At 45.7% G+C, this 57671-nt stretch carries 50 protein-coding genes and 1 other annotated feature (2 of these 51 cut by a window edge); of the genes, 41 read left to right on the plus strand and 9 right to left on the minus strand.

Features of this window, described 5'->3' with window-relative positions; all coding sequences use genetic code 11:
- Nucleotides 1–469: the 3' portion of a TRM11 family SAM-dependent methyltransferase gene (locus JNUCC31_RS21700; protein WP_192264663.1), read on the plus strand. It extends 509 nt beyond the left edge of the window; only the last 469 of its 978 coding nucleotides appear in the window; the start codon falls outside the window, past its left edge; its stop codon occupies nt 467–469.
- Nucleotides 470–605: 136 nt separating this feature from the next.
- Here the strand turns inward: JNUCC31_RS21700 and JNUCC31_RS21705 are convergent, their stop codons facing one another.
- Nucleotides 606–1562 (minus strand): D-2-hydroxyacid dehydrogenase, encoded by a 957-nt coding sequence (locus tag JNUCC31_RS21705; protein ID WP_192264665.1) that lies wholly within the window; start codon nt 1560–1562, stop codon nt 606–608.
- Between the two features lie 189 nt (nt 1563–1751).
- Between JNUCC31_RS21705 and thpR the strand changes: the two genes are divergently transcribed.
- Both thpR and JNUCC31_RS21715 read left to right on the plus strand, forming a co-directional pair.
- Nucleotides 1752–2354, plus strand: coding sequence for an RNA 2',3'-cyclic phosphodiesterase (gene thpR, locus JNUCC31_RS21710; protein WP_192264667.1), 603 nt, complete (start codon nt 1752–1754; stop codon nt 2352–2354).
- A 130-nt stretch (nt 2355–2484) separates the two neighbouring features.
- Nucleotides 2485–3342: a cell wall hydrolase gene (locus JNUCC31_RS21715; protein WP_192264669.1), complete on the plus strand. Its 858-nt coding sequence runs from the start codon at nt 2485–2487 to the stop codon at nt 3340–3342.
- Nucleotides 3343–3615: 273 nt separating this feature from the next.
- Here the strand turns inward: JNUCC31_RS21715 and JNUCC31_RS21720 are convergent, their stop codons facing one another.
- Nucleotides 3616–4833: an MGDG synthase family glycosyltransferase gene (locus JNUCC31_RS21720; protein ID WP_192264671.1), complete on the minus strand. Its 1218-nt coding sequence runs from the start codon at nt 4831–4833 to the stop codon at nt 3616–3618.
- A gap of 349 nt (nt 4834–5182) precedes the next feature.
- On the opposite strand from JNUCC31_RS21720, the gene JNUCC31_RS21725 reads away from it, so the two are divergent.
- The 3 genes from JNUCC31_RS21725 (at nt 5183) to gltB (ending at nt 13519) form a co-directional block, all read left to right on the plus strand.
- Nucleotides 5183–5764, plus strand: a complete 582-nt coding sequence (locus JNUCC31_RS21725; protein WP_062323809.1) for a TetR/AcrR family transcriptional regulator — start codon at nt 5183–5185, stop codon at nt 5762–5764.
- Between the two features lie 206 nt (nt 5765–5970).
- Nucleotides 5971–8253, plus strand: coding sequence for a YhgE/Pip family protein (locus tag JNUCC31_RS21730; RefSeq protein WP_192264673.1), 2283 nt, complete (start codon nt 5971–5973; stop codon nt 8251–8253).
- A gap of 667 nt (nt 8254–8920) precedes the next feature.
- The gene (gltB, locus tag JNUCC31_RS21735; RefSeq protein ID WP_192264675.1) at nt 8921–13519 is read left to right on the plus strand and encodes a glutamate synthase large subunit; all 4599 of its coding nucleotides are present in this window, start codon (nt 8921–8923) and stop codon (nt 13517–13519) included.
- A 472-nt stretch (nt 13520–13991) separates the two neighbouring features.
- Here gltB and JNUCC31_RS21740 read toward each other — a convergent pair whose 3' ends face one another.
- Nucleotides 13992–14360: a helix-turn-helix domain-containing protein gene (locus JNUCC31_RS21740; RefSeq protein WP_062323802.1), complete on the minus strand. Its 369-nt coding sequence runs from the start codon at nt 14358–14360 to the stop codon at nt 13992–13994.
- Between the two features lie 332 nt (nt 14361–14692).
- Here JNUCC31_RS21740 and JNUCC31_RS21745 point away from each other — a divergent pair, with 332 nt between their 5' ends.
- The 26 genes from JNUCC31_RS21745 to JNUCC31_RS21870 all read left to right on the plus strand — a co-directional run bounded on the left by JNUCC31_RS21745 (nt 14693) and on the right by JNUCC31_RS21870 (nt 41486).
- A complete protein-coding gene (locus tag JNUCC31_RS21745) occupies nt 14693–15127 on the plus strand; it encodes a hypothetical protein (RefSeq protein ID WP_192264678.1) in 435 nt (144 codons plus the stop codon).
- A 152-nt stretch (nt 15128–15279) separates the two neighbouring features.
- Entirely contained in the window at nt 15280–16056 is a 777-nt protein-coding gene (locus tag JNUCC31_RS21750; RefSeq protein WP_192264680.1) for a tyrosine-protein phosphatase, read from the plus strand.
- Nucleotides 16057–16105: 49 nt separating this feature from the next.
- Nucleotides 16106–16858, plus strand: a complete 753-nt coding sequence (locus tag JNUCC31_RS21755) for a YveK family protein (protein ID WP_192264682.1) — start codon at nt 16106–16108, stop codon at nt 16856–16858.
- Nucleotides 16839–17522 carry a CpsD/CapB family tyrosine-protein kinase gene (locus JNUCC31_RS21760; protein WP_192264684.1) on the plus strand — a complete coding sequence of 228 codons (684 nt, stop codon included), beginning with the start codon at nt 16839–16841 and terminating at the stop codon, nt 17520–17522. Before JNUCC31_RS21755 ends, JNUCC31_RS21760 begins: the two co-directional genes overlap by 20 nt.
- 255 nt (nt 17523–17777) lie before the next feature.
- Complete coding sequence (galU, locus tag JNUCC31_RS21765; protein ID WP_192264686.1) at nt 17778–18686, plus strand: UTP--glucose-1-phosphate uridylyltransferase GalU; 909 nt, start codon at nt 17778–17780, stop codon at nt 18684–18686.
- Nucleotides 18683–19351, plus strand: a complete 669-nt coding sequence (locus JNUCC31_RS21770) for a sugar transferase (RefSeq protein WP_228469173.1) — start codon at nt 18683–18685, stop codon at nt 19349–19351. Before galU ends, JNUCC31_RS21770 begins: the two co-directional genes overlap by 4 nt.
- A gap of 33 nt (nt 19352–19384) precedes the next feature.
- On the plus strand, nt 19385–20347 hold the full coding sequence (locus tag JNUCC31_RS21775; protein ID WP_192264688.1) for an NAD-dependent epimerase/dehydratase family protein: 963 nt from the start codon (nt 19385–19387) through the stop codon (nt 20345–20347).
- A gap of 25 nt (nt 20348–20372) precedes the next feature.
- The gene (locus JNUCC31_RS21780) at nt 20373–21566 is read left to right on the plus strand and encodes a glycosyltransferase family 4 protein (protein ID WP_192264690.1); all 1194 of its coding nucleotides are present in this window, start codon (nt 20373–20375) and stop codon (nt 21564–21566) included.
- Between the two features lie 7 nt (nt 21567–21573).
- Nucleotides 21574–22881, plus strand: a complete 1308-nt coding sequence (locus tag JNUCC31_RS21785; RefSeq protein ID WP_192264692.1) for an O-antigen ligase family protein — start codon at nt 21574–21576, stop codon at nt 22879–22881.
- On the plus strand, nt 22878–24041 hold the full coding sequence (locus tag JNUCC31_RS21790) for a glycosyltransferase (protein WP_192264694.1): 1164 nt from the start codon (nt 22878–22880) through the stop codon (nt 24039–24041). Before JNUCC31_RS21785 ends, JNUCC31_RS21790 begins: the two co-directional genes overlap by 4 nt.
- A 1-nt stretch (nt 24042) precedes the next feature.
- The gene (locus tag JNUCC31_RS21795; RefSeq protein ID WP_192264695.1) at nt 24043–25125 is read left to right on the plus strand and encodes a glycosyltransferase family 4 protein; all 1083 of its coding nucleotides are present in this window, start codon (nt 24043–24045) and stop codon (nt 25123–25125) included.
- A gap of 37 nt (nt 25126–25162) precedes the next feature.
- Nucleotides 25163–26308, plus strand: coding sequence for a glycosyltransferase family 4 protein (locus JNUCC31_RS21800; protein WP_192264696.1), 1146 nt, complete (start codon nt 25163–25165; stop codon nt 26306–26308).
- Nucleotides 26309–26335: 27 nt separating this feature from the next.
- The gene (locus tag JNUCC31_RS21805) at nt 26336–27232 is read left to right on the plus strand and encodes a glycosyltransferase (protein WP_192264697.1); all 897 of its coding nucleotides are present in this window, start codon (nt 26336–26338) and stop codon (nt 27230–27232) included.
- 5 nt (nt 27233–27237) lie between these two features.
- Complete coding sequence (locus JNUCC31_RS21810) at nt 27238–28617, plus strand: lipopolysaccharide biosynthesis protein (protein ID WP_323374338.1); 1380 nt, start codon at nt 27238–27240, stop codon at nt 28615–28617.
- Nucleotides 28583–29581 carry a polysaccharide pyruvyl transferase family protein gene (locus tag JNUCC31_RS21815; RefSeq protein ID WP_192264699.1) on the plus strand — a complete coding sequence of 333 codons (999 nt, stop codon included), beginning with the start codon at nt 28583–28585 and terminating at the stop codon, nt 29579–29581. The genes JNUCC31_RS21810 and JNUCC31_RS21815 overlap by 35 nt, the downstream gene beginning before the upstream one ends.
- Nucleotides 29582–29628: 47 nt before the next feature.
- Nucleotides 29629–31017, plus strand: coding sequence for a sugar phosphate nucleotidyltransferase (locus tag JNUCC31_RS21820; protein WP_192264700.1), 1389 nt, complete (start codon nt 29629–29631; stop codon nt 31015–31017).
- A complete protein-coding gene (locus tag JNUCC31_RS21825) occupies nt 31014–32345 on the plus strand; it encodes a UDP-glucose dehydrogenase family protein (RefSeq protein WP_192264701.1) in 1332 nt (443 codons plus the stop codon). Before JNUCC31_RS21820 ends, JNUCC31_RS21825 begins: the two co-directional genes overlap by 4 nt.
- A 41-nt stretch (nt 32346–32386) precedes the next feature.
- On the plus strand, nt 32387–33304 hold the full coding sequence (locus JNUCC31_RS21830) for an LCP family glycopolymer transferase (protein ID WP_192264703.1): 918 nt from the start codon (nt 32387–32389) through the stop codon (nt 33302–33304).
- Nucleotides 33305–33350: 46 nt separating this feature from the next.
- Nucleotides 33351–33932: a VanZ family protein gene (locus JNUCC31_RS21835; RefSeq protein WP_192264705.1), complete on the plus strand. Its 582-nt coding sequence runs from the start codon at nt 33351–33353 to the stop codon at nt 33930–33932.
- Nucleotides 33933–34020: 88 nt separating this feature from the next.
- A complete protein-coding gene (locus tag JNUCC31_RS21840; protein WP_192264707.1) occupies nt 34021–34539 on the plus strand; it encodes a hypothetical protein in 519 nt (172 codons plus the stop codon).
- 531 nt (nt 34540–35070) lie between these two features.
- Nucleotides 35071–35979, plus strand: a complete 909-nt coding sequence (locus tag JNUCC31_RS21845) for an ABC transporter ATP-binding protein (RefSeq protein WP_192264710.1) — start codon at nt 35071–35073, stop codon at nt 35977–35979.
- Between the two features lie 10 nt (nt 35980–35989).
- Nucleotides 35990–36775, plus strand: coding sequence for an ABC transporter permease (locus JNUCC31_RS21850; protein ID WP_228469767.1), 786 nt, complete (start codon nt 35990–35992; stop codon nt 36773–36775).
- A 220-nt stretch (nt 36776–36995) separates the two neighbouring features.
- Nucleotides 36996–38069 (plus strand): AI-2E family transporter, encoded by a 1074-nt coding sequence (locus tag JNUCC31_RS21855; RefSeq protein ID WP_228469174.1) that lies wholly within the window; start codon nt 36996–36998, stop codon nt 38067–38069.
- A gap of 255 nt (nt 38070–38324) precedes the next feature.
- Complete coding sequence (locus tag JNUCC31_RS21860) at nt 38325–38720, plus strand: GntR family transcriptional regulator (RefSeq protein ID WP_192264714.1); 396 nt, start codon at nt 38325–38327, stop codon at nt 38718–38720.
- 342 nt (nt 38721–39062) lie between these two features.
- Complete coding sequence (locus JNUCC31_RS21865; protein WP_228469175.1) at nt 39063–39845, plus strand: DUF1648 domain-containing protein; 783 nt, start codon at nt 39063–39065, stop codon at nt 39843–39845.
- A gap of 51 nt (nt 39846–39896) precedes the next feature.
- Nucleotides 39897–41486: an alpha/beta hydrolase family protein gene (locus JNUCC31_RS21870; RefSeq protein WP_192264716.1), complete on the plus strand. Its 1590-nt coding sequence runs from the start codon at nt 39897–39899 to the stop codon at nt 41484–41486.
- Between the two features lie 127 nt (nt 41487–41613).
- Here JNUCC31_RS21870 and JNUCC31_RS21875 read toward each other — a convergent pair whose 3' ends face one another.
- The gene (locus tag JNUCC31_RS21875) at nt 41614–42975 is read right to left on the minus strand and encodes a hemolysin family protein (RefSeq protein WP_192264717.1); all 1362 of its coding nucleotides are present in this window, start codon (nt 42973–42975) and stop codon (nt 41614–41616) included.
- A gap of 375 nt (nt 42976–43350) precedes the next feature.
- Here JNUCC31_RS21875 and cls point away from each other — a divergent pair, with 375 nt between their 5' ends.
- Together cls and JNUCC31_RS21885 are read left to right on the plus strand one after the other, a co-directional pair.
- Nucleotides 43351–44790, plus strand: coding sequence for a cardiolipin synthase (gene cls / locus JNUCC31_RS21880; protein WP_192264718.1), 1440 nt, complete (start codon nt 43351–43353; stop codon nt 44788–44790).
- A gap of 347 nt (nt 44791–45137) precedes the next feature.
- Nucleotides 45138–46046: a YitT family protein gene (locus tag JNUCC31_RS21885; protein WP_192264719.1), complete on the plus strand. Its 909-nt coding sequence runs from the start codon at nt 45138–45140 to the stop codon at nt 46044–46046.
- A 62-nt stretch (nt 46047–46108) separates the two neighbouring features.
- Here the strand turns inward: JNUCC31_RS21885 and ligD are convergent, their stop codons facing one another.
- From ligD to ku, 5 genes are all read right to left on the minus strand, one after another.
- Complete coding sequence (gene ligD / locus JNUCC31_RS21890) at nt 46109–46999, minus strand: non-homologous end-joining DNA ligase (RefSeq protein WP_192264721.1); 891 nt, start codon at nt 46997–46999, stop codon at nt 46109–46111.
- Nucleotides 47000–47080: 81 nt separating this feature from the next.
- A complete protein-coding gene (locus tag JNUCC31_RS21895) occupies nt 47081–48037 on the minus strand; it encodes an ATP-dependent DNA ligase (protein WP_192264723.1) in 957 nt (318 codons plus the stop codon).
- A 64-nt stretch (nt 48038–48101) separates the two neighbouring features.
- Entirely contained in the window at nt 48102–49199 is a 1098-nt protein-coding gene (locus JNUCC31_RS21900; protein WP_192264725.1) for a GerAB/ArcD/ProY family transporter, read from the minus strand.
- Nucleotides 49200–49393: 194 nt separating this feature from the next.
- The gene (locus JNUCC31_RS21905) at nt 49394–50266 is read right to left on the minus strand and encodes a VOC family protein (protein WP_192264727.1); all 873 of its coding nucleotides are present in this window, start codon (nt 50264–50266) and stop codon (nt 49394–49396) included.
- 274 nt (nt 50267–50540) lie between these two features.
- The gene (gene ku / locus JNUCC31_RS21910) at nt 50541–51452 is read right to left on the minus strand and encodes a non-homologous end joining protein Ku (RefSeq protein WP_192264729.1); all 912 of its coding nucleotides are present in this window, start codon (nt 51450–51452) and stop codon (nt 50541–50543) included.
- Between the two features lie 199 nt (nt 51453–51651).
- On the opposite strand from ku, the gene JNUCC31_RS21915 reads away from it, so the two are divergent.
- The 7 genes from JNUCC31_RS21915 to JNUCC31_RS21945 all read left to right on the plus strand — a co-directional run.
- Nucleotides 51652–51948 (plus strand): hypothetical protein, encoded by a 297-nt coding sequence (locus JNUCC31_RS21915; protein ID WP_192273549.1) that lies wholly within the window; start codon nt 51652–51654, stop codon nt 51946–51948.
- A gap of 5 nt (nt 51949–51953) precedes the next feature.
- Nucleotides 51954–52130: an H-type small acid-soluble spore protein gene (locus JNUCC31_RS21920; protein ID WP_192273232.1), complete on the plus strand. Its 177-nt coding sequence runs from the start codon at nt 51954–51956 to the stop codon at nt 52128–52130.
- Between the two features lie 193 nt (nt 52131–52323).
- Nucleotides 52324–52809 carry a tRNA (adenosine(37)-N6)-threonylcarbamoyltransferase complex ATPase subunit type 1 TsaE gene (tsaE, locus tag JNUCC31_RS21925; RefSeq protein WP_192264733.1) on the plus strand — a complete coding sequence of 162 codons (486 nt, stop codon included), beginning with the start codon at nt 52324–52326 and terminating at the stop codon, nt 52807–52809.
- On the plus strand, nt 52809–53657 hold the full coding sequence (gene tsaB, locus JNUCC31_RS21930; RefSeq protein WP_192273234.1) for a tRNA (adenosine(37)-N6)-threonylcarbamoyltransferase complex dimerization subunit type 1 TsaB: 849 nt from the start codon (nt 52809–52811) through the stop codon (nt 53655–53657). The genes tsaE and tsaB overlap by 1 nt, the downstream gene beginning before the upstream one ends.
- A gap of 238 nt (nt 53658–53895) precedes the next feature.
- A complete protein-coding gene (gene rimI, locus JNUCC31_RS21935; RefSeq protein ID WP_192264735.1) occupies nt 53896–54417 on the plus strand; it encodes a ribosomal protein S18-alanine N-acetyltransferase in 522 nt (173 codons plus the stop codon).
- On the plus strand, nt 54414–55469 hold the full coding sequence (tsaD, locus tag JNUCC31_RS21940; protein ID WP_192273236.1) for a tRNA (adenosine(37)-N6)-threonylcarbamoyltransferase complex transferase subunit TsaD: 1056 nt from the start codon (nt 54414–54416) through the stop codon (nt 55467–55469). Before rimI ends, tsaD begins: the two co-directional genes overlap by 4 nt.
- A gap of 539 nt (nt 55470–56008) precedes the next feature.
- Nucleotides 56009–56356: a binding site (T-box leader), on the plus strand.
- Between the two features lie 300 nt (nt 56357–56656).
- Nucleotides 56657–57671, plus strand: partial view of a 2-isopropylmalate synthase gene (locus JNUCC31_RS21945; protein ID WP_192264737.1) — the 5' portion only. 542 nt of this gene lie beyond the right edge of the window; 1015 of the gene's 1557 nt are visible here — the first part of the coding sequence; it begins with the start codon at nt 56657–56659; its stop codon lies beyond the right edge, outside the window.

Below are 57671 nucleotides of genomic sequence, written 5' to 3' on the forward strand. Positions count from 1 at the left end.
AGGCCTTGGTGTTACACTCGCCAGAGCGCTGGTCAATATAGCGGTTCCGCAAGTGGAGGGTCATCAGTTACTCGATCCGTGCTGTGGAATGGGAACCGTCGTCATTGAAGCTTTATCGATGGGGATCGAGGCGATTGGCAATGATTTGAATCCTTTGGCGGTTCAGGGGGCGCGCACTAATCTTCCTCATTATGGGTATGATCCGGCCAGAATTACTCTCGGGGATATGAATGATTTGGAAGGTTTTTACGATGCAGCCATATTGGATATGCCTTACAATTTATGCTCTGTTCTTCCCGATGAGGAACAACTTGGCATGTTGAATAGTTTGAAGAAGCTTGCAGGCAGGGCGGTTATCGTTTCCACCGAAAGGGTAGAGGGGAACATTTTGGATGCCGGATGGAACATTGATCAGTATCGAACGGTGAGCAAAGGTACGTTTATACGTCACATTTGGCTTTGCACGTAGCATGAGTATCACTGAACAATAGAAGAAACCTCCAATCAGGAAAGATTTTTTTCCGAATTGGAGGTTTTTGTTTGGAATGGTAAGGGAATACCTAAGTAAAGATTTGTACAATTTTGCATGGAATAAAATGGGTATTTTAGTATTTGTGACTATAATCCACTAAATTACGCGGAAGAGTTTTACCAGCGACATAAGCTTCCAGGTTTTGCACGAAAATATCAAGTGCCCGTTCAGTGTATTGCTCTGTACTGCCGGCAATATGCGGCGTAATCAGAACGTTGTCTTTGCCCCATAATGGATGATTGGAAGGGAGAGGTTCCTCCTCGAATACGTCAAGTGCCGCAAAGGCAACCTGTCCACTGTCCAATGCACTAAGAAGAGCTTCCGTATTTACACTTGGACCACGCCCAACGTTGACGAAGCAGGCACCAGACTTGAAATGTTCGAATGCTGTCTGATCATAGATATGATGGGTTTCATCCGTAAGTGGCAAAATATTGATGACATAATCGCCCTGCCTGAGAGCTTCATGGAAGCCGGACATGGTGTACATGTGGTCTACATTCGGAACATCTTTTCCGGAGCGGCGCACTCCGATCACCTTCATACCTAATGCTTTGAGAATGCGCGCGGTTTCTGATCCAATCTCTCCGACGCCGACGATGACTGCTGTTTTGCCGTTCAGTTCAGGCAGTGGCTTGCCTGGCGATTTCCACTCTGCCTGTTGCTGGTGCAACATGGCTTGTCTCAACCAGCGGCTGTGGGATAACATCATACCCAGAATAATTTCGGTAATGGGAATGGCGTGTACGCCATTAGCACTGGTTACCAGTGTGTTTTTTGTTTCCAATTCGGAGAAAGGAAGGTTGTCCACACCTGCAGACCAGACCTGAACCCATTTCAGAGCACTGTCTTTTTTCAGCGCATGCTCGGTCACCAAAGGAGACCAGCCAACGATGATTTCGGCTTCCTTTAACTCCGATGAGTCAATCTCCTTGGCTTTGCCAACCGTAAGTGAGTAGCCAGGTGCAGCGTTCAGAATACGTTGTTGCTGTTCCGTGGATAATGAAGGGAAACATACAATTTTGCCCATAGGTAGTGGCCTCCTGAATTTCAATTGTGTTGTATTTTTAGTGTAGCAGAAAAGAAGATGATGTGCGTAAAGGCAGGAATGCAGCCTCATGTGCAAATCCCAGAAATTGTGTCACTCTATATTTAACCAACTTGAAACCATAGAGACGACTATGAAATAATAAAACGAACTTTGGAAGAGGTGTGTACCATGAATAAGTACTCATATAAGGACCTTCCGTCACGACGGGAAAGATTATTTATTGCACTTCGGTTGCCGGCACATATTCAACATTCACTTCGCCTGTCTGCCGAACTCGTGCAGGGAAAACTTGATTTTCGCAAATGGACGGATCATCGGGATTATCATATTACATTGCAATTTCTGGGGGATACCCTTGTTAGTGACATTGGGCAACTTCGCAAAACCCTGCGCTCTGCAGGCGCTGGATTCCAGCCTTTTGAGCTGCGAGTCTCCGGCTGGGGAACGTTCGGTTTGGAAGAAGCACCGAAGGTACTATGGAGAGGTATTGAAGGGGAACTGGGGCAACTGAATCTGTTGCAAAAACGAATCGTGGAAGCGACTTCATCCCTTGGATATAAGGCGGAATTGAGACCTTATTCTCCGCATATTACCATTGCGAAAAAATTTCTGGGACAGGTCCCAGGAAATGAGGATAAAGGAATATTTGGGGTTCTCCCTGAACAGGATTTGAGTGATAATTCGTGGTTGATCCAAGATTTTGTGCTATATGTGACACAGCCAGGTCAGACGCCGATGTATGAGGTCGTGGATGCGTTTTCTTTTTCCTGAAACTCATTATTATGACATAAAATCACATTGACATTACGTTATTCCCTATGTAATATTAGCCAACGTTATTCAAATTCTTTTTTTGTGGTTACTTAGATTAGGGAATTGTTTCGACAGGAGGAATCTTCGAATGGATATTATAAGCAAGAATCGTTGGGTGGCACCGATGTTATCTGTGCTGCTTGTATGTATAGTGGGGGCTAATGTCGTTCAGGCGACTGGAAAGTGGAATGAGGCAAGTGATAGCAAACAGATGACTGAACTTGCGGCTTCTGTGGAAAATAGCGAAAATTCTTTTAACGGGGACAGGCGAATGATGCAAGACGGGACAAGTCTGTCTGCTGATGGGTCTATCCAGACTAGTAACTGGACTAATTCGCTCCCTGCCAAGAACTGGCTGACGTCTGCTCAGGAAGAGCAGGAACTGAAGGAAGCCAAAGCTAAACATGCGGCCCGAGCTGTAGCTGCGGCCAAAGCAAAGAAAGAGGCTGCTCTGAAATTGGCAAAGGTAGAGCGTGCCAAAGCGGTAGCTGCAATTACCACTCCCCCCCAAAAACTTTACTTTACGCGGACCAAACTTCTGAATCAGGAAGACTCGAAACTTGCGACCTGGTCATACAGTGTGTCCGATAAAGAGCTGTTTCTGCTGCAAAAAATCGTCATGGCAGAGGCGGAAGGTGAACCGTACGAAGGCAAAGTGGCAGTTGCCAATGTTGTCTTAAACCGGCTGCGGTCAGCCAATTTTCCCGATACCATTTACAAAGTGATCTATCAGAAATCCCAATTTAGTCCTGTAGCGAACGGGCGCTTGAAGCGTGTAACTCCCAATGAGGACACGGTCAAGGCAGTGAACGCAGCGTTAAATGGGAAAAAAGAAGTAGCCGATGATACGTATTATTTCCTGTCATTGACGCTCGCAGATGATCTGACAGTGGCTCATTCCCAGAAAAAAGTGAAAACCATCGGGCATCATACTTTTTACAAGTAAAATACCTATAAATTCTGCAAACAGGCAGGGTAGTTAACTATGTTCTGACAATATCAACTCTTGAGATGCCTTGAACGCAGTTTTATTTCGTTGTTTTCATTTTATTTTTGATGAGGGTTTGTTATTAACATTACCCTTTTTTTCAGTAAATCATACGGAAAAATGAATGAAAAAAGAAGGTTCCCTTCCAGTTAACGGAGGGGAACCTTCTTTGCATATGGCCTGCGGATATGAAATACCCTCGTAGAACGTCTTGAAGGGGTCATAGAGCTGCTAGAATGGGATTCGGGTACCTGACAGCGAAGTGGCTCCTATCCCGGCTGTGAAGCGCTCCTTGGGCGCGGATGTCAGTTCGGCTGTAGCCGGGAACAATAAATCATGGACAGCCTGGGCACAGCACGTCGGATCATAGCTGGATTTGTTGCTGGGTTTGTGTACTGCTTTCAGCTGACTTTCAGCTTGAACTGATGCAGTTCCGTCACATAACTCTCTGAAACGGTTGGTAATGACGTCAGCAGAGTGAATAACCTGACCGTATCCGGCTTGTACAAAATATTCACAGTTTTCTTCTTCCTGACCAGGCAACGGAGGTACGAATAGCATCGGTAATCCTTTTGCCAGTGCTTCTGTACAGGTCATGCCGCCTGGCTTCGTAATCAGTACATCAGATACATCCATCAGTTTGCTGACTTCCCGGGTATACCCCAGAATGCGTATATTCGGATGCTGGAAGCAGGACATCTCCTTCAGCTTTGCGATCATTTTCTCATTGCTTCCCAGACAGAACAGCAACTGAACGCGATCCGCCCAGGAAGTGAGGGCCTTCATATGCTCTTCATCAAAAGAAAGTCCCCATCCTCCGCCCATTAGCAGGGCAGTAGGCATGTTCTGGAGGCCCATTTCCTGCCGTAGACCCACCTTGTCTCCTGCTTCCCAGAAGTCGGGATGTACAGGAATACCGGTAATTTGAATTCGTGAGGGTTCAACACCTCTGATTTCAAGAAGAGCCTTTACCTGTGGTGTGGAAACCAGATATTTGTTCACCTCGGGATTGATCCAGGTTGCATGTACGTCGTAGTCTGTGACGAGCGTGTACAGCGGAATATTGAGCCCCTGGCGCTTAAGCCGGGAGATGACCGCATTCGGAAAAGGATGCGTGCAAATGACGGCATCGGGTTTCAATTGGGACACGACTTGAGCAGTCTGCGTATAGAAAAGCCGGTGCAATGCCAATTTCGTGAATCCGTTCAGCGATTTGTTATACTGCGTCCGATACAGCAGACTGACCAGCTTGGGCTGAACGGATAGTGTCTTCCGGTATGCGGACAGAATAAGTGGAGCCATCGTTGGATTCAAAAATTTGCCGAGCTCAATCACCCGGCTATGCACATGTGGACTAATTTTTTTAATGCCGCTTGCGAGCGCATGGGCGGCCTGTGTGTGACCGGTGCCGAAACCTTCGGATAACAAGAGCACTCTTGGTTTTCGCATGAGTTCACCTTTATTCATCAATTTAAATTTAATGTTCATACCGCACGATGCATTACTACATGAATATACAGCGAAGCGGAAAATCATGTTCATTCGTTACATATTTACACTACAGTTCATGTTCTGATACCTCGAAACTTCGTCTTTACCCGTTTATTGGAGTCATCATACACTATAGACGAGGATAGAAGCAGTTTCCACTGCATTTCGGTTAAAAAAAATTAACACAAATTTTTAATGTTAGGGTTGCAATCTGATAATGAGAGTGGTAATCTAGTTTTTGACCGAGTGACTGAATTGTATTTTTGGTCATTCAATAGGACGATCCATGAAAATGAGGAGGGATATGATGGCTCCGATTGACAGGAGACAGCAGGTCATTCATGCAGCCGCGCAGTCGTTCGCCATGTTTGGATACAAGGCAACCACGATGGATCAGGTAGCGAAGATTGCAAACGTTGGTAAGGGAACGATCTACACTTTCTTTACGAATAAAGAACAATTGTTTGACCAAATCCTGGTGGAAGTGATTCAGGAAATGAAGAACATTGCTCACCGTGAAGTTCATCAGGAAAGTGCCTTTTTTGATAATCTGTTTCGTGTGCTTGATTCGTTGCTGGAATTTCGACGTGATCACGATTTGCTGGTTAAGTTGTCCCAGGAGCTTAAGGATTTTGGTACACTTCAGGCCAAGGAAGGTTTGGAAAAAGTGGAGAAGGTCATCTCCGATTTTCTGGCTCGTGAGCTTGAGAAGGCAAGAAGTAATGGAGAGATTCGCGACTGCGATCCACAGGTAGTAGCCTTTATGATGATTCGTTTGTACATCGCCCTCACCTCAGACTGGAGCAAGCAACACGAACCGCTGAGCAAGGAGGAAATCAAGAACTACTTTCGCCTTTTCTTAATGGAAGGAATTGCTGCCGCAACGTAGCCCTGATTTTATTCTACTATAATATGGGTTAGTCATTTGCACGAAAGCAGTGAGGCTTGTCGAGAGACAGGTTTGTTTTTTGCTCTAAAATGACCATTTGAGTAAAGCGGTCAATAAGTGTTTCGGTAAATTTCTGGAACACATCAAATTAATTTCACTATGGTTACCCTGCTCTTGGAGCAGAGAGAATAAGGGGAGAAAATGACATGAAATCTTTATCCGTGTTTTTCAAGGATGTGGGATCGGCCGTGAGAAACCCGAAAGTATTGATCCCCGTTATCGCCATTATGTTTATTCCGATTTTGTATAGCGGTATCTATTTGGCCGCTTACTGGGACCCGTACGGTCATGTGGATGAAATGCCTGTTGCCGTTGTCAATATGGATAAGGGCGCCGAGTTGGAGGGCAAGTCGCTGCATGTTGGGAAGGACCTCATTGATGAGCTGAAGAAAAATGCAGATTTTAAATGGGACTTTGTCAGTGCCAGTCAGGCCAGAGAAGGCATGGAAAATGACAAATATTATATGCAAATCACGATCCCGGAAAACTTCTCATCCCAGGCCACCACGCTGCTTGATGACAAGCCCAAGCCAGCTGACCTGATCTACGAACCGAATGGTAATTACAGTTTCGTGGGCGCACAGATTGGCAAGACGGCAATCAAGGATCTGAAAGCCAAGGTGTCAGCCAAAGTTACAGAATCCTATGCGGAGACGCTGCTCGACAAATTCTCCGAAGTATCCGACGGATTGGCTGAAGCTGGCGACGGCGCAGGCGAGTTGAATACAGGTGCAGGCAAATTGGATGACGGAGCCGTGAAGCTCAAGGATAATCTGGCGAAGCTGGCTTCCGGAACACTGGAACTTCAGGAAGGATTATCCCCATTAAGTGATGGAGTCAATGCCCTGCACACGGGTGCAACCAAACTAGAAAGTGGAACAACGAATCTGGTATCCGGGTTGCAGCAGCTTCAAGCGGCGGCTACGAGTCAGCTTCAGAGCGGTGCAGACCAGTTGAAGGATGGTAGTACAAAGCTCGAAAATGGACTGAAATCTTCCGTGGACGGCGCAGGCAAGTTGCAAGCAGGGTTGCAGTCGTCCGAGCAGGGCAGCGCGAAACTGTCCGAGGGTCTGCAAAGTGCAGTACAAGGCAGCGGCACATTGGCAACTGGTCTGCAATCGGCAGTAGACGGCAGTAGCAAGGTGGCTGACGGTGCTCAGGGCATTGCTGACGGGTTAAAGCAGCTTGCTGCATCGAACCCGGAACTGGCAGCCAGCGAGGATGTGCAGAAGTTGCTTGCAGCCAGCGCAGCTGTTGCAGACGGAAGCAAGCAGCTGCATGAGAGCGAGCAGAAGCTGGCAGCAGGTGCGGATCAACTGCACCAGGGAAATCAGCAGCTGGCAGCAGGTGCAGCCGAGCTGCACGGAGGGCAGAAGCAGCTTCTGGCGGGTGCGAACCAACTGGTGGATGGTCAGCAGCAGTTGCTGGCGGGCGCCGGACAGCTTAGCCAAGGCGGAGCAAAGCTCTCCGATGGCCTCAAGCAGTTCAGTGGCAAGCTCGGCGAAGCTGCAAGTGGCGGTACGCTGCTCGCAGATGGAGCCAAACAACTGGGCTCGGGAACAACTGCCCTGCAAACGGGTGTAGGCAAGCTTAGCGGTGGCGTGAGTTCACTCACAGACGGTTCCAAGCAACTGGGTGACGGAGCAGGCAAACTGGCTGACGGTCTCACTGAGCTGAAAGATGGATCGAATGAGCTGGCTACCAAACTGAATGATGCAGCTCAAAAAACATCAGAAGTCAAGAAAACAGACGACGTGGTAAACATGTTCGCAGAACCTGTGAATACGTCAGAGGACACCGCAGAGAATGTGAGCAATTACGGTACAGGGTTGACGCCGTTCTTCCTGTCCATCGGTTTGTTTGTAGGATCACTGATTTCTACGATTGTGTTGAAAATGCGTGAAACCTCTGTACCGGGTGCAACAGGCTGGAATCGTTTTGTCAGCCGTACACTGGTATTTGGCTCCATGAGCATTTTCCAATCGGTGATCGTTGCAAGCTTCATGTTATACGGTCTTGGACTGGAGACACACAGCGTTCCGCTGTTCTATCTGTTCACGATCATTACGGGACTGACCTTCATGTTGATTGTTCAGGCCCTTGTAACTTGGCTTGATCTGCCTGGACGTTATGTCGTCATATTGTTGTTGGTCTTCCAGCTGGCAGCAAGTGCGGGTACCTTCCCGGTAGAGTTGATTCCATCGTGGCTGCAAGCATTTAGCCCTTGGTTACCAATGACGCACAGCATTATGGGCTTCAAGGCCGTTGTATCGAGTGGCAATTTCGATGTGATGTGGCATCAGGCTGGAATTCTGGCCATCTATGCGGGTGTATCTGTGCTGTTAACCTTGGCTTTCTTCCTTTGGAACGGCAGACGTCCCAAAAAAGAAGCCGAAATGGCCGAATCCGGTCAAGTCGTGACGGCTTAAGCGGAATTGGACCCGGAACAGGACAAAATGTTGAAAATAAACTTTGGACTTAAGTATCAAAATTATGCAATATAGTAGTCAAATAGTGCAAAGAGTCTGTGACCCAAAAATGGGTTGCAGGCTCTTTTTGTATACAAATGCATAGGGATGCAGAGATTCCCTTGAACAAGGCATGAAGATTTGACCGGAATATGGATAAACACAGGCCACATATGGAATGATTTTCTTTTGACTGTAATTAAAATCAGTTGTACTCTGACATAAAATGTGTATAATTATTCGAAAAAGAGATGAATTTAAACGTCATTACACTAAAGCTGTACTGCAAAACATTTCTTATCAGAGGTATTAAAAAGTTTAAATTGCGCTGATGTTAGCTCGGTGTTAAAATAATAGAACTATAATCAAAAAACGTCGTTTTATTTCAGCGACCGTGCCAGCGGTTGTATTGTTGTTATACTAGGCTGTTTGTCGGATTGTCCGATCAGCTCATCTCAATTCATGGTGTCTGCCTCAATGGCAGCGCTCTTAACCGGGACAGTGACAACTGTCGCCCTCGTTCATTCAGCAGGCTCTTATCGAAAGGCCAGCTCCTCCCGTTTCATTGTTGCCTGTTGCCTATGTTCTTGATCTTTCCGAAAACTTCATTATAGAAAGGTTGCGTTCCATGAGACACATCGGATTACCTCCCAAACAGGGTCTGTATGACCCACAGTTCGAAAAAGATGCATGCGGCATGGGTTTTGTTGCCAATATCAAAGGAGTACCTTCACACGACATTGTAAGTCAGGCACTGACCATGCTCAGTAACATGGAGCACCGCGGAGGACAGGGAAGCGAACCCAATTCCGGTGACGGAGCCGGTATTCTGATCCAGATTCCACACCGCTATTTTGCACAGGAAGCGGAACGTCTCGGCTTTGCATTGCCAGAACAGGGATTCTATGGTGTGGGGATGCTATTCCTTTCCCAGAACCCTGAGATTCGCAGCGCACATGAAGAGAGCCTCAAGAACATCATTGAAGAAGAAGGCCAGACGTTCCTGGGTTTCCGTGATGTACCTACTTTTGATGAAATGCTGGGACGCTCTGCACTTGCAGCGAAGCCTTATGTACGTCAGGTGTTCATTGGCAGATCGGCGGATATTAAGGATGAATTGGGATTTGAACGGAAGCTGTACGTCATTCGCAGACGTGCAGAGTTGGCTATTCGTTATTCGGCGGATGAAGCTGAAGGTGGTTCGTTCTACCTGCCAAGCTTGTCCTGTCGCAAAATCGTATACAAAGGCATGCTGACAACCGAACAGGTTGGACAGTTCTACCTGGATCTTCAGGAAAATCTCGTCGAATCCGCAATTGCGCTCGTTCACTCCCGCTTCAGTACGAATACATTCCCGAGCTGGGAACGTGCGCACCCGTATCGTTTCATGATCCACAACGGTGAGATCAATACGATGCGTGGCAACGTGAACTGGATGCATGCACGCCAGTCGTTGTTCGAGAGTGAATTGTTCGGTAATGATATCTCCAAAGTAAAACCGGTTATCAATCCGGATGGTTCGGATACGGCGATGTTTGATAACACACTGGAGTTTCTGTATCTGAGCGGCCGTTCATTGCCACATGTGGCCATGATGATGGTTCCGGAGCCTTGGAGCACAGATGAGGGAATGGACCCTGCCAAAAAGGCATTCTACGAATACCACAGCACGATGATGGAACCTTGGGATGGACCGGCAGCGATGGCCTTTACCGACGGTTTGCAGATCGGTGCAACACTTGACCGTAATGGTCTGCGTCCTGCACGTTATTATGTAACAAAGGACGACCGCATTATTTTGTCCTCCGAGGTTGGGGTGCTTGATATCGCGCCAGAAGAAATTCTCTACAAAGACCGCCTGCGTCCAGGACGTATGCTGCTTGTAGATACAGAGCAAGGCCGCATCATTGCTGATGAGGAAGTAAAAGCACTCATTGCAGCAGAAAATCCATATCAGGATTGGCTCGATGAGCATCTGATGGATCTGAATGAGCTGCCGGACGCACCGGAGCTGCCTGATCCAAAACATGATAATGTGACCCAGCTTCAACTGGCCTATGGATATACATTTGAAGAATTACGCAAAGTGTTGGAGCCGATGGCTTCAACAGGAATGGAAGCTACGGGTTCCATGGGTTATGATGCACCGCTGGCGGTACTGTCGGATCGTCCGCAGCGGTTGTATAACTACTTCAAGCAAATGTTTGCCCAAGTCACCAACCCGCCGATTGATGCGATTCGTGAAGAGATTGTCACGTCAACGGCAACAACGATTGGACCTGAGCGGAACTTGCTGAACCCTGAACCCGAGAGCTGTCGCCAGATTCGTCTGGATACACCGGTATTGTCGAATGAGGACTTCGCGAAGATTCGCCACGTTCGTCGTCCGGGCTTCCGTTCGATGACAATCCCGATCTTCTTTACAGCCAAAGAAGGCGCAGAAGGACTTCGCAAAGCGATGGAACTGCTCTTCGAAGCTGCGGATCGTGTCATTGACAAAGGTCATAACATTCTGATCCTATCCGACCGTGGTGTGGATGCCGAGAATGCGGCTATTCCAGCATTGCTGGCAGTAGCAGGTTTGCATCATCATCTGATTCGTAAAGGAACCAGAACCAAAGTCAGCATTTTGCTGGAATCGGCAGAGCCGCGTGATATTCATCATTATGCTTTGTTGCTTGGTTACGGCGTAAGTGCCGTGAATCCTTATCTGGCGTTTGAAACGCTGGATGACATGATTCAGCAGGGACTGCTGCGTGGCATCTCGCATGAAAAAGCTGTCAAAAACTATATCAAAGCCGCTACCAAGGGCGTTATTAAAATATTGTCCAAAATGGGAATTTCGACGATTCAATCCTATCGTGGAGCTCAAATCTTTGAAGCCGTAGGTCTGAAATCGGACTTCGTTGACCGTTACTTCACCTGGACGCCTTCCCGAATTGGCGGGATTGGACTGGAAGAAGTGGCAGCGGAAGCGTTGACCCATCATAACCGTGCCTTTACGGACAAAGACGGCAATGACAAAGTGCTGGACTCCGGCGGTGAATACCAATGGCGTAACGACGGAGAGGAGCATCTGTTCAATCCGCAAACGATCCATACACTGCAACATGCAGTACGTACCGGGGATTACAAACTGTATAAAAAGTATTCCAAACTTGTGCAAGGCGAAAATGATCAGTTGCTGACCATTCGTTCCATGCTGAAGTTGAAACCGGTCGGTCCTGCAATTCCATTGGATGAAGTTGAATCTGTGGAAGACATCATGCGCCGTTTCAAAACAGGGGCAATGTCCTTCGGTTCGATTAGCAAAGAGGCACACGAAGATCTCGCTATCGCCATGAACCGTGTTGGTGGTAAATCCAATACAGGTGAAGGCGGTGAAGATCCGGCTCGCTTCATTAAAGACAGCAACGGTGATTCTCGCCGCAGTGCGATCAAACAGGTGGCATCCGGTCGTTTCGGAGTTACGTCCAACTATCTGGTCAATGCCGACGAGATTCAAATCAAGATGGCACAGGGAGCGAAACCGGGTGAAGGTGGACAGCTGCCAGGACGTAAAGTGTATCCTTGGGTCGCTGAAGTTCGTGGGTCTACACCAGGTGTTGGTCTGATTTCTCCACCGCCGCATCACGATATCTACTCGATTGAAGATCTGGCAGAATTGATCTATGACTTGAAAAATGCCAATCCTCGTGCAGAGATCAATGTAAAACTCGTGTCAGAAGTCGGTGTGGGTACAATCGCTGCAGGTGTTGCCAAAGGACGTGCTGACATTATTCTTGTCAGTGGTTATGACGGAGGTACGGGTGCATCTCCGCAAGGTTCGATTCGTCATGCGGGAATGCCTTGGGAGCTGGGCCTTGCAGAGACACATCAAACACTGATGCTGAACAATCTGCGTGACCGTGTCGTATTGGAAACGGACGGAAAAATGCTTAACGGTCGTGACCTGGCCATTGCAGCACTGCTTGGAGCCGAAGAGTATGGTTTCTCTACAGCTCCACTCGTTGCACTTGGCTGTATCATGATGCGTGTTTGCCAAATGGATACATGTCCAGTCGGGGTAGCGACACAAAATCCGGAGCTGCGTAAAAATTACACAGGTGATCCAGCTCATGTCGTCAACTTCATGCGTTTTGTTGCGGAAGATGTTCGCGAAATTATGGCTGATCTTGGTTTCCGTACCATCCAGGAGATGGTAGGCCGTACAGATTGCCTTGAAACCGTGGAAGCTGTCGATCATTGGAAGAAAAAAGGTGTAGATCTGTCTGTCCTGCTGCATGTGCCTGAAATGCCGGAAGGCTCTGCACGTTACCGTACACAGCATCAGAACCACCAGTTGGAAGAAACGTTGGATATGCAAAAGTTGCTGCCATTGGCACAGCCAGCGCTCGAATCCGGTCAGCCGGTAGAAGCAGTACTTCCAATTACAAACGTTAACCGTGCGGTAGGTACCATCTTGGGCAGTGAGATCACTCGCAAATATGGCCTCGCAGGATTGCCGGAAGATACGATTCAATTCAAATTTGTCGGCTCTGCCGGACAAAGCTTTGGGGCCTTTGTACCTAAAGGCATGACCTTGACCGTTGAAGGGGACTCCAATGACTACGTGGGTAAAGGATTGTCCGGAGGTAAACTGATTGTGATGCCTTCACCAAAAGCAACATTTGATGCAGAGGATAACATCATCATTGGTAACACTGCTCTGTATGGAGCAACAAGTGGTGAAGCCTACATTCGCGGAATCGCAGGTGAGCGGTTCGCCGTGCGGAACTCGGGGGCCAAAGTGGTTGTCGAGGGTGTGGGTGACCATGGTTGTGAATACATGACGGGCGGACGTGTCGTCGTTCTGGGGGATACAGGTCGTAACTTTGCAGCCGGGATGTCTGGAGGGATTGCTTACGTTTATGATCCGGAAGGTACATTCCTGAAACGTTGTAACCTGGAAATGGTACTTTTGGAGCGTATCGAAGATGTGTCCGAAAGTGCAGATCTAAGGGGCATGATCCAGCGCCACGTTGCCAATACAGGCAGTGCGGCTGGTCAGCGCATTCTGGATAACTGGCAGCAATCGGTTGATCAATTCGTTCGGGTTATACCGAAGGACTTCAAACGGATGACTGAGCAGATTGAACGGATTCAGGCGACGGGACTGACCGGAGAGGCGGCCCTGCTGGCTGCCTTTGAAGCCAACATGCGTGAACTCGCACGTGCTGGTGGTTAAATCACCACCCCTGTTCGAATGCATGAACAGGTTGTCTTAAGAATTAAGGAGCTTTATGGCTGCCAAACCGGCGCCGTAGAGCTCCTATTTTGTTTTCGACAAAATTAGAACCCATACAAAAAACGCTATCGCCATGAGACGACAACATTGAGGAAGTTTCTCAAGTATAATAAGGCTAGTTTTGGAGTGCAGGGAAAGTATAAAGATAAGAGAGGTTAGCGGAATGAATATGAAGCATCCCAGGGGCGATCGTAAGCCGACAGGTAAATCAGTCGAAGCAACTCAGATGGACATCATGAAAGTTTTACTGCAATGCGGAATCGACCCGGAGCGTTGGAACCATTTCGTTTCCTCCGACAATAACAAGCGCCCTTGACAACCATCGACAACGAGAGAATGGAGGGAAATGAAGACAGTAAAAAAGCCCAGCAACCGGAAAGTAAACTTCTCGGACTGGGTCTTCTTTACGAAATTAATCCATACTGCGTTCCATCCGGACAAAAGCAATGAAACGACGAGCCTCTTCTTCGGTCAAGGGTTTACCATCAATCATCAGGCCGAAGCGTTCCAGCACTTCCTTATCCGATAATTCAAGGGAGTCGACAAATTCCCGAACATCCTCATCCATGACGACATCACTTTGTTTGGTACGACCAATGAGATAATCAATGGATACGCCAAAAATGTCAGCAAGCCTCGTTAACACTTCGAAATCCGGTTTACGTCGGTTCTTCTCGTAGTGGGAGAGAGCAGCTCTTGTAATATGAATGGAGCTCGCAAGTTCTTCTTGAGTAAGTCCCCGCTGTTCCCTTAATTCAGCAATGCGATTTCCGTAGCTCATAAGCTATTTCCCCCTGAACGCCATCAAATATATATTGAAACAATCCTGAGCCAAGTTTTTGATCAGGGCAGCTTTCCTGCATAATTGTAAAGCCTTAGAAGTACGAGTTGTATATAGGTCTGTCTAAGGACATCTCATATTGTCGTAAATCAAAAGAACCATGTCCAAATACCGCTTGACATGATACGTATTGTATCGTAAATTGGACGTATGGAGTTACAAAATGTATCATTTGGATATTTTAAGTATGAACAAGTTACCTGATCCATATACCTGTGAGAAGGAATAGAGGTAACTCTTGCAAGTTAATCCATTCTAAAAGGAATGAAGCCATGAATTCAATGATCCAGGAATGGGCTGATCTGAAATTAAATGTCCATATGTACATTCAGGAGTTTCATGGCCAATTGGTAGACCGCAAAAGACGCCCTGTGCTGTTACTTGGGATGGACACACGAGCGATCACCTTCCTGAGCGACCTGAATCTGCCGATCTCATCAGAGATGCTGATTGGTTTGGATGTAGAAGATAGTCATGTATGTGTACGACTCCACGCAAGGTTGCAATGGAAACAGCCTTTCGGTGAGCTCACATTGTATCATTCAAGCTTGCATATTCAGCAAGAGCAGACACTATATATAACTGGACAGTTAAATGCAATGATTCGTGAAGTTCAGTTTCCGACGGTTTCCCGTTTTCAGTATGAGAAGGCATCGGAACAACCTGCCTTGCAAGAAAGCTATCATTATATTGATTTTATCATATGAGTTGAACACATTCTAAACATATTCTGAACAAGCATGTACTTAACGCCATTTTACTATATTTCATAGCGTTATGCATTAGTTCTTTAACACCAAAAGCAATTTGCGCAATGAATACAGGGGCGAGGGGGATCATACATTGAGGAAGTTTGGATATGGTTGAAATGCACTGCCACATTTTATCCGGTCTGGATGATGGCCCTGTTCATATGGAACAGTCCATTGCGATGGCTGAGAAGGCGGCAGCCTCAGGAATTACCTCGATCATTGCTACTCCGCATCACCTGAACGGGCAGTACAACAATCAACCCAACGTGGTTAATCAGGCAGTGGATCTGCTTCGAGCAGAACTTCGCAAAAGCAACATTCGCTTGGAGATCCGCCCCGGACAGGAGATCAGGGTGCATGATAACCTGATTGGAGACTTATATGCAGGAAAATGCTGCACACTCGCCGGGAGTCGTTATATGTTGCTGGAATTGCCCTTTGGCCATATTCCCTCGCAGTTCCCCGGGATACTCCATGAACTTAGAATAGCGGGTATCATTCCAATCATCGCTCATCCCGAACGCAATCGTCTAATTCAAAATAATCCTGATTTGTTGGTTGAATATCTTGGGCAAGGTGCTCTATGTCAAATTACGGCCCAATCAGTCCTAGGACTTTTCGGACGAAAAGTTCAGAGATGGTGTTTTCATTTTTGCAAAGAAAACGGATTTCATTTCATTTCATCAGATGCTCACAATATGGAAGAGCGGACGTTTACAATGAAAGCCGCGTATCACCTGCTTGAACGCCGATTTGGAAATCAACTGGTTCAAAACTTGCAAAATAATGCGCGCTCGGTATGGAATAACCAAATCGTAAAGCTTGAAGTGCCCGTGATTAAGAAACGCAGCGTATTATTCTGGAAACGGGCTAAACATGTATAGAAGACACGTTCTTCATCATGATTGCTGACTTGAATGGGAGGAATACGAGATGGAGCTAAAAGAGTACATGCAAATTTTGCGCAAACGAATTTGGATTATCATTGCTTTTGTTGCTGTTGCTTGTATTGGCGCAGGTGTTAAAAATTATTTTTTGACTGTACCGATTTATGAGGCGAATGCCAAATTAATAGTTAACCAGGCATATAATGCCCAAGGTGTGCCAAGCCTTGATATTGGTTCAATTCAAACCAACATTAAAGTGATTAATTCCTATATGGAGATCATTAAATCTTCGGCAATCCTCGATAAAGTAGCTGCTACATACCCCGATCTTGGCATGAACAGCAACCAACTGGGCCAAAGCATTCGGGTAACCACCGCGAATGAATCCCAGGTTATGAGTTTGACCGCCACCGGTTTATCTTCTGAAAAAGCGGCGAAAACCGTAAATGCAGTTGCCAAAGTATTCAAATCCCAAATCCCCGTAATCATGAAAGTTGACAACGTAACTATTTTGAGTGAAGCCAAACCTACAGATTCCTCCAAACCCATCAATGTAAATCCAGTTATGAACATCCTGATCAGTTTCCTTGTTGGCCTTCTATTATCTATAGGATTTATATTCCTGTTGGAATACTTGGACGACACCATGAAGACGGAGGATGAATTGGAGAAAGAACTGGGTATACCTGCACTTGCTGTGATCTCCAGAATCAGAAAAGAAGAGGGTCGTTTTTCCAAGCAATCAACAACATCTCAAAAACAGGTAGGTGATGGCCAGTATGCCACGGTTAACCAATGAAAAAGGGACCCTTGTAACAATGGCTAATCCTAAGTCTACTTCATCTGAGGCTTACCGGAAGTTAAGAACCAATATCCAATTCTCATCTATTGATAGTCAGATCCAGACGATCATGATTGCTTCGGCATTGTCCGGTGAAGGAAAAACAACAACCATTGGTAATCTTGCAGTTACCTATGCTCAGGAAGGGAAGAAGGTTCTGCTGATGGATACGGATTTACGTAAACCTTCGGTACATCGCATGTTTAACGTGCCCAACCATGTGGGACTGACCAGTGTATTGTCCAGCCAATATAAGGTTACAGAGGTACTTCGGGAAACCGGGGTGGAAGGGCTGCATGTTCTTTCCTCTGGTCCTATACCACCTAATCCTTCAGAGATGATTGGTTCTCGTAAAATGACAGCCCTGCTCCAGGATTTAAAAGAAGAATATGATGTTATTTTGTTTGATACACCACCTGTTCTGGCCGTTACGGACGCATTGATTATTAGTTCGTTATGTGACGGTGTCATCCTTGTTGTAAGTGCGGGCAAGGTGAAGAAGGATCTGGTTAAAAAGGCAAAAGCCCATCTTGAACATGTGAATGCACGTATTCTTGGAGCCGTTTTAAACAACGTACAGGTGCCAAAGAGCCGTAGTTCTTACTATGGAGAACAAGCATAGCGAAGGTATGGATTGATTCACAAATATGATTGTCAAGGTCATGTCTACTATACCTTTATCAAGGTAGGCACTCGGTCACACTGTGGGTAGTGTACCTTAGACGTAGATCGTCGAGGGTGTGATGTGAGGATGGGTTTAATGCCCTTTTATGAAATTAAAAGTAAGAATTGCATCAATTTATTTCATGGTTTCATGGATTTAAATGGTCCAACTCATGCTTTTAAATAAAAAAATTAAATGGATAGGGTGGTATTTATGACTAAAGTGAGGAAAGCAATCATTCCCGCAGCCGGATTGGGGACCCGATTTTTACCCGCTACAAAGGCAATGCCAAAAGAGATGCTCCCTATTGTGGATAAACCGACCATTCAATACATCGTTGAAGAAGCTGTGGCTTCCGGAATTGAGGATATCATTATTGTAACGGGCAAGGGAAAACGTGCTATTGAAGACCATTTTGACAGCGCGTTTGAACTGGAGCAAAATCTGCTCGATAAAGGAAAGCTCAGCTTACTGGAAGAGGTCCGGAAATCCTCCAACGTTGATATTCATTACATAAGGCAGAAGGAAGCGCTTGGACTTGGGCATGCAGTCTGGTGTGCTCGGAATTTTATAGGCAATGAACCGTTTGCTGTATTGCTTGGCGATGATATTGTGGTTTCTGACGTACCTTGCACAAAGCAGCTCATTCAGCAATATGAGAAGGTTAACCAATCTGTACTCGGCGTAAAAACGGTTAGTCCAAGCGAAACCTATCGCTACGGAATTATTGATCCCCTGCATACAGAGGGACGTTTATCTTCTGTAAACAGCATGGTTGAGAAACCGCCACTGGGTTCAGCGCCTTCCAACTTGGCCATCATGGGTCGTTACATTTTAACACCTAAGGTATTCGAATACCTGGAAGAACAAAATGTGGGGGCTGGTGGCGAAATCCAGCTCACCGATGCACTTCAAATGTTAAATCGGGATGAAGGCATTAGCGCATATGATTTTGAAGGCTCACGGTTTGATGTCGGTGAGAAGCTGGGTTATATTCTGACCACACTTGACTTTGCTCTCAAAAATAAAGAGTTGCGTGCCCCGGTTCTGATGGCGATTGAAGAGATATTGATGAAGGAACAATTGAAACAAATGCTTGTAGCTGGAGGGGATAGTCTGTGAAACTTTCAGGGCCGGAATACTTTGGGAGTGGGGAAACCATAGTCAAGGAAGGTACTGCGGCAGTGCTTGAGCAGCCTTACTCACAACGTGTTGGCGGGTATACTGATGTGATGAAACCGTTCATCGATTTTGTTATAGCAGTTGTGCTGCTGCTGATTACATCACCGGTCATGCTGGTTGCAGCAATGATGATCAAACTTGATTCCAAAGGACCTGTAATTTTCAAACAAGAACGTTACGGGAAAAACGGAATCAAATTTAATATCTATAAATTCAGAACAATGCGTACAGACGCTCCGAAGTACAGTGCCTCCCCAACGGCAAGCAATGATCCGAGAATTACACGGCTGGGTAGAATACTTCGCAAAACCAGCCTGGATGAATTACCGCAATTGCTTAACATTATCAAGGGGGATATGAGCTTTATAGGTCCGAGACCTGAAATGAAGCTCATTGTTGAAGAAAGCTACACGGATCTGGAGCGCAGACGTTTTCTGGTGAAACCGGGGATTACCGGATTGTGGCAGGTAAGCGAGGCTCGCAAGGAGCCCATTCATCATAATCTGCAATATGATTTCCACTACATCGCCAATGTCTCACTGAAAATGGATATGATGATCATCTTTAAAACGATCGGCGTGATGATTAAAAGTAATACATTTTAACCTACTCTTTATATCATATGGAGCGTGATCCAATTGAAACATATTGTAGTGACGGGTGCGGCCGGGTTCTTGGGCTCACATCTGGTCAAATCATTAATTCATCAGGGACATCAGGTTACCGGAATAGATAATCTTTCAACAGGCGTTGCCAGTAATCTGCAAGAGGTGGCTCATAGCCCCCTCTTTTTTTTCCATGAAGCAGACGTTACGCTGCCCGACTCACTGGATTTCCTGGTTGAACAACCTGTGGATGAAGTCTATCATCTGGCTTCACCGGCCTCACCCAAATTCTATCAGGCAGATTCGATCGGTACGATTTGGGTGAATACCCGAGGAACCTACCATTTACTTGAACTGGCACGAGTCAAGGGAGCAAAGTTCCTGTATTCGAGTACAAGTGAAGCTTACGGAGATCCCGAAGTCCATCCACAGCCCGAGAGTTATCGAGGGAACGTAAATACTTGGGGGCCCAGAGCCTGTTATGATGAGGCCAAGCGTTTGGGCGAAGTTTTCTGCTATGAATACTACACGAAACACAGCGTTTCCGTGAAGGTGGCGCGTATTTTTAATACGTACTCATCCGGACTCCGGAATGATGATGGTCGAGTTATTTCCAACTTTGTGACACAGGCGCTGACAGGCCAGGATATTACGGTGTACGGGGACGGATCACAGACTCGCTCGTTCTGTTATGTGGATGATAACATCCGGGGATTACAACAATTGATGGCTGAAGACCAAGCGAACGGGGAAATTATCAACATTGGTAATCCCACGGAATATAGCATACTTGAAGTTGCTAATCTGGTTAAAGAACTTACGCAATCGGACAGTAATCTCGTATTTTTGCCATTGCCTGAAGACGACCCCAAGGTTAGACGTCCGGTGATTGACAAGGCTCGGGAGATTTTAAATTGGGAACCGGAGATTGGTCTGGAAGAGGGTTTAAAACTCACCATTGACCATTACCGGGCCATGCTGCAGGAAACTTCATGAAGCTGAATAAAGTGAGTTGAGATGCGTGCCAAAAATAGTGATTGCCCACAGTTTGTATCCGCCGCATGTTATTGGAGGGGCTGAAATATCTACACAGATTCTTGCCCAGACCCTTGAACCCAGTTATGACGTTAAGGTCATTACGGTAGGTGGACACAAGGAAGGCGAAGTGCGGACAGATATCGTTAACGGTATCGAAATTATGAGATTGCCATTTAACAATCGTTACTGGATTGGTGATTCTGCGAGGCAAGTATCTACTTCTGACAAAGTGTTATGGCGAGTTCGGGATATATTCAACATCAGGCAGTATCGACATATTAAACGATATCTTGCGCTGACACGTCCGGCTGTTATTCATACTCAGAATATTACGGGACTCAGTCTGGCAATTTGGAAAGCGGCCTTTGAACTGGATATTCCGGTGGTGCATACACTTCGAGATTTCTCACTAATTGAGCCTATTCAAATATCAGCATATTCCAGATTGTACAGACAAGTCTCCAAGAGATACAGCCGCTCGATCTCGTCGGTAATTGGCATATCCGAACACATACTTAAGACGCATACAGCACTGGGGTTCTTCGAACACGCCTCCAAACATGTCATCCATAATATTGTAGAAAATAATGATCAGGTACAGGAACTGTATGCTGGCAAAAAAGTTCGTCATGATCAGCCGCTTAACATCGGATATTTTGGACAATTGACCGAAGTAAAGGGTGTTCAATATTTGATCGAAGCTGTGAAAAAATTAGATGAGAAGGTTGCGGGGAAGCTGTTCATTCATGGGGATGGTCCAATGCTTCATCAGCTGCAGGAACTCGCCGAATCAGAACCACGCATCATTTTTGTGGGCAAAGTGGATAAAACACAGATTGCCCCTCAGATGAAGGAGATGGATCTCACCATCGTTCCTTCCACATGGGATGAACCTTTTGGGAGGGTGGTCATCGAATCGTATCAGGTAGGCACCCCCGTATATGCCTCAAAGGTGGGAGGCATGCCGGAGATTCTGCTGGATATCGGAAAATTTTCATTCACTGCTCATAGTGCTGATGCCATTAGTAAGGCGATCCTCCACTATTATGAGCTGTCCGAGTGGGAAAAAAGTCAATTAAAGCTTCAATGTTATGCACACAGCCAGTCTTTTAATGAAGATTACCTTCTCAAGGAACATGCCAGCATCTATGAGAAGCTAATCAGGTGTGGAGGTTAACATGTACATGACTTCTTTGGATGCCAAATCTCATCCGTATGTCCAGGTGAGATCCGAATCTCCGTCTTCCCTATTTACGGTGTCCATTCACTTTTTACTCATCTATCTATCCATCTACGGTTTGATATCCATATATGTAGATAATATTGTGATTCGCTCGTTGAAAGATGTAGGCATGGTGCTGATTTCCTTATTCGCACTTACTAGAGTATATCGTCAGCAGATAGCTTTCTTAAACCCGTTCCTGTTTATATTGACCTCCATTATAGTCCTGGGAGCACTGAACGTACTCATGGGTTCCAGCGTGGTCACTTTGATCTATGGCATCAAAATTACGTTTTTACCTTTGGTAATGTTATTTGCAGGCATGCTTATGGCGCAATATGGTGGAATCTATGCATTTGCTAGAACCAATCTGATTATTTTTATAATGCTGATTGCAGGATGGTTAATTCAATATGCCCTGGGTATAGAAAAGCTGATCACGATGGGGTTTGTATACGGAGTAAACATCAAAAATTATCTTGAGGGTGTACCACGTTTGTCTTCCATTACGTATTCACCTGATGGCTATGCGTATGCTCTGCTTATGACAGGGATCATTGCTGAACGAACCAAAGCGGCAGTGAACCATCGAATTTTTCGCATAGCTATCCAACTGCTGACGATCAGCTTTTTGTTATTGTCGACCATTCGATCGGCATTATTACTATGGTTCGTATATCAAGTGATTATGTTCTTTCTTCATGTTCGTAAATATAGCAAGAAAAACACACTGATCCTGGCAATTACATTTATGTTGCTCCCGGCAGCTGTATTTTTCGGGGGCAGAATGCTGCAATCCAAAAATCTCCTTTCCAGTTCTTCCTTATTGGATCGATTACAGACATGGGGAAGCAGTCTCACTTCTCCGTTCACGATGAACGGAGTCATTGGCAATGGCATTGGGTCGGTAGGGGCTGCAAGCCGGAGAACACATATGATGGGTTTGAATTCCAGTAATTTTGCGGTAGACAATCAGTACTTTTCCTTATACGAACAGACAGGTTGGATCGGACTCGTGTACTTTTCCATTTTATTTATGTGGATTGTCGTCTCGCTTGTGAAGCGAATGAATACTTTACCGGACTCGAATGGTTTGCGTCTGCCCCAGGTAGCACTTTCTCTTGGAGCAGGAGTGGCAGCAGCGAGTTTAACAACGAATGTACTTGAGTTGTTTCCTGCCAACGTTTTCTTCTGGATGGTCATGGGAATGGCTCTTTATCAGTATCGCGAAGCAGACGATATACCTTACAAAGCGGGTGAGCTTAAATGAAGGTTTTGCATATAGGAGAGTATGTTGTTGGTGGTGTAGCGACCTACTTAAATGAACTCGTCGCCTACCAGCGTCATATTTTTGATGTTTATTTACTGATGAGTGACTATAATTCAGCTTCTGATTTCGATTTGGAGTCAGATCGCATTTTTCGTTACAAGTACAAGCGCCACCCCAAACACTTTTTTTCAGCCATGAGGCAGATTCACCAAGCCATACAACGGATTCAACCGGATATTATTCATGTTCATAGCTCATTTGCGGGTATGCTCGCAAGGGGCTTATTTTTTATTACGCCTAGAAAAGCGAGCGTGTTTTATTGCTCCCACGGGTGGTCCTTTTTAATGGATACCAAACCATTGCACAGAAAGGCCTATTTCATGATCGAAAAAATATTGGAGTTCAAAACGGATTTTATCATCAATATTTCAAAGTATGAGCTGGAACAGTCCGTTCAATTAGGGATGTCTCCTGCCAAATCAAGGTTTGTGTACAGTGGTCTGCGGGATCGTAAAAATGACCAGCGACCAGAGCATTCTTCGCCCGTTATTCGTGAGGATATGGAGAAGACAAATGTCATTCAGCTCTTATTCGTTGGCAGATATGATCGGCAGAAAGGACTGGATCTCCTTCTGGATGTATTCGGTAAATATCCTGAGCTTCAGCAGTTAATCCGGCTATATGTCATCGGTGATAGCGTACTGGAGAAGAATGAGTGGAATTTTCCTGAAAATGTAGTTCGGCTGGGATGGGTGAACAATGCGGAAATTGATCACTATTACGAGCAATGTGATGCGATAATCATGCCGTCCAGGTGGGAAGGCTTACCTCTTGTAGCTCTGGAAGCCATGAAGAACCGCAAGCCAGTGATCGCAAGCAATCGAGCCTCTTTGCCAGAGTTAGTCTCACATGGCATGAATGGGTACATCTTTGATCTTGAACGACCCGAAGAGCTGAGAGAGATTCTAATGAATCTAGATAAAATGACCCTGGCTGCCATGGGAGAAGTTGGTCATGGTATTTACAAAGAGAAGTTTAGCTCTGATCGAATGAATGAAGAGTTCGTTAGTCTCTATTATGAAGCGAGGGATATGGGCGTTACCTTCCATGAGGTTCATCCGGCTTCACGCCTGGAAATTTCAAAGAGAAATGGAGAATGACATGATTAGAATATATATTAATGCCCGCTTCCTGACTCAGACCGTTACTGGGGTACAGCGGTATGCAATTGAGCTTATAAAGGAAATAGACAAACTCATTGAGGAGGGAGAGGTAGATGGAACAAGATATGAGTTTTGTCTGCTTTCCCCCGCCAATGTTATTACCAAACTTGAATTAAAGCATATCCGTCACCAAGTGATCGGCAGATTCAAGGGGCATCTGTGGGAGCAGCTTGAACTTCCGCTCTACGCAAGAAAAGGGTTGCTGATTAATCTTTGTAACACAGGCCCGGCGTTTAAGCGAAATCAGGTCGTTACGATTCACGATGCATCCGTATTCAGTTATCCGAAGGCCTTTTCTTTTGCTTTCCGTTCATGGTATCAGTTTTTAACCGTTAGGTTGGGGAAAATATCCAAAAGGGTGATCACGGTATCCAATTTCTCCAAAGGAGAACTGATCCAACACTGCAAAATTGCCGCGCAAAAGGTAACCGTCACTCATTTGGGTATTGATCATATTCATCACAGGCAGGCAGCTCAAGGGACACTGGAGAAATACGGAATTCAATCACCATATGTCCTTGCAGTCAGCACCATGAATCCGTACAAGAACTTCAAGTTGATTTTGGAAATTTTGCCTGAGGTGAAGGCGCAAAATTTGAGTGTGGTTATTGTTGGATCGAAAAATAGCAAGGTATTCAGCAATCATGCATTGAACGAATCGGATGGGGTAAATTGGGTGGGTTATGTGACGGACGAAGAGTTAAAAGCACTGTATGAACATGCGGCTGGCTTCATTTTCCCGTCATTGTATGAAGGATTTGGATTGCCGCCGCTGGAGGCGATGGCGCTCGGTTGTCCGGTAATTGTATCTTCTCGAGGGTCCATTCCGGAAGTATGTGGGGATGCTGGACTTTACTTTGATCCTCATCACCCGCAAGAAGCTGCTTCACGCCTAGTCGAGATCATGTCTGATCCGGAGCTTGGTCAGAAATTGTCCATTCAGGGCAGAGAACATTCGGCTTTTTTCTCCTGGAACAAATGTGCCAAGGATACGGTCAACGTTATTATGAGTACGGTGTAAGAAGGCTTTATGTTGTCTTTTAAGGGAGATAAGACCTATGAATAAAGTATTTGTTGCTATTGATTTCCCGCCTGAAAAAGGAGGGATTCATGATTATGCTTATGGACTTATATCTCAGATTCCGGCAGAAGAGACTACGGTTCTAACGAATAAAATAAAGAATGTTGCCGAATCTGAACAATTCGACCAGAAGACCGATTTCGAGATTATTCGAAAACGTATTTTTTGGGATTCCAATAAACTTCTGCTCATCCTCTCGCAGCTAATTCTGATCATTCAACTTATTCATCTGAAATGGCGCAAAAAGACCGACGAAATACATTTTGTTAACATATTCCCGGTAGGTATCGCAGGCCCGTTGATGAAGTTTTTTTTCGGGGTGAAATACTTTCCTTATGTTCATGGACTCGATGTGATGGGGATGGTGAACAGCAGGCTATTTCCACTCCTGTTATTCATTTTGAAGCGGTCCGACAAGGTGATTTCCAATAGTCAATATACCAAGTCCAAGCTGGTGGACCTGGGCATTTCGGAACAACAGATTGTCATTATTCCACCAGGATTAAACGTAAGCAAACTAAACGGCGGTTCTGAGTTCAATGAAGATATTCGGGATAAGTATGATCTGCATGGCAAAAAAGTAATGATAACCGTCTCTCGTCTGGTTGAGCGCAAAGGGCATGACGTTACACTTAAAGCTATGAGCCAGGTGATTGAGCGGGTTCCAGATCTTAAATATGTAATTTGCGGAGATGGCCCCCATAAAGAACAGTTGGAACGTCTGGTGAGACAGTACGGGTTGGATTCTGTAGTTGTTTTCACAGGGCGGACGACTGACCATGAGCTGCATCAGTTATATGAATGTTCTGATTTGTTCATTATGCCTAGCCGTGATATCAAAGAGAAAGGTGATGTTGAAGGTTTCGGAATTGTATTCCTTGAAGCCAACTACTACAGATTGCCTGTGATTGCGGGGAATAGTGGCGGCATACCTGATGCGGTAAAGGACGAAATAACCGGTTATCTCGTAGATCCAATGGATGAGAAGGAAATTGCGAATCGGATTGAAGAATTGATTACCGACGAGGGACTGGCCAGAACAATGGGGAATAACGGGTATGAGTGGGTTACCAATCATTGTCTATGGTCGCATCGTGGGAAGCTGTTGAAGCAATTAGCCTAAATTAAAAAATGTAATTGGGGTGAGATCATGAAGGCTTCAGTATCCATTTGTACACACAACAGAGCAGTAGACACGATGCAGGCTGTTGAAAGTGTTTTGAATGGGGATACGGGTGGTACAGATTACGAAATTCTGGTCATTGATAATCATTCAACAGATAACACCAAAGAATTATTCGACTCACTCAACTTGCCAGAGCATGTTCGCTATATTTTCGAGCCGCAACTAGGGTTATCTTATGCTAGAAATAGAGCAATCAAGGAAGCAAAAGGGGAATTTATTTTATTCCTGGATGACGACGCATTAGCGTGTCCTAACTGGATTAAAGAAGTCGTTAAAATATTTGATATGGATCCCCGGATTGGATGTGTTGGTGGGAAAATAAATCCCATTTGGGAGGGTGGGAAACCTGATTGGATCCCACAGGATATCGTTAGTTTGTACACGTTAATGGATTTTTCTGACGAGGTTGTTGAAATGCAGGCGCCATCTATTCCTTTTGGAGCTAACGTAGCATTCAGAATGAGTATTTTTCAGCAGATTAAACCGTTTAGAGAAGATTTAGGACGTGTCGGTAGTAATTTAATGTCGAGTGAAGAAAGTGAACTAATCGGTCGGGTTCGCTTAGAATATAAAGTTTTTTACAGTCCATACGCTATTGTAGAGCACAAAATAGCAAAAAGTAGGCTGACTAAACGATGGTTGCTACGAAGAGTTTATTGGCAAGGCATTAGTGATGCAACACGTTATAAGAAGAGCGGATGGGGAATATTCAAGCATACGGTAAGAATTGTTCAAGCGGCGTTTTTAATATTGATCTCATTCAATAATGTGCAAAAGGTAATGAGTGAAATGGCCAAGATATCTTATCGTAACGGGACGATTGTCGGATCTTTCCGGAATGGCAGAGGATTGAACACCTGATGAATATGGCCATTGCCAAAAATCCAAGACAGCGCAGTATGGTACAGACCATTCTCATGACCAGTTTTGCCAATATTCTCATTATGGCTGTAACGACTCTCACGTCTATTATCACAGCCCGCATGTTTGGGGCAACAGGTAAAGGGGAACTTGCGGCTGTACTGTTCTGGCCAGCCTTTATATCTGGTCTAGCTGCACTAGGTCTTCCAACCTCGTTAATCTACAATGTCAAAAAGAACAGAAATCAATTACCAACCTACATCAGCATGAGTTTTGCGGTTCAAATTCCTATCAGCTTAATAGCTGGAGTGGTAAGTTGGTTTGGTATCTCTTCCTGGCTGACCGGATACTCGGAAGCTGTCATTTCCATTGCGCGCTGGTATACGGTATCCATGGTTCCTGTCATGCTGTTTATGGGAGTGCTTGCAGCCGCCGCTCAAGGAACAGATAAATTTCATATTTATAATTTATCGAGGCTGTTTGCTCCCTTATTTAATCTTTTAGGTCTGGTAGTGCTATGGGTAACAGGGATATTGACGGTGGAAAGAGCGATCATAGTCAGTTTTGCAGCCAATGTACTAGTATTAGTATGTTACATGTATGCCATGCGTCAGCAAATATTCAGTTCGGTAAGCAAATTGGCTGGTCAGTTCAGAACCTGTATTCACTTATTCAGTTATGGCATTCGAGTATACGGTGTAGAATTGCTTGGTACTTTGTATAACCAGTTCGATAAAATCATTATTTTGGCTTTGCTTACACCCAAAGATTTTGGGCTGTATTCGGTTGTTTTTGCCCTTTCCCGAATGTTTAACGTGGTTCAGACTGCGATAACCAATGTAATCTTCCCGAAGGTCGCAGGCATGGAACAGCAGAAGGTTTTGACCCTTGTAGGCAGAGCCTTCCGAATCAGTATGGTTCTTATGACGATCATCATCATACCTAGTATGTTGATTGGTCGTTTTTTTATTGGATTATTATTCGGACCCGAATTTCTGGAGGCCAGCGGTGTATTTTATTTGTTATCTCTGGAATGCATTGTTGGCGGAGGATCATGGATCTTGGCCTCTGCATTCAATGCGCTAGGCAGACCGGGTGTAATCGTACTTCGGCAGATTGTGGCATTGGCTGTGACCATTACATTATTTTTTGTGCTCACTCCGCTCCTGGGTCTATACGGAATAGGGTTAGCATTATTGTTGGGTTCCTTTGTTCGCATTTTGATGTCTCTGGCATCAGTATCCATTATTTTCAAAATGCCCATGCATAAGATGCTGTACAACAAGGAAGATATTACTTTCTTAAAGGAAAGATTGAGAGAGAAAAATTTACTCAAAGGAGCCGGAAAAGATGTCAAACGTGCAAAAGATTCATCCCATGGATGAGTTGAAGAAACGGCTTGAATCCATTCTGGAGGTCATACCTCCCCATTCCAAAATTTATTATATTGATTACCCTGTTCATAGTAATTGTGGTGATCTCCTTATTATGAAAGGAACAGAGACCTTTTTTAAAGACTGTCATATTCACGTAACCCGTAGATATAGTGTTCATGATTTTAATGATCAGATTGAAATACCACGAGATCAAATTATTGTACTACATGGTGGTGGGAACTTTGGTGATTTATACGAAGCACATCAAAAATTGAGAGAAAATATTGTTCAGCATTATCCGAATCATAAAATTGTGATTCTTCCTCAGACGATATTTTACAAGGATCAATCCGCTCTCCGAAGAACCGCCGCTATTTTTAATCAACACTCAGATCTCCACATATATGTTAGAGATGAAACATCGTATCAACTCGCTTCTGAGAATTTCTCTAACTGTAAGGTTAACTTAATTCCTGATATGGCACATCAATTATGGCCAATTCAAGTGAAACATTCCCCTCGCAAAGAAAAGTTGAATTTTTTTAGGACAGATATCGAAAAGATCTCTCAACAATCTTTGATTTCAACAGAGCAGCCAGGGGACTATCTGGATTGGCCAACATTATATAACAGATATGAAAAGAAACTGATCTATTACATCAGTAAAGGACTAAAAAAGCCTTCGACAAGAGCCATTTCGCAATTTTTATGGATGAAATATAGTGATTATTTGGTAAACAAGGCAATTCGTTGTTTCGCTGACTATCGCATGATTCATTCTTCCAGACTACATGGGCATATCCTGTCTTGCCTAATGGCAAAACCCAATGTGCTGATCGATAACTCTTATGGAAAGAATTCGGGATATTATCGGATATGGACTCATGAAGTGAACACGGCAAACATGGATTCCTCCTCAAAAGCTAGCTCTCCACCTGCGCCTAAGTATATGGAAACAACCGCAACAGTATAAAAATCCGGGCTCAATGTGTGTAAAATATAGAGAGTGGAGTGATGACTATGAGAATCGTACTTCTCTCCGGTGGATCAGGCAAGAGATTATGGCCCTTATCCAACGATACGAGATCGAAGCAATTCCTGAAAGTATTGGAGGGCCCTGAAGGGCAGACGGAATCCATGGTGCAGCGGGTATGGAGGCAACTGCAGCATACGGGGCTAAGCGAACAAGCCACAATTGCAACGAGTAAGCCGCAGGTGGAGATTTTACGGAGTCAACTGGGCGATGAGGTTGATCTTGTCGTTGAGCCGGAACGCAGAGATACCTTTCCTGCGATCGCCTTGGCGGCGGTTTATCTGTACTCGGTACAGGGTGTAAGTCTGAACGAAACGGTGGCTGTACTTCCTGTTGATCCATATGTGGAGGAATCCTTTTTTTATAAAGTTACAGAGCTTGAAGATGTATTGGATGAGTCTGGTGCTGATTTGGCATTAATCGGGGTGAAACCCACTTATCCTTCAGAGAAATATGGTTATATTATTCCAGATCAACATGAAACTGAAGAACATATACAATACGCCAAAGTGTCACGTTTTCAAGAGAAACCCTGTGAAGCTGAAGCGGCAGAAATGATCGAACAATCTGCCCTTTGGAATTGCGGGGTTTTTGCATTCAAGCTGAATTATCTGATTAATCTGCTGATTTCCCTTGAGCTGCCAATTCAGTATGAGGAGATGCTCAAACAATATGGAAGATTACAGAAAATCAGCTTTGACTACCAGGTCGTGGAGAAAGCCAGTCATATTGTGGTTACACCTTATGAGGGGTATTGGAAAGACCTTGGTACATGGAATACGCTGACGGATGAGATGAGCACCCATATTGTAGGCAGAGGTGTAGTGACGAACAGTTCGGTAAACACACATCTGATCAATGAATTGAACATCCCGGTGTGTGTGCTGGGCGTATCCAATCTGATCGTGGCTACAAGTCCGGATGGAATTCTGGTCAGTGAGAAAGAGGCAAGTCCCCAGATTAAAGAGGTTCTTAAGGATAGCAATCAACGCCCCATGTATGAAGAACGCCGCTGGGGTTGTTACAAGGTGCTTGATTATACACGTAATGCCAAAGGAGAAGAGGTATTAACCAAACGCATTATTATTGGAGCGAACAAGAATTTCTCTTATCAATACCATCTCAAACGAAATGAAGTATGGACAGTCGTTTCGGGACAAGGCGAGTTGATTCTGGATGGTGAGCTGAGACTGCTGAATCAGGGGGAGATCATTTCCATTTCGGCAGGCAGTAAACACAGTGTGAAAGCCGTAACGGAACTCGAAATTATCGAAGTACAGATGGGCAGCGAGCTGGTAGAAGAGGATATCGTGCGAATTGAGATGGAATGGACAGATATTATCCAAAATTGTGTGAATTGGGGGAAAACAAGATGAATATTGCGGTGATTGGAACAGGGTACGTAGGTCTTGTATCGGGAGTATGCTTCTCGGAAATCGGCAATCAGGTCATCTGTGTGGACAACAATCAAGCCAAAGTTGAAATGCTCAATGAAGGTCATGTTCCCATCTATGAGCCTGGACTCAAAGAGCTGATGGCTTCCAACATGCAAGCGGGAAAACTGTCGTTCACTTCCAATATCGCTGAGGCCATTAACCAGTCCGATATTATCTTTATTGCTGTAGGTACACCCTCACTTCCGAGCGGCGAAGCCAACCTGAGCTATGTAGAGCAGGTGGCTGTTGAGATTGGAAGTCACATTGAGAGCTATAAAATTGTAGTAACCAAGAGCACTGTACCTGTAGGCACCAATGATCGTGTCCGCGAGCTGATCAGCAGTATGTCATCCCAGCCTTTTGATGTAGCTTCTGTTCCCGAGTTCCTGCGGGAAGGAACAGCGGTCAAAGATACGTTGAATCCTGACCGGATTGTCATTGGAACAAATAGTGATCGTGCGATTAAAATACTAAAGAAACTTCATCGGCCATTGACGGAGAATCTGGTCATTACGGATATTCGATCAGCCGAAATGATTAAATATGCTTCCAATGCATTTCTAGCAACCAAAATATCATTTATCAATGAAATCTCGAATATATGTGAAAAAGTAGGGGCCGACGTTACACGAGTAGCCGAAGGCATGGGCTACGATAAGCGTATTGGAGCTTCCTTTTTAAAGGCAGGCATTGGATATGGAGGTTCATGCTTTCCAAAAGATACACAGGCACTAATTCAAATCGCAGGCATGGTCGATTATGATTTCAGACTATTAAAATCTGTTGTACAGGTAAACCAGGATCAGCGTTTCCATGTCATTCACAAACTGGAAGAGGCGCTGGGGTCGTTAAAAGGAAAAACAATTGCAGTCTGGGGATTAGCCTTTAAACCGGATACAGATGACGTGCGAGATGCTCCAGCGATCGATATTATTCAGCATTTAAGCAACGCAGGAGCGGTGATAAAGGCTTATGACCCCATTGCAACTGCGAATTTCCGTAAAGAGGTAGATGTAGCCTCCATCTCGTGGGAAGAGAATCCACTCCACGCTGCTGAAGGTGCAGATGCCCTGTGTGTGTTGACTGAATGGAAGGAATTTGCTCATATTGATTTGGCAGAATTGGCCGAAGTCATGAAGGATCCCATTATGATTGATGGTCGTAATTTGTACAGTGCGGAACAGATTCAAACATCTAATCTTCAATATTATTCTGTTGGTCGTCCGGGTTTGAAGAAGCTTGAGGGGAAAACGGCAGCAATCATTTAATCAAACCAGTTATCATCTTGAATGTAAGTGAGGAAGATCCCATGAAAAAGTGGATTAAAATTACAACGTGGATTGTTTCCCTTTTTGTGATTGTTGTGTTTGGTTATGCCATATATCTCTACCAATCCGTTAAATCAACTGCTGACCAAATTTATGAGCCTCGAAATCCTGTGAAGCCTGTCTCCGTCACGGAGAGTAGAGGTGGGCTTCCAGTGGATATCCATAGTAAAGAGCCTTTTAATGCACTCATACTTGGCGTGGATGAGCGTCCAAATGATGCGGGGCGCTCGGACACAATGATTGTGCTAAGTGTGAATCCAGAGAAAAAACAAGTGCTCATGTTTAATATTCCAAGGGACACACGAACCGAAATTGTCGGACACAATACAGAAGATAAGATCAATCACGCTTATGCCTTCGGAGGCGTGGATATGTCGGTCAATACCGTCGAGAAATTTTTGGGAGTTCCTATTCATTATTATATGAAAGTGGATATGGAGGGCTTTGCCAAAATCATTGACCTGGTCGGAGGCGTAGATGTAAATAATCCTTTTGCCTTTGATTATGAGGGACAGCGTTATGATCAGGGGAATATTCATCTGGATGGTGTTGCTGCGCTCGGCTTTTCAAGAATGCGCTATGATGACCCGAAAGGAGATTTGGGTCGTAATGATCGACAGCGTGAGGTTTTGAAGCAGGTACTTAAGAATACGATGCAATTTTCCAGTGTACTTCACATTCAAAATATGCTTGATGAACTGGGTACTCATGTCAGAACGGATGTTACTTTTGATGAAATGAAGGAACTTATTCTTGATTATCGCAGTGATCTGGAGAATGTCGATACAGTAGAGATTCAGGGTAAAGGCGAAAAAATCAATGGGATATATTATTATATTGTCGATCAGCAGGAAAGGGATCGCATTCACGGAATACTGGAAGATCATTTGAAGAAATAAAAGATAAGAAATAAAGAAAATCGTAAATGTTCCAAGAAAGAAAGTGGTGAAGACATTGCTTATGGAGGAGGACTTCGGGAAAAGAAGACATAAACATAAAAGCAGTCAACGAACGTATGTGTATATCCTTTCAATGCTGCTGGTTGTAATCTGGGTACTGGTAATCTGGTCTTTTTCGACACAGTCGTATCAGCAGCAGACCATCCAGCCTTTGCTGCATAAGTGGGCTCAAAAAGTGAACATCGGATCCGCATTACCAGATGTTCAATTCACCTATGGCGAGCATGAGTATTCGCTAAGACAAAGACCTTATGATTTTGCCGAATTTATATTTCGCAAGAGTGCCCATTTATTTATATATGCAGTGCTGGCAGGGTTGGTTTATGGTGGCTTGCGATACAGGAAGATGCGGTTGATGACATGTATCTTTGCAGGTTTGGCAGTGGTGGCCGTGATTGCGTCTGTGGATGAATATATTCAGCAGTTTAGCCCGAATCGGACCAGTTCGATTCGGGATGTCGGTGTAGATCTGCTTGGCGGATGCGGAGGAATTGCCATAGTAATGGGACTTCAGACGATTCGCAGGACAATCAGATCATCAAGGTATTCTCCAGGCAAAAGAAAGTGATTTCCCAGGAAATGCTGCTCGTCGATTCCAGCTTCTACTTGTTTGCTATCCATCATAAGTATGGGAGTAGGACAAGGGGGGGCTGGACTTGCTGCGAAGAAGGAACAGGAATGCGCTGCTCAAAAAAGTCGGATTTATAGCTCTTGTGTTACTGCTGTTGTGGCTTATAGGCAGAACGATTCCCTATTTGTTTCGTGCGGATGCACCAGACGAAGCTGCTGCAATTGTCGAAGAATTTTACAAATATGAGCAGACGGGAGATTTCGGCAGTTCGTGGGAACTTTTTCATCCCTTAATGAAGGAACGGTTTCCCAAAAGCGTCTATTTACAGTCCAGAGCACATATTTTCATGCAGCACTTTGGGGTGGAAACCTTTGAGTTTGAGATGGAAAAGCCCGAGCGGGAGTTTGACGTAACTGTAATGGATGGTGTGGAGCCATTCCCGGAGGCGTATCGTATTGGAATTACACAGCAATATACAGGAACCTTCGGGCAATTTAAAATTGTGCAGACCTGTTACGTTGTGCAGGATGGGGAGGATTGGACATTGCTTTGGTATTATCCGAAGAATGGAGACAACCAGCATGAAAGCAGTGACCAGACATGAAAAATGATAATAACCCATACAATGAACCGATTTGTATCATTTGGACGAAAAGGAGCTCTATGAATGCGAGACTTTTGTCGCATTTATAGAGCTTTTTTTGCATTTTATCTCTTTTTATGCCAGTAAATCCTTGACATTGGTCCTGGTGTGAAGTAAATTACGAGTTAGATACAAAATGTATCAAAATCCAGCGTCTAACGACAAATAACAGGGACTTCAATGCTCCTTGTGAGGGGAAGGAATATCATTGATCGAAATGGACCGCTTTTACTGTGTCAGTTGTGGGATGATTGTGTCGGTCGCTAGGGGTTCTGTCGAACTAAAGGAAGAGGACTGTGTAGGCAATCACGTATTTCGCACCGGATTCTATCGGAGTGAGATGCCGCTTGGATGCTGTGAAGCGTGTGTAGTTCAAACGAAACGCCAGGGGAAAACCCAGTTTGCGGGACAATATACTAAAGATTATGATACACTGTGTTCATATGAGAAACGGGCATAATGTTAATGTCCGTCGATGAAGGAGGAAATGGAATGCAGCAGGAGCCGGTCGTCCGTCTTCAGGGCGTCAGTAAAATCATCTCCTCCCGATCATTGGTCAGTGACCTGACTCTGGATATTTCTCCGGGGCAGGTTTTTGGTTTTTTAGGACCCAATGGGGCGGGGAAAACAACAACGATTCGAATGATGGTTGGACTCATGTCCATTACTAAAGGAGATATCATCATCTCGGGGCACAGTGTAAAGAATGAATTCGAGCAAGCGGTAGCCCAGGTAGGAGCCATTGTCGAGAATCCGGAAATGTACAAGTTTTTAAGCGGATATCAGAATCTCGTTCACTTTGCCCGTATGTCACCTGGCATTACAAAAGAAAGAATTGCCGAGACGATTGAACGTGTCGGGCTTACAGCTCGGATTCATGACAAGGTAAAGACCTATTCTTTGGGGATGCGCCAACGTCTGGGTGTTGCACAGGCCATATTACATAAACCAAAGTTATTGGTACTGGATGAGCCAACCAACGGGCTTGATCCACAGGGAATACGGGAACTCCGGGATTATTTGCGTCAGCTCTGCCAGGAGGAAGGAATTACTGTTTTTGTATCCAGTCACTTGTTGTCGGAGATGGAGCTCATGTGTGACACTGTTGCGATTATCCAGAATGGCAAGCTGATCGATGTGAGAAATCTGAAGGCTGAAGCGGGGGCGGATGTCCTTGCTGAAGTTGCTTTTGAGGTAAATGATGCGGAGCGTGCGGCTGAACTGATTAGCGAGGCTACAGTGCAGGGCAACGCCATTGTGATTCGTTTATCCCGGGAGCAGATTCCGGACATGAATGCCAGACTGGTCAGCGAAGGGTTCCAGGTATACGGTATTCGTAATGTGACCCGTACACTGGAAGATCAATTTTTGCAAGTGACTGGGGGCGGAAGCATTGGGTAGCTTTTGGAACTTGGTTCTGAATGAGAATATGAAAATTTACCGTAGATCGCTCACTTGGACATTTCTCTCCATTCTTGCGATTTTCTCGTTATTATTACCAGTTTTGTTTAGACAGGGTATGGGATCGACTGGGATTTCAATCTGGGAGTCAGCCTCAACAACAGTGGGTATTGTTTTTGTATTTCTTAATAGTATTTTCTGTGTTGTCATTACAACTGAAGTGGTAGCAGGAGAGTTCACTTGGGGAACAATTAAGCTGCTGCTCATCCGGCCGTGGTCACGAAGCAAAATTCTGGCTTCCAAATATGTGGCAGTGATTGGTTTCAGTCTCTTAAGTACACTGCTCATTATCATTCTGGCGACGGGAATGTCGTACATCCTGTTTTCACAATCATTGCCGTACGACCAGGGTGATAGTGTTAATACTGCTGGGCACGTTATTGCATCATGGGGATTTTCCTACGTTGATCTTTTTATTACTATCGCAATTGCCTTTATGCTCGCCATTGTGTTTCGATCAGGAGGATTGTCCATCGGGATATCTCTATTTATTATAATTACCAGGAATCCGTTGTCTTTGATTTTCAATCCGAACCGTTATGAATGGACGAAGTATGTCCTGTTTACTAATATGGATCTTGGAAAATACATGGACTCTGCAACAGGATCGGGACTAATTACCCAAGCTAATGGAGGCATGACACTTGGGTTTTCTATTGCTGTGCTAGCTGTATATTATGTCATTTTCATGTTGATCTCATGGGTTGTATTCAACAAAAGAGATGTGGCAGGCTAATCGCCTGCTTCTTTTTTTTGCCCAATTTCTCCTTCAGGATGGAAAATAGAGTATATTCAGCATCCGCTGTGGCATGACTAGCATTTAAGGGTACATATAATAATACATGAGCATGCGGCATGGAATGGAACACGCTGTCCAAGCTGTATTAAGTTGCAATACATACATATTATCGCCGCAGTCGTATTTGGCAGAGCAGCGTATGGAGGGATCACGTTTCTTGATAAACAACAAGTTTTACCGTATATGCACAGCGATCATTTTGCTGCTGCTCATCGTGTATCTGGGGGATAAAGTCAACTTTATTTTCAGTCCTCTGACCTCGCTGATTCACATCATCATGATTCCGCTGCTGATTGCCGGTTTCTTCTATTATCTGCTTCGCCCGCTCGTCGATTATATGGAAAGGCACAAAATGAAGCGAGCTTTGTCGGTAATTCTTATTTATGTGGTGATTGCGTTAATCATGGCAGGGTTCAGCGTACTGGTATGGCCTTCATTGCGGGAGCAGCTGTTGAATTTTGTGGAAAATGCCCCGGCACTGGTTACTTCGCTTAGCAATCAGTTAAGTGAATTCGAAAAGAGCGGTTTCCTTTCCAAATATTTGCCCAAGGGTTCCGATCTATTCTCACGGCTTTCCGAATTTCTGAGTCAAGGGATTACACAGGTGACGGATTATGTATCCGGGTTGTTCTCGGTGGTATCCAATCTGGTCATCATTCTGGCGACATTCCCGATTATGCTGTATTACATGCTTAAGGAAGGCAGCAAATTTGGAACCAATCTCACACTGTTGCTCCCGAGACGTTACCGTAAGGATGGAGAAGAGACGGTCCATGAAATCGATGAAGCACTAAGCAATTATATTGTTGGGCGGGTTATTGTTAATGTGGCATTGGGTATTTTGATGTACATTGGTTTTCTGTTTCTCGGGTTGCCCTATGCCCTTCTTCTAACAGTTGTATCCATCATTCTGAACTTCATTCCCTATGTGGGGGCATTGCTGGCAGCCATTCCCGTCGTCATTGTGGGGTTTATCGAGTCACCTTCGATGGCCATCTGGTCACTGGTCATCATTGTGATCGCCCAGCAAATTCAGGATAACCTGATCTCACCTTACGTCTATGGCAAACAGTTGGATATTCATCCGCTTACTACCGTCATCTTGCTGCTTGTAGGCGCGGATTTGGGAAATATTCTTGGAATGATCATCGTGATTCCGCTATATATGATCCTGAAAATTATAGTTCTCAAAATCCATTATCGGATTGTCGAAGATAAGACTGAACTTTGAATGGAATTTAAAATACAACTTTGTCATGTGTCTCCACTAATGTTTGTCCTTGAATAACATAGATAAGCTCATCAGGATAAGCCGCATATCAATGGTGAAGGGTCAGGTAAGCTTGCCCTCACGATTGATATGCGGCTTTATTCATATGCGTCAATCTCCCTCTTACTCACACCTCATTAATTTCATACGTATTGCTCATTCGTGTTATATCTGTTATACTTGATATATAACAGATGACAAAAAGAAGGTGAACTCTTGATTATTCAACTTGATATGCAATCCGAACTTCCCATCTATTCGCAATTGGTTTATCAAATTATCGAAGGCATTGCTAGTGGTGAGCTACAACTAGGTGAGGCGCTACCTTCGGTTCGGAATTTGGCAGCAGATATTGGTGTTAACCTTCATACGGTCAATAAGGCTTATACATTACTCAAGCAGGATGGATACATTCTAATCCATAGACAAAAGGGAGTCGTAGTAAACCCTGATGGAATGCCTGATTTAACGGATGAGTTTTTGAAAAAGCAGCAAAGAGAACTAAGACCGATGATTGCCGAAGCGATATGTCGAGGAATGACCAAAGAGGAGCTATCTGCAGTATTAGATCAAATCTATGTTGATGTAAAGATGGGTCACAACAAGGAATAAACGAATCAAAGGAGTGTGTTATGTATGCAGCTATTCAGTGTATTGCCTATCATATTAATCTTTGCTCCATTAGCCTTACTTCTATCCTTTGCGCCATATGTGACAAGGGAAACCATTAGCTTTGGGGTTACGGTAAGTGAATATAATTACTACACACCCATCTTACGTAAGCTACGGAGAACGTTTGCTACCGTAAGTCTGATCGGAAACGGGATGATTATAGTTGTCTGTCTGTATTTACTCCGATCTGCTAATGAAGAGTCTACCGCAATGATTACCGGTGTGTGCACAATGATGTTCATTGTGTACTGGGCAGCACTACATATATTATTCCATTTCAAGATGAAAAAGATAAAGGGAGCACTTCCAACTGTAGAAGCACCTCAAAGGGTTAACATTGATACCACCTTCCGCCAAAATAAACTCACCTATTCCAACTATTGGTTTCTAATTCACATGGCTATTATTGTAGCTATTGCAATCATTTCGATCCTGAATTATAAGTCACTACCTAACATCATTCCAATCAAATATGATCTTCAGGGCAATGTCACTTCCAGTATGCCTAAAACCTACCTTTCGGTACTGGCTATTAATCTTGTACAGCTAGGAATCATTGCACTTCTGATGTTGGTTAACTGGAGCATTAAAACAAGCAAACAACAGCTTACCACGGCCAATTCTGCCCAATTTGCTGCTAAAAATATTCAATTCCGCCGTAAATGGTCCCTATTTACATTAATAACAGGGTTGCTTATTACCATTTTATTTGCCTTCATTCAGATGAATATGTTCGTCCCTAATCTGGTCTTGTTAACAGCTATTAGCTTCATCATTCCTGCGGTGATCGTTTTAGGCGCTGTATGGCTGTCTCTCACAGGCAGACAAGGCGGTGGGGAAATTCGTAATCATCAAGAGGATCGCGAACGATCTAAGGAACAGCCCGTGAATGAAGATGATTATTGGAAGCTAGGCTTTATTTACTTCAATCCCAATGATCCTTCTCTTACCGTAGAAAAACGTTATGGCATAGGCTGGACGATTAACTTCGCTCGCCCATTATCTTGGGTCTTGTTCTTATTCATCATTGCTATTGTGGTTATAAGCATAATCCTGAGCCAATAAATGCTCATTCATCTATGCATTGAATATAAATCATTAGGAGGAATTATTACGATGAACAATTGGAAAAAGCTGTTACTTTCTCTTAGTTTCGTATGTCTCATCCTGCCAGTGACATCGATCTCAGCAGCTGCTGAAGAACCCGCTGGCAGTGAAAATCTAGTTCCTATTCGTGAGATTGCAGAACAGAATGGGGCAGAGGTATCTTGGCAACAAAAAACAGGACAAATCACGATACGAAAAAATGAACTTACTATTGTAGTTAAGGTAGGGGAGAAACAGGCGATGGTGAATGGGCAAGTTGTACCCATAAACAAACCTGTTCAGCTAACGAAAGGAGTTGCCTTTATGGATGCGGGATTTCTTACCGAGGCATTGAAGGCAGCACCTGAGGATATATTCATTTCACTTATAAGTGAAGGCAATGGCAAGGAAGCTGCGAAGTATGTTCATCCCTCTGTGAGTGGAGTGTTGTCACCCACGTTGTTGAGTCAGTTATGGGCAGCATTAGAAGGTCAAAATGGTAAAATTACTAATAAAGCCATAGCTAAACACGTAGAAAATAACACAGTGCATCGCAATGTCACCTACACTTTTAAGACAGAGCTTACTCGTTTAAATATTACGGTCAGAATGAATCATAACGGGTTAGTGGATGACTTGTATATTGCCGCTGCTACACCAGATGTGTATCAAAAACCGAGCTACGACAACCCATCTGCCTATACAGAACAAGACATTACGGTTGGTCAGGGTGATTTAGCTTTACCAGGGACATTAACCTTGCCGAAGGGAGAGGGACCTTTCCCAGTCGTAATTCTAGTACATGGATCTGGACCCAACAATCAAGATTCTGCCATTGGTGGTGCAAAGCCATTTCGCGATCTTGCGGTAGGCTTAGCTTCACAAGGAGTTGCGGTATTAAGATACGATAAGGTCACATATGAGCATACCTATAAGGTCGCTTCACAGCCTAAATTCACATTAAAACAAGAAAGTGTGGATCAGGTAACCGATGCAGTAGAACTACTTAAAAAGAATACACAGATTGATTCTACAGCGATTTATGTAGCTGGACATAGTCAAGGCGGGTTTGCATTACCGTTGATCATTGCTGAGGATAAACAACATGATATTGCAGGAAGTATTCTACTTGCTGCACCAAGTAGTAGCTTTGTGGATGTGCTTACCGAGCAGCAGGACGAATTGGTAGATCGGATGAAGCAGCTTGGTTTAGACACGGAGATCATTAAAGGACAAGCGGATTTTTATAAAAATGTTGCTGCCATAGTTAAAGATCCTAAATATTCTGTAGATCATCTTCCTGAGGCGTTTCCACTTCAACCTGCTTATTGGTGGTTTGAGCAGAGAGATTATGTGCCTGCGGAACTGGCTAAAACACAAAATACTCCTATGCTTATTATACAAGGCGAAAATGATGTGCAAGTGTCTATGAATCAATTCCAAAACTGGAAATCGGCTCTTCAAGATCATTCCAATGTAACGTACAATAGCTATCCAAAGGTAAATCATCTTTTATCTAGCTATGATGGACTTTCGATTGGTCAAGAGTACGCTGAGCCGTCTAATGTCTCCAAAGCCATTATCGATGATATTGCGAAGTGGGTATTAAAATCAAACTAAAAAACGGGACGGTAAGTCCTATTCTTGGTTGAGTGATAACATGGGAAGGGACACATTAAGCGGGAGATAATAAGAAGAGCACTTACCAATATAGGCAAGTGCTCTTCTTATTATATATGAAGTTGCTTTATTTAGCCCAATTAGGCGCATCTTTCTCGTCTTCATCGGTGTAATCGGACATGGTCAATGGTTCTTTAGGAACAACGGCCACTTTGTAGAAACGATTCTTGTCTTTTTCCAGCAAAACGAAGGTCAGATTCTCGAACTCATATTCTTCCTGTTCATTCATCTCTGGGCGATGACTATAGAGCCATCCACCAATGGTATCCCATTCATCAGCATCCAGGTGGGACATAAACATGTCATTTACCTTGGACAAGGATACCTTGCCGTCCATAATCACGTAGTTCTCATTGATGACCTGAATATCTTCCACTTCGTCTGCGTCAAACTCATCCCGAATTTCCCCGACAATCTGTTCAAGCACATCTTCGATCGTTACAATTCCGGAAGTTCCTCCATACTCATCGACCAGCACGGCAATATGCACGCCATCCTTCTGCATCTTCTTAAGCAGATCCTTGACCGGGGTCGTCTCGTGAACAGCGGATACCGGCTGAATCAGGGAAGACAGATCGACAGGTTCGTCGTTTCCGTATAACTCCAAGAAAAATTGTTTGGTATTGATGATACCGATAATATCGTCTTTGCTCTCATTTACAACCGGAAAACGGGTATATTGTTCCTGTCGGATAATATCCAGATTTTCCTCGTTTGATCTATTCACATAAAGGCAGACCATATCAGTCCGGGGTACCATGATTTCTTTGGCAAGCATCTCATCAAAAGCAAAAATCCGGCTTACATATCCGAACTCGGCCTGGTTGATCTTTCCACTCTCAAAGCTTTCATTGATAATAATCTGTAATTCTTCTTCCGAATGCGCATCTTCATGTTCTGATGCAGGTTTGATTCCGAACAACTTGACCAGTTGATTCGCTGAGCTGTTTAACAGCCAGATAAAAGGATACATAATTCGGTTAAACCAGATGATAGGTGTAGACGTCAGCAGAGCAACGGCTTCGGCTTTGCGGATTGCAATCGTTTTGGGGGCAAGTTCACCAACGACCACATGCAAATACGTGATGGCAACAAACGCAAGAACAAACGATAAGAATGAAGAAACAGCCTCAGGTATGTTCATGCTTTCAAACACAGGGTGGAGAATTTTCTCAACCGTTGGTTCACCCAGCCAGCCCAGTCCCAGAGATGTAATCGTGATACCCAACTGACAGGCAGACAAATATCCGTCCAGGTTGGCAACGGCTTGTTTGACAGCCAAGGCACGCTTGTTTCCTTCCGCAATCATTTGGTCGATCCGGCTCGGACGAATCCTCACCAGTGCGAATTCCACTGCAACAAAAAACGCCGAAAATCCTATCAAAATCGCAACCAATACTAAATTTAACGCATACCTCTCACTGTCCATTAACTAGTCTTCTCCTTTAAGTAATAAGTTTTTAACGAATATTATATCTAATTTTACGTAAGAAGACCACCTCCCGATGAAGAAAACAGGAAGAGTCTGGAAGCGGAGTTGCTCAAAAGTGCGTGATACTGCTAATTTGCTGACTTGAAATAATAATATGTAGAAGATAACACAGTCAGAATATACACCGACAGAGCATGGAATGACCTGCTGATCAACAAGGGTAACCGATGTTCGGATGTAAAACTTTATCTAAGCAAACGTTACGAAAGGGGCTAACATTGGGTATCTATGATTAGTTAAAGGCTTTATCGTCAAAGCTGATGTAGTGAGAGAGAACGGCAAGATTGAACCTTGCCATGAGGGGGAAGCCGAATGTTTTGGCTGGTCATTATACTGCTCATATTTATTTTTCAGGCGGCCACCATTCTCTTGCTGGAATTTCGTAATCCAGCGAAAGCTGTGGCTTGGCTGTTTATTTTAATTTGTGTGCCTTTGATCGGTTTCGTTGTGTATTATTTTGTGGCGCAGGATTACAGCAAACGTAAGAAAGTCCGTAAAGGCGGGTCGCGAATCTTTCGGGAAATACGGGAAACGATCTGGGAACAGGCCCATATTATCGAGAATGCCAGTCAGATGCCGGGCAGCCGATACATACATCAGCATCGTTTGTTTAACCTGCTGTCACACCTGTCCGAGAGTCCGATTACGGGCTGCAACAAGAGTAAAGTATTAACAAATGGTGAAGAGGCATTTGCAGCCATGCTGAAGGCAATGGAACAGGCAGAGCATCATCTCCATGTTGAATTTTATATTTTCCGTGATGACGTTATCAGTACAAAGTTTCAGGAAGTCATGATCCGTAAAGCAAGAGAAGGCGTCAACGTGCGGTTCATATGCGACGGACTGGGCAGCCATAAAATGAGCGGGAGCTTTATCCGCAAATTACAGGATGCTGGCGTAGAGTTCCATTACTTTCTTCCACCGCTTATTGCAACGATTGATCGGAGGGTTAACTACCGAAACCATCGTAAAATTGTTGTGGTGGACGGAAAGATTGGATTTGTGGGTGGAATGAATGTTGGAGATGATTACCTCGGGAAATATCCCGATGTTGGATTTTGGCGGGATACCCATGTGCAGATTGAAGGGGATGCCGTATATTTTCTGCAAAATACGTTCCTGAATGACTGGAAACTGGCCTCCGGCGAGCAGATTACGGAACCTCAGTTAACCGAGCTGTTCCCGCCCCATATTTGCAGCGGAAAAGAAAGAATTCAGGTTCTGGCCAGCGGGCCGGACCAGGAGTGGGATGCTATTCAGGAAATGTGCTTTGGTGCGATTTCTGTCGCGTGCGAACGCATATACATTACAACACCCTATTTTATACCAGACCCTGCTCTGTATGAAGCGATCAAGACAGCTGCCGTCAGCGGGGTCGATATAAAGATTATCATCCCGTATCAATCGGATTCCCGGCTTGTCCATCTGGCTTCGTTATCTTATGTCGAAGAGTTATTGCGAGCCGGAGTGAAATTTTATCAATACCGTAAAGGTTTCGTACATGCCAAGGTTTTGATTGTGGATGATTTGCTTGCGACGGTAGGTACAGCCAATATGGATATGCGCAGTTTTTTCTGTAATTTTGAGTTGACCGCAGTGTTGTTTGAGGCATCATCCATGGAACGACTCACAGAAGACTTTGAACGCGATTTGGATGATTGCAGTCAGATTAATGTAAAGGTGTTCCAGCAGCGTTCTCGGTGGCAAAAAGGGGCCGAAATGCTTTCTCGCATGCTTTCTCCGCTGCTTTAGCCGTTTTAGGGCCGATTTCTCAAGATAAATTCACTTTTTGTGAATTTATCTTCTTTTTGCTAACTATTTTGCTCAAATTTGATCTTTTATGATATAATAGTTATATAAATTATGTCTTGGCGAAGGAGGGGAGTCTGCGGGAAAACAGGCTCCCTTTTGCTCTCTTTTGAAAGTGTCAACCGGAATTAAGACATACTTGAATACATTTCATATAGCCTTTAGGTGCTTTTAATACAGGGTGCGTATTGAATCGGAACGATATTGTTCTTCTATATGCTGAAGTCCCTCTAGGTACTTAAATGATTTATGAAATGGATTCACATATTGATCAAAATGGGGGGGATACGATGTCCGATGTAACGGTTAAAGAACTAACATCCAAGCCGGACCGTAATGTAAAGAGCTCGGTGTTTACACTAAAGCTGCTGCAACGTATTGTGATGATTCTGGTCGGTGCTGCACTGATGGCTGTGTCACTCGAAGTATTTCTCGTGCCGAATGGCGTTATTGATGGTGGAATAACAGGGATCTCGATTATGGTGTCGGAGCTTACGCATCTGCCACTGGGTGTATTCCTGACTTTGCTCAACTTGCCTTTCCTGATTCTGGGCTACAAGCAAATTGGTAAAACGTTTGCGTTATCTACACTGCTTGGGATCGTCGTAATGTCCATTGGAACAACATTGCTACACAAGGTTCCTGCATTGACGCCAGGTGAACCGCTGCTCGGAGCCGTATTCGGCGGACTGATCCTGGGTGTGGGTGTGGGTCTCGTTATCCGGTCTGGTGGATCACTGGACGGTACGGAGATTGTAGCCATCCTTCTAAGTGAAAAATCACCATTGTCTGTAGGACAGATCGTACTGTTTATTAACGTATTTATATTCGCAGGTGCAGGTTTTGTATTTGGCTGGCCGAATGCGCTGTATTCCATGATTGCTTATTATATCGCGATGAAGATGATTGATATTGTGAACGAAGGACTCGATCAGTCCAAATCGGTATGGATCATTAGTGAGAAGTACCGTGATATCGGTTCTGCCCTGACAGACCGTCTGGGTCGTGGTGTCACTTTCCTTGATGGAGAGGGCGGATTCAGCGGAGACGAGAAGAAAATCATCTTTGTAGTGATTACCCGTCTTGAAGAAGCGAAGCTGAAGTCCATCGTTGAAGATTGGGACCCGCAAGCCTTTGTGGCGATCGGTAACATTCATGATGTGAAGGGTGGACGTTTCAAGAAAAAAGGCATTCATTAGCGAGTCTCATCGAACGTAAACAAACAAAAAATATAGCCGGCCCCTTGGTTTGAGGGGATCGGCTATTTTTGTTTTAAATGCTGGATAATCAGCTCAACAGGCTGGGGCTCGACTGCTGCGATCAAATCTCCCGTCTGCGTCAGGCGTTCCACGATATTCATGAGGTGATAATCCTTGATCGAAACGTTGTTACGAACTTCATCCCAGGTGAGCGGGGTGGAGACAGTGCCGCCAGATTTGGCGCGGGGCGTATAGGGAGCTGCAAGTGTCTTGCCTCCGTAGTGCTGAAGGTAATCAAAATAAATACGGTCCCCCCGATCTTTTTTGAGTCGCTCCAGTGTAAATAGATCCGGATGTTTCTGAGTGACGTATTTACCTACAAAATGACCAATATCCCTCAATTCATCAAAGGTTACCCCTTTACGAATGGGAACAATAATTTGCACACCTGTGGCACCAGAGGTTTTCGGTACCGATCTCAAACCAAGAGAAGTTAGTGTTTCCCCCACGATCAGAGCTGCCTGCATGATGCGGGGTTCCTCCTCCTGGGAAGGGTCCAGATCAATCATCCACTCACAGGGCAGATGGCTGCCTACCGCATGCAGGGAAGGGTGAAACTCAAGGGCAGCGAGATTACCGAGCCATAACAGGTCTGGGAGCTCGTTCATCACCACGTATCGTATTCCCTCATGCATTTCAGTCCGTACAAAATCAGGAACAGGCTCAGGGGCATTTTTCTGATAAAAAAATTCACCGCCTGCACCATGTGGATAACGTATCGTGGTGAGAAGCCGATTTCGGGTGTAGGTAAGTAGATAAGGTGCCAGTGCAGCCAACTTTTGCAAATAGATGGCCTTGGTTACACCTGCTTCGGGCCATAGCAGTTTGTCTGGATTGGTCACGGTGAGTTCCATTCCATGAATCGTTATCGTGCCCTTTACCTTATGGGCCATGCAGAACACCTCCTGTGGTGAACAACGCTCGTATCAGATGGCTAAATTGCATTTCTTTTCTCGGGCAAATCGACATGGAAACTATTGTCCAAAAATAAGCTGACTTACCTGACACTCCTCAGGGGTTACGGAAGCAAAAGTCTGTATACTGGGGTGACGTAATGTCCGATGGTGTGTCAGTTCCATAAATTGCACTTTGACACCGATTCGTGGTTCTATCCATGTTGTCTCTGCGCTTCGTTCCGGCTCGTTATGAAACGGTCTGTCCTTGCGAATGAGCGGTTTCACTTTTTCGGTTAGCTCACGCCAAGTGTCCGAGTTCAGCTTACCTGTGCCAACATGACCAATATAGACAAAGTTGGGCCCATCATATACACCGACTGCAATTGCATTCACGATCCCGCTGCGGTAGGTAACGCCTCCGATCATGGCATACAGATCGTGCATAATCTTAACCTTCTGCCAGCGTGAGTCTTTGCCGTTGATTCCATAGGTACTGGAAAGGTCTTTGCATACAATCCCCTCCATCTGGTGTTGCCTCATGACAGTGAGCAGAGCGTCGGCATCTGACGTATTGGTCACCTCCTGAACGTGGGGAGCAGGATTCAGTACTTGATGAAGCAAACGCTGGCGATTGGCGAGAGACTGATCTGTGACCCAGACTCCATCGCAAAACAGAATATCAAACACCATATAAGTCACCGGAATCTGGTTTACAGCCTGGGCGATGCCATCCGGTCTGGTCATGCGATCCCGCCGGAGGACGTGGTAAAAGGACGGCTTCCCTGTATCCGGGTCAAGAGCAATAACCTCCCCGTCCAAAATATAAGAATGGACTGAGCACAGATTACGTGGCAGAACCAGTTCGGGATACTGTGCTGTTCGATTGTGCAGCCTGCGGTTGATAAGCTGAATACCATGCCCATCTTCGTAAGCAAGCATGCGGACCCCATCCCATTTGATCTGGGCAATCCAGTTTTCTCCGGCAGGGATAACCTCCCGGGATACGGGTTCAAACGGAACCACGGGATTGAACATGTATTGTACTCCTCTCTAGTGTTAAATCTGCCCGGAGATGATCCTTCAGGTGGAATTGTGCAAGCTAACTCTTTCGCAAGTGGGCCTTCAATTTATGTATTGTCATGAGCAGCAAGGGGATTCCGATACCACATGTCAGATCCCAATCTATCCAATAGGATATAACCTCCTTGAGATAGAAATTTTCATTGGGAGCGATAAGAATGGACAGGGCCAGAATCAACAGGGCACCAGGCAAAATGAGTGGACGATAACTGGATAACCGGAAAAGATACGTGGTTCCGAGTATAAAGCTGTAAAAGAACAGAACACTCTTGAAAAAGACGGCAATAATCCAGACGGACGCCATAAAGGCTTCGATTCGCTGCAAAAAGTTGCCGATATTGATCTTCAGCGACAGATTAAATGCTGCGAACCAGTGGTGCTCTGTCATGAATGGTCCCATGACCAGAAGACAGATGGTGAGAGTCAGAGTAAGCATCAGTCCGCCTATAATGGTGACCAGGAGGATATCTCTTTCCCAATGAGGTTCTTTTTTGACGTAAGGAAAAAGCATAAGAAAGATACATAATTGACAATACGGATAGGTAAGCACAGCGACAAAGCCTTTGAAGGGATTAAGGAGTCCTTCTGCAAGGACTGGCTTGATATTATTCACATGTGAATGCGGGAACAGACAGACCGTCAATATAAGCAGAAACAGCACGATTACGGGGAGGAACACCTCGGCACTCCTGCCTATGGGTTCCAGACCGGAGAAGAGTCCCCAGACAAGACTGCAAAGAAAGAGCAGATTCACAATCATGAGCGGTGATTCAGGCAGGATCTGGGTCGTCATGAAATCACCGATTTCTCTTATAAACGCAGAGGTACTTATCAGGAAATAGAATAAATAAAAACAGCTGAAGAAAGCACCGATCCAGGGCCCCAGCGTTTGCAAAACATGTTGAATCAGATTCATCCGTGGCTGCAGCTTGTATGTAATAAGCATAATGGAGATTACCCCGGTTCCTCCAGCAACACCCAATAAAGCGGACAACCATGCATCCTGATGTGCATATGAGGTGATCATCGAGGGGAAGACGATAATCTGCTCACCGATGGTGCATAAGAACATCAGTGAAGCCAGTTGTCGGACCGTTAAACGCCCCTTTTCAATCATATGGGTTCTCCTTTGCATGTCTATCTGGGTATTTGGTTAGGATGCACCAATTTCTCCAGTTTTATAAATAAGCATGCAAAAGCCCAGACGACTTTTTGCTCCAATGGTACATGGAGAGGACAGGATCTGGGCCAGATTAGGTATGTGGAGGACTTGATTCGCTTCATAAGCTTCGGGGGGACTTGGAATTCACCTTAAAGGGTCGTTGTAGTAAGGAGAATACGGATATTTTGCGGATCTACAGTAAACCAGCTGTCACCTTGTTGTTCTAGAGTTGCACCTGATTGGCGCAGTTGCTCTACAGCCTGCTCTAATTGCTCATGTCCCGAGTAGATGATGGTAAAGTAGTCAATCCCTGTAGCATTGTCCGGATTCACAGGTGCGCCGTTACCAGCCCAGATGTTCAGCCCGATGTGATGGTGATAACCGCCTGCAGAAACAAACAGGGCAGACATGTTGGCGAAGTTGCCCACGATATCGAAACCAAGCGCACCTGTATAGAAACGACGTGACTCTTCCAGACTGCGTACATGGAAATGAACATGGCCGATGACCGTTCCGGCAGGCAGGCCCTGCCATGGCTCGTTCGCGGCTAGAGCAAACAGACTTTCCACATCTACGGGATCACTCGACATAATGTAGTTATTATCTGGATCGCGCTTCCAGGTGTCCCGTGCACGGTCCGCATAGATTTCAATTCCGTTCTGGTCCGGATCGGAAATATAGAACGCCTCACTGACCAGATGATCTCCTTGGCCAATTTCGATACCGGATTCAGCGAGATTACGGAGGGCAAGGCCCAATGACTTGCGGTCAGGCAGCAGGATGGCAAAGTGATACAGGCCAGAAGTGGAGCGAACAGGCATCGTCACTGCATCCGTTAACTGCTCAAGCCGCAGGAGAGAATGCACTCCATCGGCTGTCATTGTAGCGACTTTTTCGCTGCGTTCAAGCACCTTCAGTCCGACAATCGTAGTATAAAATTGAATGGATCGCTCCAGATTGCTGATTCGCAGGCTTACTTCACCCAGATGGGTTGTAGCAGGAATTTGATAAGTAGAAGTCATAATGGTTTCCTCCTGAAAAGAGTTTATTGGTATGGGCTGGTTCTCTCATAGGTCATGAAATAGAGCTATTATGCGGAATAGATTCATATCAAAGTAAAGGGAACTGTATATTTATAAATGAGTTACTTTTCATAAGTTAATATAAAATATAAACCAACTTTCGTCAATCGAATTTTCCATGCAAAACAAAATCCGGCATCATGGCCGGATCTGATCTCCAATGTTGGATATGGAGAAAAAGCGAATCTCTTTATGGCTCGGCAGCTTCGATAACTTACACTTTGGGCTTGGGAGCAGCTCTCCTTTTTTTGACAGGAGCAGGAGCTTCAGTGTCACCCACAGCGGTTGCCTGTTCGGCCGTTTTTTTCGGAGCACGTTTCTTGGGTTTGGCAGTGGTAGTTCCAGGATCGGCAGGAATGGGCTTCACTGCTTCGATACTTGCTTGCAGCGCAGCCATTAGATCCATAACATTGGCTTCCGGTTTGGCCGGTGCAATTTTGATCTCTTCACCTGCCACTTTGTGATTGATCAGATCCAGCAGTTTGGCACGGTAGTCGTCTGTATATTTACCAGGTTCGAAAGGGGTCGATAACTGGTCAATCAACAGTTTTGCCATCGTCAATTCCTTTTCGTTCACGTTCAGAACCTCAGGCAAGTTGGGAACCTGAGAGACGGGACGAATCTCGTCGGGATAGAAAATGGTTTCCATGGAGATGCAGCCTTCCAGTACACGGATCGCAGCCAGACTGCTCTTGGAACGAATGGATATTTTGGCGATGCCGATCTTGCCGGTATCTCGCATGGCTGTCATTAATAATTGGTAGGCGTTACCTCCCGCTTGATCGGGGGAGAGATAGTATGTTTTTTGAAAATAGATCGGATCAATCTCGGTTAAATCCACAAAATCCAGAATGGTAATGGTTTTACTGCTGGAATCATTTAAAGCCTCGAGCTCATCTTTCTCAAACAAGACGAATTTGCCTTTTTCATACTCATATCCTTTGGTGATTTCTTCCCATTGAACCTCAACCTCGCAGGAAGGACATTTGCGTACATAAGCGAGTGGGCTGCCGCAGACTTTGTGAATATAACGCATGGAGATATCTTTGTCTTCGGTAGCAGAGAACATTTTGACAGGCACATGAACCAGACCAAAGCTGATAGCACCTTTCCAGACCGTATGCATGAGGGCGGCTCCTTTCCGTGAACCTTTTTTTCAATAGTATAGGCATCTGACGAACGGGATAACCGTATTTCCAAGGAACTGTATGGTTCAGACAGACTGGGGGATGATAACAGAAACATCCCTGGGTCTGCATGTGAAATGCTAACCATTAAGAGGGATGATGCTGCAACTAGTATGTACCACGTCAGGAGGTGAACCTTTGAAGAACAAACGAGATGAAGCCGAAGCTCATGCCCACACGTTCTCCCCATATCCCCGTGCCGACTCGGAAGAGTCTGAGGATTTTCATACGCCGGCAACAGCGGTCAACTGGGAGGCCATCACCTCAGAAGAGCAGCCGCTTGACCGGGAGTCGTTCATGTTGGACATTGACCGCATGGTGAATGAGGGACTGGGCGGGGGGCAAGTTACGGAAGATAACGGTTATATTGGTGATAGTACAACAGATAGTATGGTTCGTGAATCTCATGATGATCCGGAAGGGGAGTATGAATAAAGATGATGGATGTGAAACGCGCAAAAGCCATTTTTGATTCCAAGGATACGATTGCAGTTACGCTGGAAGGAGATCCCGTCTGGATTGAAAATGTGGATGAAGCGAACGGTATGGCAACGGTGCAGGTGGGTAGCAGACCGGGGAATACCCAGACAGTACGTGTAGACCGTTTGGAAGAATAAGAGCAACATAAGAGGCTTAAAGATGTTCAAGCATAGCCGGTGCCGCAGGGTGCCGGTTATTTGTCGTTCCTGTGACGCGAGATCAGCTTCCAATCTGCTTCCGATCCTTCCATGTTGCGGGGGAAGAAAGGGACCGATATAATAAAGTTCAAAGTGAACTCAGGCGGCTTGACCGCCAAAGGTGGGGCGTATATTGAATCAGACGCATGAGCAGTGGGTGTATTACTCCCATGGCATTGCAGATACAGAAGTACTTGCGTCCGCACTTGCTGAACAGGCAACCGCCGGCATGGTGATTGCATTGGACGGTGATCTGGGTGCGGGCAAAACGGCATTTTCACAGAAGTTTGCCTGGCATTTGGGTGTACGTGATGTGGTCAACAGTCCCACGTTTACCCTGATCAAGGAATACGAAGGGCGTCTGCCCTTGTATCACATGGATGTCTATCGCATTTCACTGGAAGAAGCAGACGAGCTTGGGCTGGATGAGTATTTCTATGGAGCCGGAGTCAGCCTGGTGGAGTGGTCGAGTATCATTCCCGAATTGCTCCCGCAAGAACATTTGCATGTGCAGATGGAGACGACAGGCCCGGAGGATCGAACGATTACACTGGATGGGTATGGCGAGACTTACGCTGCTATATGCCGACAGTTCAGACAGAATGGAGTCATAAGATGATGGAAGATTTACAAAAAAAGCCGCGTCAGCGGTTTTTGGCGTTGGATACCTCGACTGCGGTGATGGCAGCCGCGGTAATGGAAGATCACGCTCTTCTGGAGGAACGCAATGAACGGGCAGAACGCAATCACTCGGTGCACGTTGTGCCTGTAATGGAGCAGCTGCTGGAAGCCAGCAGCACGCAGCCGGGACAGCTGGACGGCATTGCTGTCGGCATTGGCCCGGGATCGTACACGGGCATCCGCATTGCGGTGACCGCGGCGAAGACGCTGGCCTGGGCGTGGGACATCCCCGTTGCCGGGGTGTCCAGCCTTCAGGCTCTGGCCTGGGGCGGCTGGCACAGCGGCCTTGCCGCCAAGGCCGAAGCTGCGGCAGAGGATGCCGCAGCCGGGGCTGGCGGAACGCCATCCGCGGACCAGGGCGGCACGGGTGCCGCCCCTGTCCACTGGATCGTTCCGCTTGTGGATGCGCGGCGCGGTCAGGCCTATACCGCGCTGTTTGCCTCCGCCGGGAGCGCTGCGCCCCGGCGGCTGGCCCCAGATGCCATCCGTCTGGTGGACGGATGGCTGGAAGCCCTCGCCGTCCGCATGGCGGAGGCGGCGCCGGAAGAGCGGCCCGCTGCCGTCTGGATTGTCGGCGAGACGGGCCCGCATGCGGCGGCAGCGGCTGAGCTTCGCTGCCCCGCAGGAACGGCGCTCCAGCTCGTACCCTATGAGCTGGAGGGCCGCTGGGTTGGGCGCCTCGGCGCCGAGGCGCTGCTTGCAGGTCAGCGGGATGACGTGCATGCGCTTGTGCCCAACTACACCCAGCTGGCTGAAGCGGAAGCCAATCTGCTGCGCAAAGGCTAACAGAGGTTGTTCAAAAAGTCCGCTTTTGATTACGAAGGATGCCTAGTGGCATCATCAGCATCGAATATGGAATTCAGCCGAAGTAGGCGGATGCTTGCGAAGAATGTTTCCTTCGGAAACATTGTAGTTGCTCACGTAGTTTTCCCTACGCTCCGCTACTCCATTTCTAGCTTCATCCCATCTTCTCGGTACTGAGAACCGGTCTTTTTGAACACGCACTAAAAGGGAGGGGAAGCGGATGGACAACGTGGAGAATGACGGGCAGGAAGCAGCCCTTCAGTTCAGATTCATGACTCTGGATGATATTCCCGATGTAATGATTATTGAACATGAGGCCTTCACCCTGCCCTGGACGGAAGAAGCGTTTCAGAATGAATTGACACACAATCATTTTGCTAAATATATGGTCATGGAACTGGAAGGAACAGCAATTGGCTATGCTGGCATGTGGACGATCATGGATGAAGCCCACATTACCAATATTGCAGTCAGGGAAGCTTATCGTGGGCGCAAGCTCGGCGAGAAGCTGTTGGACGAATTGATGAGAACGGCGGCTTATCTCGGGATGGAACGAATGACGCTGGAAGTCCGGGTTTCGAATCGAATTGCCCAGAGCTTGTATCAGAAAAAAGGGTTTGAATCGGCAGGTCTTCGCAAAGGATACTACTCCGACAATGGGGAGGATGCGATGATTATGTGGGCGAATTTGCCGCCTGCGAGCCGGAGCGGCGAAGAGGAAGGAAGCGTAACGGATTCATGAAGGATTTCAATGAAAAGATAAGTTCAGCACCATCTTATATATTGGCTGTGGAGACAAGCTGTGATGAAACGTCCGTAGCGGTAGTCAAGGATGGACGGGAAGTGCTGTCCAATCTGATCTCCAGCCAGATTGAGACGCATAAGGCATTTGGCGGAGTAGTGCCTGAAGTGGCTTCGCGCAAACACGTTGAAGTCATTACATTGATGCTGGAACAGGCTATTGAACAATCCGGCATCCGTCCGCGTGATCTGAGTGCGATTGCCGTCACGCAAGGGCCTGGACTGGTAGGTGCATTGCTGGTCGGCATTGTAGCGGCCAAAACCATGGCTATGGCTCTTGGCAAGCCGCTCATTGGCACACATCATATTGCAGGACATATCTATGCCAACAGACTTACCCAGGAGCTGCAATATCCAGCGATGGCATTGGTGGTTTCGGGTGGTCATACCGAGCTTGTGCATATGGAATCCGAAGGCAAGTTCAAACTGATCGGTCGTACGCGTGACGATGCGGTAGGCGAGGCTTACGACAAAGTGGCACGGGCCCTGGGCTGTCCCTACCCGGGAGGACCGCATGTGGACCGGATGGCTGCTGAAGCAGAGCAGGCGGTACCTTTGCCGCGTGTCTGGCTTGAAGCAGATTCGTATGATTTCAGTCTTAGCGGTCTGAAGTCGGCTGTACTGAATGTTCTGAATCAAGCCAAAATGCGCGGAGAAACGCTTGAACCATCTGCTGTGGCGCGGGGCTTCCAGGAAGCGGTCGTCGAAGTGCTGGTAGAGAAGGCAGTGCGGGCTGTTCATGAGTATGGATCGCGTCAATTGTTGTTATGCGGTGGCGTTGCAGCAAATCGGGGTTTGCGTTCAGCTTTGCAGGAGCGTTGTGCGAAGGAAGGGCTTGAATTGCTGATCCCGCCGATGGAGTATTGTACCGACAATGCTGCGATGATTGGAGCTGCGGCGTACTTGAAATGGCAGCGGGGAGAAATCTCGGAATTCGATGCCAAAGCAGATCCTGGACTTTCACTTGAGGCATGGTCTGTTCAATCGCTATAGAATGATTCATACACATTAAGACTTGACAGCCAGATGTGAAGAATGTATATTAGTTACAAATTTAAACAGGAATTCAGATTCCTGATTGTAAACGCGATGAACAGGAACAGTAGGGTAATTCCCGGTCTTAGAGAGCTGCGGGGTGGTGCAACGCAGTCGAAGGAAACCTGAAACTCACCTGGAAGCGGAACGATGGAACACGGTAACTCCCCGGGAGAAGCCGAAGGCCGATGATGGCCCAAAGTACATGGTTACGGGTTGCCTCCGTGAATGGGCCGTTGTTGATGGAATACGGATGACATATCGGTAGGAAATCAACGATAACTGAGGGGGCTTTTGTCACTTGGGGCGATGATAACGGTATGGACGCATACAGGATCAGCTCAAAGGAAACGAAAGTCAACAAGAGTGGTACCGCGAAGGTGAACAGCCTGTCGTCTCTTGCAATATTGCAGGAGATGGCAGGCTTTTTTGATTTTCAAAATAGTATTGGTTATCAATCCGCTGTTGTATTGGTTATGGGTCAGTTGTTATATACGATAAATGTAATGAACGGGAGCAGTAAAATGACAAAGCGCTCAGAGAGCTGCGGGGTGGTGCGACGCAGTGGCTGATATCATTTGAATCTCGCCCGGGAACAGAGCTGTGGAAGCATGAGGGACGATGTTTCGTCCATTTGTCCTTGCGGACGAAAGGGTCATGCGTTACACAGTAACGGCTAACCTCCGTTACAGGGTGTTTCTCCAGCTGGAGAAGTGTTGTAGGTGCGGTTGTACGCAGCAGCAATGCTTATGGCTGGAGACGACGAGGTGGATGGTCTCTGGCGCAAGCCTGGATCATCAAGCAAGAGTGGTACCGCGGAGGGATAATAACCCGCCGTCTCTTAGATGAGATGGCGGGTTATTTGTGTTTGCTGCCGGCAGCAGGGTGGGTGATAGGCATGAATAATCTGCATGAGAAGAACTGAGAGAGTGTAAGTCGACGTACACTCTTGTATGTCCGAAATAAGTTCATGAATAAGGACTAGAGTAATGTCCGAGTTGTGAGCGGTTAACGTAGCGAGCCTGGATATTCGATCAAACACAACGATGAACAAAAACATACGAAAACATGTCATGTGAACAGCAAGGTTCTGGCCTGGTTCCAACGCAATGAACATTTTATAAATTTGATGGAGGTTGAAGGATATGACAACGAACAATAATAAACGCATGATCGAGATTTTTGATACAACACTGCGTGATGGAGAACAGGCACCGGGAGCAAGTTTGCAGCCTGAGCAAAAAATTGAACTGGCACACCAATTGGCTTCTCTGGGCATTGACGTCATCGAGCCTGGATTCCCGATCTCAAGTCCGGGTGAGTTTGCGGCGGTTCAGGCGATTTCCAGACAACTGCAAAACGTTGAGATTTGCGGTTTCGCGCGTGCGGTCAAGGGGGATATTGATGCAGCTGTTCGAGCAACGGCTGACGCAGCACGCCGCCGAATTCACCTGTTTATCTCCTCTTCGGATATCCATATTGAGCATCAGCTGCGCCGTCCGCGCAGCGAAGTCGTGGCTACCGCTCGGGAGATGGTATCTTATGCGCGTCAGTTCACAGATATTGTGGAATTCACCGCCATGGATGCGGCTCGTACGAAGATGGATGATCTGATTGAAATGGTTGAAGTGGCCATTGAAGCAGGAGCGAGTGTTATCAATTTGCCGGATACGGTCGGGTACGCGCTGCCGCATGAATATGGAGAGATGTTCCGCCGGGTACGTGAAGGTGCAAGAGGTGGAGACAAGGTTCGTTACAGCGCACACTGTCATAATGACTTGGGGCTTGCCGTTGCTAACAGTCTGGCTGCGATTGCGAACGGTGCTTCCCAGATTGAAGTAACCATTAACGGTGTAGGAGAACGGACGGGCAACTGTGCATTGGAAGAGCTGATTATGGCTTTGGAGACACGTGGAGACGCTATTGGTGCAACCACGAACATCAAACTGAACCAGATGTATGAGACATCGCGTCAGATTAGCCGTGCAATGCATTTCCCGATTGCCTACAACAAACCGGTGGTAGGACGAAATGCCTTCCAGCATGAGTCCGGTATTCATCAGGATGGTCTGCTCAAGAACAGGAATACGTATGAAATTATGGACCCGGAAGCGCTGGGTATTCCGCGCAGCATGATTATTCTGGGCAAACACTCCGGTC

It is taken from the genome of Paenibacillus sp. JNUCC-31 (assembly GCF_014844075.1).
Taxonomy (GTDB): domain Bacteria; phylum Bacillota; class Bacilli; order Paenibacillales; family Paenibacillaceae; genus Paenibacillus.

Excerpts from the sequence above, each read along its gene's own strand:
- JNUCC31_RS21705 (WP_192264665.1), bottom strand. The coding sequence starts at position 1,562 with ATGGGCAAAATTGTATGTTTCCCTTCATTATCCACGGAACAGCAACAA.
- thpR (WP_192264667.1), top strand. The coding sequence starts at position 1,752 with ATGAATAAGTACTCATATAAGGACCTTCCGTCACGACGGGAAAGATTA.
- JNUCC31_RS21715 (WP_192264669.1), top strand. The coding sequence starts at position 2,485 with ATGGATATTATAAGCAAGAATCGTTGGGTGGCACCGATGTTATCTGTG.
- JNUCC31_RS21720 (WP_192264671.1), bottom strand. The coding sequence starts at position 4,833 with ATGCGAAAACCAAGAGTGCTCTTGTTATCCGAAGGTTTCGGCACCGGT.
- JNUCC31_RS21725 (WP_062323809.1), top strand. The coding sequence starts at position 5,183 with ATGGCTCCGATTGACAGGAGACAGCAGGTCATTCATGCAGCCGCGCAG.
- JNUCC31_RS21730 (WP_192264673.1), top strand. The coding sequence starts at position 5,971 with ATGAAATCTTTATCCGTGTTTTTCAAGGATGTGGGATCGGCCGTGAGA.
- gltB (WP_192264675.1), top strand. The coding sequence starts at position 8,921 with ATGAGACACATCGGATTACCTCCCAAACAGGGTCTGTATGACCCACAG.
- JNUCC31_RS21740 (WP_062323802.1), bottom strand. The coding sequence starts at position 14,360 with ATGAGCTACGGAAATCGCATTGCTGAATTAAGGGAACAGCGGGGACTT.
- JNUCC31_RS21745 (WP_192264678.1), top strand. The coding sequence starts at position 14,693 with ATGAATTCAATGATCCAGGAATGGGCTGATCTGAAATTAAATGTCCAT.
- JNUCC31_RS21750 (WP_192264680.1), top strand. The coding sequence starts at position 15,280 with ATGGTTGAAATGCACTGCCACATTTTATCCGGTCTGGATGATGGCCCT.
- JNUCC31_RS21755 (WP_192264682.1), top strand. The coding sequence starts at position 16,106 with ATGGAGCTAAAAGAGTACATGCAAATTTTGCGCAAACGAATTTGGATT.
- JNUCC31_RS21760 (WP_192264684.1), top strand. The coding sequence starts at position 16,839 with ATGCCACGGTTAACCAATGAAAAAGGGACCCTTGTAACAATGGCTAAT.
- galU (WP_192264686.1), top strand. The coding sequence starts at position 17,778 with ATGACTAAAGTGAGGAAAGCAATCATTCCCGCAGCCGGATTGGGGACC.
- JNUCC31_RS21785 (WP_192264692.1), top strand. The coding sequence starts at position 21,574 with ATGACTTCTTTGGATGCCAAATCTCATCCGTATGTCCAGGTGAGATCC.
- JNUCC31_RS21790 (WP_192264694.1), top strand. The coding sequence starts at position 22,878 with ATGAAGGTTTTGCATATAGGAGAGTATGTTGTTGGTGGTGTAGCGACC.
- JNUCC31_RS21795 (WP_192264695.1), top strand. The coding sequence starts at position 24,043 with ATGATTAGAATATATATTAATGCCCGCTTCCTGACTCAGACCGTTACT.
- JNUCC31_RS21800 (WP_192264696.1), top strand. The coding sequence starts at position 25,163 with ATGAATAAAGTATTTGTTGCTATTGATTTCCCGCCTGAAAAAGGAGGG.
- JNUCC31_RS21805 (WP_192264697.1), top strand. The coding sequence starts at position 26,336 with ATGAAGGCTTCAGTATCCATTTGTACACACAACAGAGCAGTAGACACG.
- JNUCC31_RS21810 (WP_323374338.1), top strand. The coding sequence starts at position 27,238 with ATGGCCATTGCCAAAAATCCAAGACAGCGCAGTATGGTACAGACCATT.
- JNUCC31_RS21815 (WP_192264699.1), top strand. The coding sequence starts at position 28,583 with ATGTCAAACGTGCAAAAGATTCATCCCATGGATGAGTTGAAGAAACGG.
- JNUCC31_RS21820 (WP_192264700.1), top strand. The coding sequence starts at position 29,629 with ATGAGAATCGTACTTCTCTCCGGTGGATCAGGCAAGAGATTATGGCCC.
- JNUCC31_RS21825 (WP_192264701.1), top strand. The coding sequence starts at position 31,014 with ATGAATATTGCGGTGATTGGAACAGGGTACGTAGGTCTTGTATCGGGA.
- JNUCC31_RS21830 (WP_192264703.1), top strand. The coding sequence starts at position 32,387 with ATGAAAAAGTGGATTAAAATTACAACGTGGATTGTTTCCCTTTTTGTG.
- JNUCC31_RS21845 (WP_192264710.1), top strand. The coding sequence starts at position 35,071 with ATGCAGCAGGAGCCGGTCGTCCGTCTTCAGGGCGTCAGTAAAATCATC.
- JNUCC31_RS21865 (WP_228469175.1), top strand. The coding sequence starts at position 39,063 with ATGAAAAAGATAAAGGGAGCACTTCCAACTGTAGAAGCACCTCAAAGG.
- JNUCC31_RS21870 (WP_192264716.1), top strand. The coding sequence starts at position 39,897 with ATGAACAATTGGAAAAAGCTGTTACTTTCTCTTAGTTTCGTATGTCTC.
- JNUCC31_RS21875 (WP_192264717.1), bottom strand. The coding sequence starts at position 42,975 with ATGGACAGTGAGAGGTATGCGTTAAATTTAGTATTGGTTGCGATTTTG.
- cls (WP_192264718.1), top strand. The coding sequence starts at position 43,351 with ATGTTTTGGCTGGTCATTATACTGCTCATATTTATTTTTCAGGCGGCC.
- JNUCC31_RS21885 (WP_192264719.1), top strand. The coding sequence starts at position 45,138 with ATGTCCGATGTAACGGTTAAAGAACTAACATCCAAGCCGGACCGTAAT.
- ligD (WP_192264721.1), bottom strand. The coding sequence starts at position 46,999 with ATGGCCCATAAGGTAAAGGGCACGATAACGATTCATGGAATGGAACTC.
- JNUCC31_RS21895 (WP_192264723.1), bottom strand. The coding sequence starts at position 48,037 with ATGTTCAATCCCGTGGTTCCGTTTGAACCCGTATCCCGGGAGGTTATC.
- JNUCC31_RS21900 (WP_192264725.1), bottom strand. The coding sequence starts at position 49,199 with ATGATTGAAAAGGGGCGTTTAACGGTCCGACAACTGGCTTCACTGATG.
- JNUCC31_RS21905 (WP_192264727.1), bottom strand. The coding sequence starts at position 50,266 with ATGACTTCTACTTATCAAATTCCTGCTACAACCCATCTGGGTGAAGTA.
- ku (WP_192264729.1), bottom strand. The coding sequence starts at position 51,452 with ATGCATACGGTCTGGAAAGGTGCTATCAGCTTTGGTCTGGTTCATGTG.
- JNUCC31_RS21920 (WP_192273232.1), top strand. The coding sequence starts at position 51,954 with ATGGATGTGAAACGCGCAAAAGCCATTTTTGATTCCAAGGATACGATT.
- tsaB (WP_192273234.1), top strand. The coding sequence starts at position 52,809 with ATGGAAGATTTACAAAAAAAGCCGCGTCAGCGGTTTTTGGCGTTGGAT.
- rimI (WP_192264735.1), top strand. The coding sequence starts at position 53,896 with ATGGACAACGTGGAGAATGACGGGCAGGAAGCAGCCCTTCAGTTCAGA.
- tsaD (WP_192273236.1), top strand. The coding sequence starts at position 54,414 with ATGAAGGATTTCAATGAAAAGATAAGTTCAGCACCATCTTATATATTG.